The sequence below is a fragment of the Nonomuraea maheshkhaliensis genome (assembly GCF_039529435.1).
In the GTDB taxonomy this organism is placed as follows: Bacteria; Actinomycetota; Actinomycetes; order Streptosporangiales; family Streptosporangiaceae; genus Nonomuraea; species Nonomuraea maheshkhaliensis.
The window spans coordinates 1-46,386 of the sequence record NZ_BAAAMU010000083.1 but is presented as its reverse complement, the minus strand read 5'-3'; the positions used below and the strand labels follow the sequence as shown (position 1 = coordinate 46,386).

Genomic DNA, 46,386 nt, shown 5'->3' with positions numbered 1-46,386 from the left:
CTCCCGTCATCGCCCTGGAGGATCCCGCGCCGCCCTGGCTCAGGGGCGAGCTGGCCCGGCTCGGCACCGTGCTGCCCCTTCCCGCCGACGGCTCGGGCGCCCGCCCCGACCTGATCCCCCGCTCCTGCGACATCGTGGTGGTCCTGCCGGACCGGGGCGTCCCGTACGGCACCCGCATGCCGCTCGAACGCCGCCGCGCCCTCGCCGCGTGGGCCCGCGCCGGCGGCGGGCTGGGGCTGGAGCCGGCCTTCGACGGCCGGTTCGACACCGCGCCTGAGCCGCTGCCCAGCGTGCTGGCGCTCGGGGACCCGTGGTGCACCGCCATGACGGGCTCGTTCCGCGACCTCCTCACGCCGGCGCTGCGGCTGTCGTTCGCGGTGCTGCCGCGCCGACCGGCCGGAGAGCTGGAGCGGGACCTGAGCACGGGGGCGGCGGGCGCGGGCGTGGGGTGGGAACGGGCGGCGGTCACATGTCAGCTCGCGCTCACCGAGCTGCTGGCGTCGGGCCGCGTGGCCAGGCGGGCGGAGCAGCTCTCCCTCCTGTACGGCGCCAAGCGGGCGCTCGTCCGCCAGGCACTCGGGGCGTACCCGGGCACCCGCCTGCTGGGCACGCACTCCGGTGCCTCGGCCGCGCTCCTGCTGCCCTCCTCCGTCCCGGCCGAGTCGGTGGTCCGGCTGCTGCGGGCCCGCCGGGTCCACGTGGCGGAGCTGGCCGCGTTCCACCATCCCGGCCGCCCGCCCCGCAACGGGATCGCTTTCAGCTTCGGCCACCTGGACGGGGTCACGCTGCGCCGGGCCGTGCACACGATCGCGCGCACGCTCGACGATCACCGCCTGGCCCGCCGGACGGCCGCCTGACCGGGTCCCGGACGGCCCGGGTACGGGGCAGCACCCACGATCCGCGACACTGGGTGCTGCTCACGTACGAGAAAGGGTGACGACCATGGAACAGCGCGTGTTGGGACGTACCGGACGCCAGGTCGGCGTGGTCGGCCTCGGCGCCTGGCAGCTTGGCGCCGACTGGGGCCAGATGACGGAGGACGAGGCGCTCGCCACGATCCAGACGGCGGTGGACGGAGGCGTCACTCTCATCGACACCGCCGACGTGTACGGCGACGGGCGCAGCGAGCGCATCATCGGCCGCTTCATCAAGGACCACCCGGGACTCTTCGTGGCCACCAAGATGGGCCGCAGGATGGACCAGGTCCCGGAGAACTACGTGCTGGAGAACTTCCGCGCGTGGAACGAGCGTTCCCGCCGCAACCTGGGCATGGACACGCTCGACCTGGTCCAGTTGCACTGCCCGCCCAGCTCCGTGTTCTCCTCCGACGCCGTCTACGACGCCCTGGACACGCTGGTGTCGGAGAAGAAGATCGCCGCGTACGGCGTGAGCGTGGAGACCTGCGACGAGGCGCTGACCGCCATCGCCCGCCCCGGCGTGGCAACCGTGCAGATCATCCTCAACGCGTTCCGGCTCAAGCCTCTGGAGCAGGTCATCCCGGCCGCGCGGGCCGCCGGGGTGGGCATCATCGCGCGGGTCCCGCTGGCCAGCGGGCTGCTGTCGGGCAAGTACGACGAGAACACCACGTTCGCCGACAACGACCACCGCACCTACAACCGGCACGGCGAGGCGTTCGACGTCGGGGAGACCTTCTCCGGCGTCGACTTCGCCACCGGCCTGGAGGCGGTGCGCCGCCTGGCCCCGCTGGTGCCCGAGGGCATGACGATGGCCCAGTTCGCGCTGCGCTGGGTGCTCGACCAGGAGGGCGTCTCGATCGTGATCCCCGGCGCGCGCAACCGGGCCCAGGCCGCCGGCAACACCTCCGCCGCCGCGCTGCCGCCGCTGGACGCCGCCACGCTCGACGCGGTGCGCGACGTCTACGACGAGCTCATCCGCCCGCAGGTGCACGACCGCTGGTAGCCCATTGACGCCGTCGCCCACTTTTAGGAAACTTTCCTAAGCATTCTCGCCCGCTCCACCCTTTCCCCCCACGAGGAGCCATCATGCACGCGAGAAGAAGGTGGGCGGCCGGCGCCGCCTCGGCCACCCTGACCACCGCCCTGCTCGCCGCGGCCTCCCCCGGCGCCTCCGCGACACCCACCGGATGCACGGCCCAGTTCGCCACCGAGACGCGCGGGGCGTACAGCCTGTGCACCTCGGGCACCGGCGAGCACCGGATCCGCGTCCTGCAGCGCCACTTCCTGCCGGAGGTCGGGCTCATCCCGATCGAGGGCCCGTGGCAGCCCGTCGGCACGGTGTCCTACACGGGCATCACGCCGCACACGACGGTCAGCATGTGGGTGGAGACCCGGGGCTGACCCGCACGGATTGAGATCCGGCCCGGACCAGCAGAGGCACCGTCAAGCGGCGGCAGGTCTGGTGGCCTCTCGGCCACCGCCACCCATCTCGCTGTCCGGGCCGGACCCTCCGCCGGGGAACAGCCGTCCCCGGGGATGCGTACCTCCACACTCGCCCTCCTGAGGCACTCGGGCAAGAGGGGAACAGGGGCCGCTTTACAGAAGTGCCCGCCGCGCTCATGATGAGGCCACGCGCGCGTCTTGGGGCACTTCGGGTGGACGCGCTGCTCAACGGGGTTCCTCTTCGCGGGCGTGCCCAGCGTGCGTCCGTCCTTTTCCGAGGAGAAGCATGTTACGCATCCTGCGCCGTGGCCGCGCGGCCGCCGCCGTCGCCGCCGTACTCACCGCCCTCACCCTGACCACCGCCGTCCCCGCCTCCGCCGCGACGGCTCCCGGGGAGTTCACGCTCTACTCCACCACCACCTACACCAACCCGGTCAAGAGGATCGTCTACGACGAGTGCGCGCCGTTCATCGGCTCGCTCCTCGGCCGGACCGTGGGCTCCTTCGCCAACGCCCCGCTGCCCGGGTGCCAGATCGTGCTGCACGCGCTGAACGGCGACTTCGTGCTCTGCGCGGGCCGGGGCGTGGTGCCGCCGGCGCTGCGGCAGGTGTACCTGTACTCGATCCGCTCGGGCACCTCGACGGCCTGCCCGGTCTAGCGGTGGCGGGCGTGGGCGGGTGACGATTCTGCAACCGGTTGCCAGGCCGTTTCCTGGGTGGATGTACGGCATGCGCCTAGATCGCTGCAACGGGTTGGCTTATGCTCCGGATGTTCCGAGCCGGTAGGGAGTGTGACCGTACGGACCGCCAAGCGCGCACTCAACATGCGCGGCTACCCGGAGGCACCGATCCGCGACATCACCCTCACCGACGTGGACTTCGGCACCACCGCCACCGCGAACGTCAGTCGAGAACGTCGAGAACCTCGGCTCAGAAACGTCACCGCCAACGGCACCCCCGTCATGACCTGACGCCTACCTCACGACCAGACTGACGCCCCCCGTCACGGCCTGACGCCCCCACCGTCCGTACAATCCGGAGGTCCCTGCCCGAACGACGAAAGAGGCCTCCGGCATGGCCGTCATCCACCACACCACTCTCACCCCGACCAAGCTGGAGCTGCTCACCGCCTGGCTCCCCACCCGGCCGTGGTACCGCGGCGGCCCGGCCGGGCCCGAGCTGGCCAAGGGGGGCGGCTTCCGGCTCGACGACCCCGAGGGCGCGGTCGGCATCGAGTTCATGGTGGTCAACGACATCTCGGGCGGGCGGGCGACGGCGTACCTGGTGCCGCTCACGTACCGCGGGGCTCCACTCGACGAGGCCGGCCACGCGCTCATCGGCACCGCCGAGCACGGGGTGCTGGGCCGGCGCTGGATCTACGACGGCTGCCACGACCCCGTGCTGATCGCCGAACTAACGGCCCTGGTCGAAGGCCGCGCCCAACCCCAGGACCAGAACACCACCGACGCCCCCGCCCCCCATGTCACCCGCTCCTGCACCGTCACCTCGACAGCAGCTCAGGCGAGCATCACCACGGCACAGACCCCGGCGAGCGGCACCACGACAGAAGCATCGGCGAGCGGCACCACGGACGACGCGGAGGGCACCGTGCTGCCCGGCCCGCCCGGCACGATCCTCCGCCTGCGCCGTGTCCTCCACGCCGTCCCCCTCCCGCCGGAAGCGACCGGCCACGTCTCCGGCGTCTGGTCAAAGCCGGACGGCACCCAGGGCCACGGCCCGTTCCTCACCGTGCACCCGCACGACTGAGCCACCGCGACGCCGCCGACAGAACGCCCACCAACGGCGGGCGGCTCGGCGAGCGATCCCGTGCTCCACACCGTGGAGCAGGCCCTGGCCCTCGACTGCGGGCCCTGCTCGGCCAACCCTCGGCAAGCGGCACCGCCGGAAAGATCTTGCGCAGACCTGGGGCAGACCTAGCGCTGCTTGAGGCGGGCGACTTCCCTGCGGGCCTCGGCCTGGATGCCCCGCTCACGCTCCAGCCACTCCGGGTTCTCCGCCTTCAACTGCTCGATCTCGGCGGTGGTGAGCGGCTCGGTGATGCCGGCCCGCGCCAGGCCGGAGATGGAGACACCCAGCTTCGCGGCGACGACCTGCCTGGGGTGCGGGCCGTTGCGGCGCAGGTCGGCGAGCCAGGCGGGGGGCGCCGACTGCAACGCGTTCAGCTCGTCCCTGGAGACGACACCCGCCCGGAACTCCTCGGGAGTGGCGGCCAGCAGCACCCCCAGCTTCTTGGCCGCGGTCTCGGGCTTCATCGTCTGGACGGTCTTCGGCTTGGACGAGGTCATGGCGTCGAGGGTAGCCAGTCAGAACGGGTTTCATGACATCGATACCCTGAGCCCATGACTGATGGGGAGAGCGGCACCGAGTTCCGCCTGGCCTACGCGCCCGGGGTGACCCCCGCGAAATGGGTCAACGTCTGGACCGAGCGGATACCCGACATCCCCATCACCCTGACCACGGTGCCCGCCGCCGACCTGGTGCCCCTCCTGCGCGACGGCGCCGCCGACGCCGCTTTCGTCCGGCTCCCGATCGACCGCGACGGCCTGAGCGTCATCCCCCTGTACGTGGAGACCACGGTGGTCGTCGTCCCCAAGGACCACGCGATCGCCGCCGTCGACGAGCTCACCCTCGCCGACCTGACCGACGAAGACATCTTCCACCCCCTGGACGACACCCTCGACTGGCCCTCCCACCCCGGCCGCCCCGCCTTCACCCGCCCACCCACCACCGCCAACGCCGTCGAACTCGTGGCCTCCGGCACCGGCCTCCTCCTGGTCCCCCAGTCCCTGGCCCGCCTCCACCACCGCCGCGACCTCACATACCGCCCGGTCCAGGACGCCCCCCAATCCCAGATCGCCCTGGCCTGGCCCACGGAAGCCACCACCGACCAGGTGGATGATTTCATCGGCATAGTCCGCGGCCGAACCCCCAACAGCTCCCGAGGCCGCACCCCACCCACCCCCAACACCAAAACCCCCAAACCGCAACAGGCCACCCGCAAGCCCATCCCCCGCCGCACCCCACCCCCTCGCCACAACCGCAAGGGCCGCCAGGGCCGCTAACCCACTCCCCCCTCGCGATGATCGCCGGCGCAAACCACCCCCGATGGCGAGCTGGGGGATGGAGCAATGCGTCGGTGGTCCCGTGCCGCGAGGCTTTGCGCGCTACCGGGGCAGGCCCTGGTAGTCGGCCTGGCCGGCGATCTGTCCGCCGTCGCCGGCGACCTCGCTGCCGGTGACGAACCGGGCGTCGTCGCCGGCGAAGAAGAGCACGATCCCGGCGATGTCATCCGGCTCGCCGACCCGGCCCAGTGCGATGTTGCTGGTGTCGAAAGTGACGCCGGCGGTCATCGGGGTGTTGATCTGACCGGGGTGGACGGCATTCACTCGAATCCCGTACGCGCCCAACTCCAGCGCGGCTGCCTTGGTCAGGCCGCGGACCGCCCACTTGGAGACGACGTAGCCGGACATCCTGGGCACCCCCTGCAACGCTCCGACGGAACCGATGTTGACGATCGATCCACCGCCGGCCCGCTTCATCGCCGGGACCACGGCCTGGATGCCGTTGAAGACGCCGATCAGGTTCACGTCCAACGTGCGTTGCAGCCGCGCGGTGTCCCATTGCCCCAGAGGAGCCGGATCCGCGATGCCCGCGTTGTTGACCAGGATGTCGACGGAGCCGAACCGCGTTTCGGTCCGCTCGACGACCCGGGCCCACTCTTCCGCGGACCGGACGTCGAGCTTCTCGACGATGGCATCGGGTCCGAGTTCGTCGGCGAGGGCCTCCGCCGTGGCGACGTTCACGTCGGCGATGACCACGTTCGCGCCCTCGGCGACGAGCCTCCGGACGGTGGCGCTGCCCATCCCCATCGCGCCGCCGGTGACCAGTGCCGTCTTTCCTCCTACTCGCCCCATGGCGAGCTCCTTTCCTGTCTCACACCAGCCAGGTGCGAAGGCTGTCATTCGCCGAAGAGTCGGGCGACATGTCCCTGCTTAAGCGTGTGCGCGACCTTCACGGTCCGTTCGGCCTGGTGACGCCTGTGGCCGGTGGAAGCCGGAGCGCCTGGCGCGGCTCAGTCCCAGTCGTGGTCACCTGGAAGTAGCACCATGTTGTGGGCGCCCAGGATGTCCACCAACTCGTTGAACTTCTCATCCGGCCAAGGCTCTGGAGCCCGGTCCGTCTCGCCGTACTTCAGGAAGAAGGACTCCGGCCCGGCGGGCGTGTAGAAGACGAGGAGCCTGGCCGGCTCCGTGCCGGAGTTCTTGAAGCCGTGGCGCGTGCCCTTGGGGATGTACACGAAATCGCCGGGGCCGGCCGCGATCTTCTCGTTCCCGTTGATGAACGTGAAGTCTCCGGAGACGACGTAGAACGCTTCGTCCTCCTTGGAGTGGATGTGCGGTTGGTTGCCATGGTCGGGCTCGATGAGGCCGTCCATGAAGGCGAAGGCGCCGTCGGTCTGTTCTCCAGTGACCTTCACCGCGAACGTCTCATGTCCGGTGAGCCGGATGACGCCTCCGTCCTTACGGACGACGAAGCCGTTGGCGGCCGTCCAGACAGGGTCATCCCTGTCAGGGAGCGGCAGGTTGAGAGCCATGCTGCGATCCTTTCTCGCGGTGCGTCTGTGATTGAATGTAAGTCATTGAACTACAGTCAATCAAGTCCATCCGCGACATGATCCAGATACGCTGAGGACAGGGCATGCAGGCATCGTTGGGAAGGATCAGACGTGACCCGGTCCGTCACAGGCAAGGCACCGACCCGGCGGCAGCTGGCCGCCCAGGAGACGCGCCAGAAGCTGCTGAACGCCGCACTGGAGAACTTCTCGCAGCGCCCCTACGCGGACGTCACCGTCGGGGACATCGCCCGTTCGGCCGGGGTCGCCCACGGACTTCTGTCCCACCACTTCAACGGCAAGGAGAGCCTCTACGCGGAGGCCGTCCGCGAGATCGACCGCCGGCTCCGCGCCGCCGCGAAGCTCACCTCCGATGGGCCCGTCGTCGAACGTCTCCGCCGCCATCTCGTCGCCCATCTGGAATTCCTGGCCGAGCACGAGAACGCCGCCCGCAACCTGATCCTTCGCCGCACGGAGGCCACCGGCCTGGCCTGGGAGGCCTTCGAGGCGACGCGCCGCGAGGGAATCCGCGCGATCTGCGAACTGCTCGGCCTCAACGCGGACGAGCCGGCGCTCCAGTTGCCCTTGCGCGGATTCTCCGCCGCCTGTGACGAAACCGCTTTCCACTGGCTAAGTAGCGGCCGTCCCTGCGAGATCGAGGCGCTGGCCGACGTCTGGATCACCTTTCTGTCGGGCGCGATCCGAGCTGCCTGCGATCTCGCGCCGGCCCCTGCCCTGAGCAAGGCCCTTGAGGTGCTCCAGGTCGGACGCTCCCGCAGCTGAGGATCGATCCGAGAGCGGCCAGTGGCGCAGAGCGGCGTCGGCCATCTCCTGGAGTTCGTCGCGCCCGACACCGCTCGCGGCTTGCACGGCGATGCCGACGGCCAAGGTGGTGACGTAGCGGGCCAGCAGCCCCGGATCGGTCTCCGGAGGCAGGTCGCCGTCGTCGATGGCTCGCTCTCGGACCCTCCGGCTCCCGCGGCGGCAGGACGATCACTTTGGTGGCCGGCAGCCCACGCAGCTCGTTGAACCGTGCCGACAGCACCGGCGGGCGACCGAGCCGCCACTTGCCGACGCCGCCTTCGCCGTCCCACACCAGCGCCTTGGTGACCGCGCCGAACTCGGTCACCAGCGCCCAGGTGGCAAGCACCAGATCCTCGGCGTGCCGGGAGGGAATCATCCGGCCGACCGCCCAACGCGAGTATCCCGGCACCTGGGGGCAAACTCGCCGCGGCCGCCGACCGGCAGCCGGGAGTCCCGTCGCGGTAAATGACCGTGTTCTCGGATGGCATGGTACGGCTGCTGTTCATAGGGGACGCCAGGCAGCAGTGCGGCGATGTGCCCACGCAGGTGAGCATTTCCGTGTTGGCCGCCCAAGGACAGCAGATGTTTCCCTGCTACGAATAGGGAGAACACGATCTCGAGGATAAGCTCCGCTACCACATGACCTAAGGCGAGGACCCAACGATGAGGCCGGCGACGAGTGCGGCGGAGTTATGTGCAACGGGTCGCAGCCGGTGAATGATCTGCTTATGCTCCTCCCCTCGCCCGCAGGAGACCGGAGAGGTAACAGACGAGGTTCCCGTCGCAGCGTTCGCCGAAGCCACGGATTACGAGCGGTACATCCTCGACACACTTGCGCCCGCTGTACCCGAGCCGAGCGGCACGCACATCCTAGACCTGCGCACGGGCACGCTGACGTGACGTCAGGGACGATTCGCCGCGCAAGCCTCTGTTGGCGGATTCCCGACGAAGCCGGACCTGACCCCGCTCGTTGTCGGCGCCGCGTGGAAGGTCATCGACGTGCTCATGGAGACGGAGCTCGTCGCATACAAGGGCACAGGGCCGCGCAGCATCAAGAAAAGAGCGCACCTGGCCGGAACCACCCTTCAAGGGGAAAGACACCGAAGACATATGGTGGCGGATCTTGTGCACTACGCCAACACCGACGACCTGCGGAATTCTCTCACTCACCGCCGGTCAAGCCCGTTGCGTTCCCGGTTGACGGACGCTCGCCGGCTCGATGAGGCAGGCGTTGAGGGCACCCCGGGGTGCACATGACGAACGCGACCCCTGATGATCGCCGGTGTCTAGCCAGTCGATCAAGAACAAGGGCCGCGTTCGTGTGCCATCATCCCCGATCGACGTGCTCTCCCTCCACTTGGAGCACGTCACCGTCGCCGACCTGCCCGCCGAGCCGCTCGATCTGCCCGCCCTGGCCGAGGTCCTGGACGCGGCGCCCGACCCGCGCAGCCGCCGGGGACGCCGCTACCGGCTCGGCCCCCTGCCGGCGCTGTCCCTGCTCGACGTACTCGGCGGCGCGACCTCCCCGGCGAAGATCGCCCGATTCATCGCCGGGCACGACCCCGACCTGCGCGCCCGCGCCGGCCTGCCCGGCAAAGCGCGCCTGGCCGCCAGCGCCCTGGGACGACTGTTCGCCCGCCTGGACGGCGACGCCTTCGAGAGCGGCCTCCCCGGGCGAAGGCGACATCGTCACGGTGAAGCGCCACCGCGGACCGTGTCCCCGGCCGGCGGCAGCAGGTGTGACGCCGTGACCCGGTGCAGGTGGATCAGGTTGTCGTACGCCTGCCGCAGCGCGAGCACATCGTCCTCCTCCGGGTACGCCCCACCGATGTTGCGGACCGGACGCTCCTCGTTCAGCCAGTCGCGGGCCGGCTGCCCGATGGCACGCATGTCGAAGTAGAAGTCGCGGTAGCGCACCCGGTCGAGCACGGTCTCGCTGTTGCCCCGCGGCGGCGGGCCGACAGTGAACTCCTGCAGCGGTCCCTCCAGGCCTGACTCCGTCGGCCAGGCGTTGAACGAGCCCTGGTAGAAGGTCAGCCCGAAGTTCGTGTAGCGGTCGCCGAGCATGTCACGCAGCCGGGCGCCCTGCCGGTAGAGGTCGTGCTGGCCGGCGAAGCCGATATAGCCGATGTGGGCGTTGTGCGCGGACAGCACGGACTTGCTGCGCATGTTCCGATACCACCAGGCGGTGTTCTCGGCCATGCCCAACTCCCGGAAGTTGGAGATGGCCTGGGGGTCGTCGGAGGAGGACACTCTGGCGATCCGGACGATGACCGCCGCCTGCTGCTCCGCCCAGGTGGCGTCCCGGTCGTGCGGTCCGCGCCGCAGGGTCCGCAGCAGTGCCAGGGCCTGCTCGGCCTGGCGGAGCAGCCTCTGGCGCACGGCCAGCGGCTGCGCGTCGTAGCGCTCCTGCCACTCCTTCACGTCTCCGACGGGGATCAGCCCCCGGTACAGCTCCCCGAACCGGGGCAGCAGGCCGGGGCGGCGTTCCCGGACATAAGAGAAGATCTCCTGGAAGATCCGCCTGTGGGAGTAGACGACGTCGTCGCCCACGTACTGCAGCTTGTCGCGGTGGGTGCTGTTGTAGGCGCGCATCCACTGCAGGAGGTCGTAGTACTCCTCGTTGTTCCAGAGCGTGTACTCGTTGACGAACTCCTCCTGCATGATCTGACGCAGGTTGCCGGTGCCGTTTAGGACGTAGTCGTTGAGCCGCAGCCCGCTGCCCCAGCCCACCTCCTGGATGAAGCTGGAGAAGCCCTTGTTCTCCACCAGGAAGCGGAAGATGCGGTGCTTATTGGTGAAGAACTCGTGCGAGCCGTGTGTGGCCTCGCCCACCCCGACCACTCCGGCGTTCCCGACGATCCGGCCGAGCGGTCGCAGATCACGCAGGTCGCTCCTGGGGTCCGTGGACCGAAGCGGGTACGCGCTCTGATCGAGCACGCGGACCACTGCCGCCTCCCGCGACGGGGCGGCCTGCACCGGCACGGGGGTCAGAAGAAGTGCGCCATTGCCCAGGAGCGCGGCGAAAAGTGCCAGCGATTTCCGGCCTTTGGCATGAAGAAATGACATTTATCGATCTCTCGTGATGATTGAACTGGACTCGTCCACGTGACATCCGGAAATATCGCCGCAAATGCCCTCTGCGTGCGCCGTGAACTGCACTCTTCTTCCCACACGCCATGTCGGATCAGCGTGATGGAAGGGTAAAAATTCCGGCGTCGCGACCGATATCTGAGCGAAAAGTGCGGATCGAGGGACATGGTGCCGTTTTACGAGTGAATGGAGGAATATCCGCCGTCAGGTGAGCACAGCACGAGATCTCCTCATAGGCGACCCGGGATGGCGATTCCAGCGGGTTTCATGCGGCCATCAAGAAACGCCCTCCCGGCGCGCCCGAACGTCACTCTCCGAATCGGACCATGTGCTAAACGTGATAGGGAATCGACTTTGCCACCCGAAACGGATCAGCCATGCGCCGAGCCAGGCACCCAAGGGCCGCCGTCCTGTCCGTCCTCGTCCTCGGCCTCGGCCTGGTCGTCATCCCGGCCACCGCCGGGGTACGGGCCGCGGAGGGGGCCGGCACCATCCCGCGGCCAGACCGCCCGCCCACCGCCCTCCAGCGCGTCCTGGACGAGGCCGTCCGCCAGGGTTCTCCCGGCGCCCTCGCCCAGTCCCGGACGTACGGCACCGTCCGCAACCTCTCCAGCGGCGTCGCGGACATCAGGACACGCCGGCCTCCGAGGGCCGACATGCGGTTCCGGGCCGGCAGCGTCACCAAGACGTTCGTGGCCACCGTGATCCTGCGCCTGGTCGCCGCTGGCCGCCTCGAGTTGGACGACACCATCGGGGACGTCCTCCCCGGCGTCGTCCCGGAGCCCGGTGACGACACCATCACCATCCGCATGCTGCTCAACCACACCAGCGGCCTGTACGACTACACGCTCGACCCCAGGGTCGAGCAGATCGTGGTGTCCGACCCCACGCACTGCTTCACCCCCGCCGAGCTGGTGCGCTTCGCGGCCGAGCACCCGCTGTCCTTCCCGCCCGGCACGTCGTGGGCGTACTCCAACACCGACTACACCCTGCTCTCCATGGTGATCGAGAAGATCACCGGCCGCTCCTACGCTCAAGAGATCACCCGTACCCTCCTCCGTCCCCTCGGCCTGCGAGACACCTACTTCCCGGGGTGCTCCCCCCGCATCCGGGGCCCGCATATGAGCGGGTACACCCGGGCCGACCCAGCGCAGCCGGAGATCGAGGACGTCACCACGTACAACCCGTCCTTCGCGGCGGGAGAAGGCGACATGATCTCCACGGTCGGCGACCTCAACCGGTTCGACACGGCTCTGCTGGCCGGCCGGCTGCTGCCGGCCCGGCTATTGCGGATGATGCTCACGCCGACCCCCGGCTCCTTCCCCGGCAGCGACACCTTCAGGTACGGTCTCGGCGTGGTGATCGCCACCACGTCCTGCGGCGTGACCACGTACGGCCACGCCGGGGAGATCCAGGGCTGGCAGACCTGGATGTCCGGCACCCTCGGCGGCCGGCACGCGATGTCCTTCGTCCTCAACAGCGACTGGCTGGACCAGGGCGGCATCATCATCAGGGCGGTGAACGCCGAGTACTGCCGGACCCTGTGACACGCACTGCGCCGACCGCGGGCAGGGCCAAGGCGAGCAGCGGCCCGAGCCGGTAGCGGCGGCATCGGGAATCGGGACCGCGTCGAGTACCTCGGCCAGGGCGGGCAGGTCAACGGTGGCGTCGGTGAGGGTGACATGCTCCAGGTGGCGGTAGAGCACGTCGATCGGGGATCGATGGCACGCGACGCGGCCCCTGTTCTTGATCGGCTGGCTGGACACCGACGATCGTCAGGGATCGCGTTTGTCATCTCCGCGCTGGGGCGCCCCTCCTACGGGCCCACCCGGCTCGCCGGGTGGGCCCGTAGGAGTTGAGCTACGGCACAGCACTGTGTCCGTGCTGTCAGACTCCGGTGTCCCCATCGAGGACATCTCGTGTCTGTAGGCCACTCCAACATGGTGGTCACCGAGACGGTCCACCGGCACCAGATCCGGCCCGTGATCATGCAGTGAGCCGCGGCGATGGACAAGATCTTCGGGAGTTAGTCACTCAGCCGCCGTTTTCAAGATCAAAGATCAAACGTTTTCGCAGAAGCGAAGCGGTCGAACAAGCCGTCGTCCTGTGTACCGCCGCAGGTGCAGCATCGGGGAGTCGTGTCCCACCAGCTTGGCCAGGTGAGGGGTGACGAGCATCTCCGAGTCGAACCGGAACACGCTCATGGCGAGGCCGCATGCCCGGGACGGCAGGCGGGCGCGGGCCGTGCGCACGGCCCGCGGAGCGCCGTCGCTGGGCCCGATAACGGCTTGGTGCCACCCACCCTCGCAGGCATCATGGTCGCCATGCCAGAGTTCATCGATCCGATCGGCACGTTGCGGACGTCGTTTCTGGCCGCGGTGGCCGAGTTCCGTGTCGACCCTGACTATCCGGTTCCGTGGTACATCGACGATGTCGACCCGCAGGCTCTGGTGGCCCCGGAGGCCTTCGAGGCGTATACCGCGCGCGTGGTCGACGAGCGGAACTCATGGGGTGTGCGCCCCGGATTCGTGCCGATGACCACCCTATGGTGGGTCGACCGCGAGCAATTCCTGGGAAGATTGGCCATCCGTCACCGGCTCACCCCGGCACTGGAGAAGTTCGGCGGCCACATCGGCTATGACGTCCGCCCCAGCGCACGGCGCCAGGGTCACGCGACGGCCATGCTCGCCGCGGCACTGCCGATCGCCCGGTCCCTGGGCATCTCCGAGGCTTTGGTCATGTGCGACAGGACCAATATCGCCTCACAGCGGGTCATCGAAATCAACGGCGGACAGTTGCTCGACGTGACCGAGCAAAAGCGCCGCTACTGGGTCCCGACCACCGGGTCCGTAGGCGGCAGGACGCTCGATCAATAGGCTGGCGATCTCGCCGACGCCGACATCAGGGAAGCGAGCGCTTCGGCATAACCTCGGTCGGGGGATCGGCGACGCTACACAATGCGAGGCAGCCGGCTCCGGCACGCCATCCTCCCTCGATGGGTAGCCATGTGACCAGGACCTGCCGGATCGGGCCAGGATGAAATGTAACCAGAACCCGAGTAAATGTAACCAGATCGTGGTTACATTTACTCATGATCCAGCACGTGAACGAGTTGGTCGCACGTCTCCGCGCGACCGGGGGCGACTACGACGATGTCGAGGTCAAGTCGGCGGCGGGAGGGCTGCCGCAGTCGCTCGCCTCCACTCTGAGCGCGCTTGCAAACCATCCGGGCGGTGGCACGATCATCCTCGGACTCGACGAGGCCACCGGCTTCCGACCAGTACAGCTACCAGACCCACAGGCTCTCAAACAGGGCCTCGCTCACAAGGCCCGCTCGTTCTCGCCACCTATCCAGCTCACGATCACCGACGCGGAGGTGGATGGGGCACCCGTCATCGTCGCCAGAGTGCATGAATGCGATCCGTCGGCCAAACCGTGTCGGATCACGGCGTCGGGCACGGCATACATGCGGGGGTACGACGGAGACTTCCCACTGTCGGATTTGGAAGAGCAGGCATTTCTTGCCGCCCGGAAACCACCTCTCTTCGACCGGCAGCCCGTGACAGGCGCCACCTGCGAGGACCTGGACAGCGACCTCGTCACAGCGTTCTTGCGTTCGGTTCGCGACCGGGATCCCCACGGCCTAGGCCGTTTCCCTGACGATGCCGAGCTGCTCCGGCGTGCCGGAGTGACTCGGCCCGACGGCACCCCGACCGTCGCGGGGCTGCTGGCTCTGGGTGTTCATCCACAGGAGTGGTTTCCACGCTTCGTCATCCAGGCTTCCGCGGAGCCGTTGCCGACTGATCCTTCCGGTTCGCGGGCCCGCAATCAGACGACGATCACGGGAGCCATTCCCCGGATGTTGGAAGAGGCCCTGGCATGGGCACGCCGCACCTTCGACACAAGCGTCGTGTCGGTGCCGGACGGAACTGTTCGCGATCAGCCTGCCTATCCATACCTGGCGTTTCGCGAGATCATCGCGAACGCTCTTCTCCATCGCGACCTCGATCACTGGTCGGCGGGCATGTCGGTAGAGGTTCGGCTCCGCCGCGATCGATTGATCGTCTCCAATCCGGGTGGCCTCTATGGCATCACAGTCGATCGACTCGGACGCGACGCGGTCACCTCCGCCCGCAACGCGCGACTCGTCTCCATCTGTCAGCACGCTCGCACACCGGAAACCGGTGGACGCGTGATCGAGGCCCTGGCCACCGGCATCCCGATCGTTGCCAACGCCCTCGCTGAGGCGGGACTTCCGCCTGCGCATTACATCGACGCCGCCATCCGGTTCACTGTCGTCCTGCGGCAACAGGCGGCTCCCGCCGACCGTTCAGCCATGGACCTGAACAAGACGGAGCTACACGTGTACGACGCCTTGGCGGTCGGAGCACGGAGCGTCGCCGACCTCAAGCAGGAACTGAACCTGTCCGCACCCAACATCCGCAAAGCGCTACGCGAGCTGCGGTCGAGAGGGCTCGTCGAGCAGTTGGGCGGGAAAGGACAGCCGACCACCTATCGGCAACTCTCAGAGTAAGGCGGTTCGAAGATTTCCGTGGATGTCCAGCTCCGGCCCACTCCACAATGAGTTGCTCGAGGCATGTCGTCGATCATGGCCTTCTTCAAACAGGTGGGCGGTACCTGATTCGAACCAATGACCCCTCGCTTGTAAGTCGCCTCACAGCCAGGTGAGATGGCCGGTCGAACGGCCTCTCACCTGGACCTTCATACCATGGACAATCACCAGCATCCATGCCCGTCCACGGCGGTTGTCACTCAGTTAGTCACTCAGACTTCGAGTGCTTCGCCCGCTCAGCCTCGATCTCCTTGCGCTCTTCGGGCGTGGTCACGAAGCTGCCCATCCCGGGCTCCGTACGAATCAGCCCGTCCGCGCGAAGGGCGCGCATGACCTTCTGGCCGGTGGCGTTGGCGATGCCGAACTCCTCGATGAGATCGATCAAGGACGGGATGCGCTCCCCTGCCTTGTACTCGCCCGTGCGGATGCGCTCGGCGATGATCGCGTGCACCTGCCGCCACCTGGGCTGGTTCGCCTTCAACTCCACCATTGCAGCAACGCTAGGGAGACATGACGCGCCATGGCGATGGACAGCGCGCTAGGTACGCTATAGCGCACTATAGCTTGATGGGCTTATGATGCGGCCATGACACCAGCTCAGAACCTCTACGGCATCGTCATCGGTGAGTGCGTGAGCCGCCACGTACGCACGCGAAGAAGAGATCATCAACGCCTAGAGTGGGCGTCACCTTGCGGGGCTCTCGAACGACTTCGCCCACTGGCCTGGACCTGCCCGTGCAAGGCCACCGTGTACGAGCTGTGCTCCAGCGGGTCAAGAGGCCTCATCCGGCGCACCGTCCAGCACGACAGCGGGCATGTGGTCCATGAAACCCACCCAACATCGATCAACGATGCGTGGACTCTATGGGCAGCCCTGCTGGACGGAGCCGCCCGATAAGCCACCGAACTGCGGCCCCCACAGCAGCCCGGAGGACGAGACCCACCGGGCTGCCATCACCACATGCAGCAGCGTCGGGGCCAACAGGCCGCTACTCAGTCATCCCTCGTTCTCTACCGACGTAGAGGACAAGCACAGCTGTCAGCGCATTGACCATCTGCTGCACCTCAGCGGCCTGTCTCCCGAGAAGCACGAGAATAACGATCAAGGCAGCGACGATTAGCACTGCCATGAGCGGATGCCGTTCAGGCGGTAACTTTTCCACGGCCTAACTCCTCTGCGAGTGGGCGTCAAGTCACCGTCCGGGGAACTCTACCAGGGGACCCGGATGGTGATTTCAGATCGTAGAGCGATCCTTCTCAACACGCGTGCCAAATCAAGCTATTAGGCACATAATTTCCCATCGCCGCCAGTAATAAGCGCCCAAGCCACAGGGTCTTAATCGCCCGATAGGGCTCCGAGCAGCACTTACATGCCTCGGAGCCCGCCACACTCTTGGTTGATCCAAAACGGTGCAACATGATCCAAATTGAACCAGCGAAGCCATTTCCGAGTCGAATGGACTCAGTTGGATTCAGTAAACGCACACTCTGCAAATGCATACCTTGCAAATGCAAGGGAAACCCGAGAAAACCAGTGACTTTTTGCTGAGAAGCAACGTAGGTGGACGTCAACACGCTCACTCTTCGACCCCCGTTCATCCCCTATCTCCTCGTACGCCGTCGACTCACCGCGTAGCGGCAGCGGGCCGGGGACGGAGTGTCAAGCCCGGCTTCGCGTGTACGTCGGCCGGTCGCCGTTCCTCGGTCATGTGTTGTCCTGCGGTCAGAGCCGGGCTTGATGCGGAGGAGCCGGGCTGCTGGGCTTGCCTGAGTCGATGGTGTGCGAGGTGATCACCTCGGTGCCGGGGCGCTCCCGCCGGAGGCATAAGGCTTGAAGAGCCGTCCCGTCTTATGTGAGCGGAGCGGCCGGCGCCCATGCGAAGCACCCGGAGGGCCGCGAAGCGGTGGGGGCCGGCGGCGGAGCGGCGGCGGTGCGGAGGTCGGCCACGGGGTGTGTACGGCGGCGCGGCGGCCGTGCGGTGGTACGGCCCGAGCCCCTGCCGCCCGGGACCGGCCCCCAGGCCGCATGCCCGGGACGGCAGGCGGGCGCGGGGCCGTGCGCGCGGCGCGGAGCGCCGTCGCCTTGACTCAGTGAAGAAACTCTGAGCCAGTTTCCTGTTCAGACATTCCTGTTCAACGAGCCGCATCGCCGTCTAGTGCTGTGACCGCGTGGTTCGTTCGGTGGGGCGCACGCCTCTTCAAGACCGCCTCGTGAGCACACCCCGGCCAGAGCACAGCTCCTCATGAAAGGCTGGGCGGCATGATTGGCATGGGCGGACCGTCTGAGAACCCAGAACTCTGGGCGTTCCTGGAATCACTGCAATGCGGCGAGGCCCTTTCCGGCACCGTCACAGCGATCGAACGGTTCGGCGTGTTCGTGGCGCTGGACGACGGCCCCGACCACCCGGTCTTCCCCGGCGTCGGATTCATCACGATCCCCGAGCTGTCCTGGCGGCGCTTCGAAGCAGCTTCGGATGTCGTTCAGGTCGGGCAGCGCGTTTCATGTGAGTTCCTCCAGTTCGACACATGGAACCTAGAGGCCAGACTGTCCTTGCGAGCGATGCAGCCGGACCCCTTCCAAGCGTTCGCCGACGGCAATGCGGTGGGCCAAAAACTACATGGACAGGTCACCAAGCTGGTCCCGTTCGGCGTCTTCGTTCAGGTCGCCGACGGAGTCGAAGGACTCGTCCACCTACGAGAGCTCACATGGACGCCCGTGGAAGCTCCGTCGGATGTCGTCCCAGTCGGCGATGAGGTCACGGTCGTCGTCACCGAAATCGACCGAGAGCGACGCAGACTGGCCCTCTCCCGACGACAGGGCTCACCCGACCACCAGTGACTCCTGCGTATTGCCGTGCGGTTTTCCTGCGCGAGCGTTCCGTGGTGCCAATCGCCTGCGCGGCAAAGGGGAGGGTGCGGCGGATGATGAGGACGGCTTCGGCGTAGTCCATGCCGAGCGCGGCGCGTTCGCCTTCGTAGGCGATGCGGGCGGTGGTGAGGGTCATCCAGCGGACGGGGCCGTGTTCGCGGATGAGTGACTGGTAGAAGAGACCAGCGCGCTTGCGGTACTGGGCGTTGCGCTTGGGGTCGTCCCAGTCGGGGAGCAGGTCGGCGTTGGTGTAGGAGTTGATCTCCAGACGGGCTGATGCGCCGTGGATGGCGGCGGTGTGGCCTCGGTGCCACATGCTGCGGCGGCGGATGACTGGGTGGCCGGGGCGGACGCTGAGCATGATCGCGATGTCGCGATTGGCGGTGGTCTTCTCGCCGGTGAAGAGCGGGACATCACGGTCGCGTTGGGCGAGGTCCCAGCCGAATGCTTGGACGTCGAGGTGGTTGCCGGGGGCGGCGAGGTCGGGCCGGTCGTGGTCCGTGATGAGGATGGTGCGGCGTTCGGGCATGGGGCGGACGAAGGAGCCGCGTCCGCGCATGACGTAGGCCAGTCCTTCGGAGACGAGGGTGTCGATGGCCTTGCGGACGGTGGGGCGGGAGACGTCATACTTCCTGACGAGTTCGGGTTCGCTGAGCAGCGCGCCGCCGGGGGATACCGGCTGGCAAGCGCATCGTCAAGAAGGCCAGCGGCAAGACTAAGACAGAAGCCAAGGCCAAGCTCAAAGAGATCGTCCGCGACCACGAGGACGGCCTGGCCATCGCGCCCACCAACTACACGGTGGCCGACGCCGTCCGTTACTGGCTTCAGCACGGCCTCGGCGGGCGTTCCTCCGCAACCGTCAAGATGTACAACACCTACGCCGATACGCACGTGATCCCCGCCCTCGGTGCCCGCAAGCTGCGGGATCTGTCCGTGGAAGACGTCGACAAGTGGCTGGCCAGCAAGACAAGTGAACTGGGCACCCGGTCACTCAAGCTGATCCACGGCATCCTCAACCGGGCGGTCAAGAGCGCGATGCGCCGCGACAAGGTCAAGCGGAACATCGTGGACCTCTGCGACGTCCCGGAGGGACGCGCCGGTCGTCCTTCCAAGGCGCTGACGTTGGCTCAAGCTCTCGCCGTCCTCACACAGGCAGAGAAGAGCGGCGAGCGCATGCGGGCCTACATCGTCTGCGTGGAGGCGCTACGCCTGCTCAAGGAAGCCCAAGAGATCGCTCAAGAGAAGGCGGGGGACCGGTGGAGGACACGGATCTCGTGTTCTGCACGCGGACGGGAACGCCCGTCACGGCCCACAACGTACGGCGCGACTTCCGGAAGGTGGGGGAGGCGGCGGGGCTCACCGGGCGGGAGTGGTCGCCTCGCGAGCTGCGGCACAGCTTTGTGTCCGTACTGTCAGACTCCGACGTCCACATCGAGGACATCTCGCGCCTGGTCGGGCACTCCAACACGGTGGTCACCGAGACGGCCTACCGGCACCAGATCCGGCCCGTGATCATGCAGGGAGCTGCGGCGATGGACAAGATCTTCGGGAGTTAGTCACTCACTTAGTCACTCAGTCGCCGTTTTCAAGATCAGAGAAAAATGTTTACGCAGGTGGGCGGTACTGGGTTCGAACCAGTGACCCCTCGCTTGTAAGGCGAGTGCTCTACCGCTGAGCTAACCGCCCCTGATCGGCACTACACCTTACGACACCAACGGCCCCGGTCGCACATCCACCGCCCACCCGGGCCCCAGTTCAGGCCGGCCCGCCGCTCGCCAGCCCAGCAGGGCCGCTCCCAGCATGCCGGCGTCCACCCCGAGGGCGGCGGGGATCAGCGGGGGTGCGTCGCGGAAGGCGAGGCGTTTGACGAGGCGGGTGCGTACCGGGTCGAAGAGGGCCGGCCCGGCTTCGGCGAGGCCGCCGCCCAAGACGATGACGGACGGGTCCAGCAGCAGCGTGTACGTGGCGAGGGCGAGCGACAGGGCCTCCACGGCCTCGTCCCAGACCTCTATGGCGATCGGGTCGTCCGAGGAGACCACCTCTTCGGCCTTCACGCCTTCCAGCCCGGCTCGCTGGCTGTAGCGGCGGCCGACCGAGGCCGCCGACGCGTACGTCTCCAGGCAGCCGAACTGGCCGCACGCGCACTCTTCCCCGTCCGGGAAGACGGGAGTGTGGCCGATTTCGCCGGCCCAGCCCGAGGACCCGCCGTACGGTTCGCCGTTGATGATCGTGGCGCCGGCGATGCCCGTGCCGATGGGCAGGAAGAGGAAGTCGGACAGTCCGCGGCCCGCACCGAGAATGCTTTCCGCGAGTCCGCCGGTGCGTACGTCGTGGCCGAGCATCACCGGGATGTCCAGGGTGGTGAAGTCGGTGGCGGGGACGTCGCGCCAGCCCAGGTTGGCCGCGTACAGGGCGGCGTTCTCCGACACCAGGCCGGGCACGGCGAGCCCGACTCCGGCGGGGATGCCGTCGCCCGAGTCGGCGAGGTGGCCGATGAAGTCGGAGATGGCGGTGACGACCGCCTCAGGGCCCTCCGTCCGGGGGGTGGGGCGCCGCTCGCTCAGCAGCACCGCGCCGGACTCGCTGACCAGGCCGCCCTTCATGGACGTGCCACCGACGTCGAGCGCGACGACGAACGAACTCATTGCGGACACGGAAGGAGACGATAGCGCAGCTCAGTAAATGTCCGTCCCAATGGCTCACGTCTGGCTCACGTCCCAGGTGTCCGGCATGTGCGTGCCATGCCATCCGAGGGTGCACGCATGTACGTGGATCCCGAGGGTGGCCGCGACGGTGCCTGCGGGTCCGAGTGGCCGAGCCCGGAATGGCGGTTTCCGATGGTTGGATCGCGCGGTCGAGGTCGAAGCTCGGTTCGGCGCAGCCCGCACAGCTTGCCGTAGCGCAAGCCGCGTAGCCCGTTGCCGCAGCGCGAAGCCGCGTAGCCCGGGGAGCCACCAGAACGCGAAGCGACGTATCCTCCGCCCGTGGACCGCGGTTCAAGACGCGCGAGTCGGACGGCAGCATCGGGCTCCCCGGCACCACGCGCGGGACGTTCCGGCTGGACGGCGCGCGCTGGGAGACGCCCGGCCCCGACGACGCCGAGGCTCTGGTCGAAAGTCTCGTCCGGGCCGGGATCGTGGTCCGTGACCTGCTCGTCACCGACGTGGTGCGGGGTCACCGCCCGGCTGTCTCACGGCGCACGGTCGAACGCCGGTTCCGCGCCGCGACCGGACTGACGCCGGGCGCGGTCCGGCAGGTCGAGCGGGCCCGCACGGCGGCGCAGCTGCTGGCTGCCGGCGACCCGGCCGCCGACGTCGTCGCCGAGCTCGGCGACTGCGACGAGCCGCACCTGGCCCGGGCCTTGCGCTCCTACGTCGGACGCACCGTCAGCCAGCTGCGCGAGGGCGCCGGCGGCGCGATCGCCCTCGACCTGGATCAGCGCTTGACGTCGTAGACCAGCTTCAGGATCCCGTTCGAGTAGCTCTCCGATTCCCGCAGCGTCAGCATGTGCTTGTCTCGGTCGGCCCGGCCGAACAGGCTCTTGCCGGCACCGAGCAGCACGGGGAAGACGAGCAGGTTGTACTGGTCGATCATTCCCGCGTCCGACAGCCGCCGAGCCAGCTCCGCGCTCCCGTGGATGAAGATCGCGCCGCCCTCACCCTCCTTGAGCGCGGCGACGTCCTCGGTCGAACGCAGGATCGTGGTCGGCCCCCACCCGTCGACGATGGCGTCGTCAGCCAGCGTGGTCGACACCACATACTTGGGCAGCTCCTTGTAGTCGGCGTGGTCCGTCGAACCGGGCCAGACCGCTGCGAAGGCCTCGTAGCTGCGACGCCCGAACATCAGCGCCGTCGTGTCGGTGAGCTCCTCACCCTTGAGGGACCAGGCTTCGGGGACGAAGTCGAGGTCCTTGAACACCCACCCGCCGCTGCGGTGTTCTTCCCCCGGCCCGCCGCCGGGCGAGTCCACCACACCGTCGAGCGACATGAAACCGGTGTATACCAAGTTACGCACTGTGCCGTCTCCTCATCCTCGGGCGAGTTTCCGGGTTCACGCTAGATCATGGCCGCGGTAGCCGTCTTGGACGGAAACGACAGCGGGTCCGAAACGCGTATCCGAGCACCGCCGCGGCCGGCTCGTCCTCGGCCGGTGTGAGATGTCGATCAGGTCCGGGTGAAGGCGTGGCGGAGCTGCCGGCGGGCAGGCCGTCCGCGGGTGATCCGGCGGAGGAAGCCGCTGATGGCGGCCCAGCGGATGACGGCTGCGAGGGTCGCCTCCATGCCGTACGTCGCCCAGGCGCCCGCACAGCGCCGTACAGCCCCCGTGAGGCGACAAGGAGCCTAGGCCCGCCCGAGGACCCTGTTGAGCGCCGCCTCGACCTCCGCCGAGAGTCCCGGCGGCGCCGTGACCGGAGCCGGGCCGAGGGTTTCCGAGGAGCGCGCCATCCGCACCGCCCCGCAGGAGCGGCATTCCACCTCTCCCAGCCGGCAGATCAGCGCCGTGGACCCGCACGTCGAGCAGGTGTCGAGGTCGAGGTCGTGCAGCCGTTGACAGTCCGGGCAGATCAGCACCTGAGACTCGTGGCGCACCCCGCGCTGCCACGGGCTGGCACCGCGCACCGGGTCCGTCTGCCTGGCCCCGCAGCGGTAGCAGGGCATCCTTCCCTCCGAGGTCAAGAAATGTCGGCGAGTGCCTTGACGTAGTCGGCGACGTCACGTGCCGAGGAGATCGGATTGACCACCGACCACCGGATCACGCCCTCGCCGTCGATGATGAAGGTCCCCCGACGAGCAAGCCCCTTCGCCTCATCGAAAACACCGTACGCCTGCGCGACCTGTCCGTGTGGCCAGAAATCGGAGAGCAGCGCGAAGGTGTAACCCTCGCGATCCGCCCAGGCACGGTGGGTGAAGACGGAGTCGACGGACACGGTGAGCACCCGCGCCCCGGCGATCGGCTGATCGCGCAGGGCGGACAGCTCGCCGTGACAGATCCCGCTGAATGCGAGCGGGTAGAAGACCAGCACGACGTTTTCGCCCCGGAACTGAGACAGGCTCACCGGGGTGCCGTGCTGGTCCTGCAGCTCGAAATCCGGAGCCAGGGCGCCGACCTCGGCAGGATGTGCGTTCACAGGCACCATCCTGCCGTACGGCGGGCGCCTCGGGCTCCTACCGGCGGCTGCCCTTCGGCGGGACGAGCCTGGTCCCTGACCAGTCGGGTGCGGCGGAGATGCTGCTGGTCTGCGAGAGACCCGCGGTCGTGGAATCCTCCCCGATGTCGCTCGGCTCCACGTGACCGTCGCGACCGGCCTTGGGAGTCAGCAGCCAGATCTGGCCACCGTCGGCGAGTACTCGCATGGCGCTGGTGAGGACGTCGAAGAGGTCCCCGTCGCCGTCGCGCCACCACAGCAGCACGGCGTCGACGACGTCGTAGCTGTCCTCATCCAGCAGCTCGTTGCCGGTCAGGTTCTCGATCGACGAACGAAGCTCGTCGTCGACGTCCTCGTCCCAACCGATCTCCTGCACCACCTGACCCGGCTTGAGGCCGAGTCGTTCGGCCAGGCCGCGCTCGCCCTGCGCCTGACCCGCGGTCGCGCTCACGTTTATCCCTCCTGCTTGAGTGGCCCCGCTTATGCGGTTTATCGCTTCGGCACAGTCCACACGCTGTGACCCTCAGTCGTCAACGGTCGCCACGGGTACGGCCGTAGTCGGCCAGAATCAATCAGACAAAAACGACAGGCGAACCTGGCGTTGCGGGTTGTCGACGTTCAGGTCGACGAGTGCGACGGATTGCCAGGTGCCCAGTGCCATTCGCCCGCCCAGCACGGGGATCGTGGCGTACGGCGGGATCAGGGCGGGCATCACGTGCGATCTTCCGTGACCGCGCGAACCGTGGGCGTGGGCCCAGCGATCGTCGGCGGGAAGAAGGTCACGCAGCGCCGCCAGCAGATCGTCGTCGCTGCCCGCGCCCAGTTCGAGCACGGCCACGCCGGCCGTGGCGTGCGGCACGAAGACGTGCAGCAAACCGTCCTCGCCCTGGGCCCGGACGAATTTCTCGCATTGTGGCGTGATGTTGTGCACCGTCTCTCGTGAACCGGTCGTCACGGAGATGATTTCTGATCTCACGGGCAAATCCTACTGATGCATCACCACGGCATCAGGACCCGGAAACACCAGCCCGGTGTGCCCGTCGTCGAAGCGCACCACGTATGGAGGCCCGCCGTCGGGGCCCTGGACCTCCGTGATTACTCCGACCCGGTCCCTTTCGCCGACGGTATTGCCATGCACCAGGAGCCGGTCTCCCACCGTCGCGTTCATATCTCCACATTGGTACGCCGAGGGCCCGAGGAAAAGAGGGCGGCGCAAGTTTTGCCCCTCCTGGAGGGGAAGAGAAAAAGATGACCGGATCGTTACGCTGCCGAGAGGTCACGTTTCGGCCTACGCGGCGCACGGCGGCCCCGTCCGTGGCCGCCTCCGCGACCCGCGAGACTCCCGGCCGGTGATGATCAACCCGCCGAGCCGGCGACAGGTGGCCGGCGACACCCGGCCGCTCCCTCTTGAAGGGGTACGGGTGTCCGTCCCGCGCTCTGAGCCGTTCGGCGGGCCACCCAGACTCGGAGCCACGGCCGGAATCCACGCGCCACGGCAGGGTTCAGGGCACCGTTCGACCAGGCGTGACAGGCCCGCGCAGCCAGGGCACGGGGCAGGGCGGCTAGACTCGCCCGCCGCGGGTGAGAACCATCTCCCGCGGGGAGATCAAGCCTACGGAGGATACATCCCGGGCAGCATGCAGATATGAGCGAAATTTCGTTCGTTTTCCTGTCTTGTTAAATTGCTCCTGCGATGTAACCTTTGGTGGCGATTCGTCCTACCATCGGTGGTCTAGGCCATCGGTAAGCCCCCTGCCAGCGGGGACACTCTGGTTACCGGCTAGTAGAGATGCGTTTTCTACGGCTAGCGACCAGGATGGAAGGCGACCCAGACCAGACATCAGTCCATCTCGGAAGGCGAGACCCAGTGGCTTCCGGACGCCAGCGATTCTCGATCATCAGCGACGGCCTACCCAGCCAGCTGCCTGATGTCGACCCCAGCGAGACCAACGAGTGGCTCGAGTCTCTCGACAACGTCGTCAAGACCGAGGGCCGCACCAGAGCCCGCTACCTCATGCTGCGCATGCTGGAACGGGCCCGCGAGCACCAGGTCGGCGTGCCGGGCCTGCGCAGCACCGACTACATCAACACGATCCCGCCGGAGCGCGAGCCGTGGTTCCCCGGTGACGAGCACGTCGAGCGCCGCATCCGCGCCTACATCCGCTGGAACGCGGCCATCATGGTGTCCCGGGCCAACGCCCGCACCAACGTCGGCGGCCACATCGCCACCTACGCCTCGGCCGCCTCGCTCTACGAAGTGGGTTTCAACCACTTCTTCCGCGGCAAGGACCACGGCGAGTCGGGCGACCAGGTCTTCTTCCAGGGCCACGCGGCCCCGGGCATCTACGCGCGCGCGTTCCTCGAGGGCCGGCTCAACGAGGCCCAGCTCGACGCGTTCCGGCAGGAGCTGTCGCAGGGCTTCCACGGCCTGCCCTCCTACCCGCACCCGCGGCTCATGCCCGATTTCTGGGAGTTCCCGACGGTCTCCATGGGCCTGGGCCCGATCGGCGCGATCTACCAGGCGCGGTTCAACCGCTACCTGCTCAACCGCCAGATCAAGGACACGAGCCGCAGCCACGTGTGGGCCTTCCTCGGTGACGGCGAGATGGACGAGCCCGAGTCGCTCGGCGCGATCGGCCTGGCCGCCCGCGAGGAGCTCGACAACCTGACGTTCGTGATCAACTGCAACCTGCAGCGGCTGGACGGCCCGGTACGCGGCAACGGCAAGATCATCCAGGAGCTGGAGTCCTACTTCCGCGGCGCCGGCTGGAACGTGATCAAGGTCGTGTGGGGCCGCGACTGGGACCCGCTGCTCGCGGCCGACGTCGACGGCGTGCTCGTCAACCAGATGAACACCACGCCCGACGGCCAGTTCCAGACCTACTCGGTCGAGTCCGGCGGCTACATCCGCGACAACTTCTTCGGCGGCGACCCGCGCCTGCGCAAGATGGTCGAGCACCTGTCCGACGACGACATCCGCAAGCTGTCGCGCGGCGGCCACGACTACCGCAAGGTCTACGCGGCCTTCAAGGCGGCCCGCGAGCACGTCGGCCAGCCGACGGTGATCCTCGCCCAGACCATCAAGGGCTGGACCCTGGGCAAGGACTTCGAGGCGCGCAACGCCACGCACCAGATGAAGAAGCTGACCAAGGCCGAGCTCAAGGAGTTCCGCGACCGGCTCTACCTGCCGATCCCGGACTCGGCGCTCGAGGGCGACCTGCCGCCGTACTTCCATCCGGGCGAGAACGACCCCGAGATCCAGTACATGAAGGAGCGCCGCGCGGCGCTCGGCGGCGTGCTGCCCAAGCGGGTCATCCGCGCCAAGCCGGTCAAGCTGCCCGGCGACGAGGTCTACGGCACCTTCAGCAAGGGCTCGGGCAAACAGCAGGTCGCCACGACCATGGCGTTCGTCCGCCTGCTGAAGGACCTCATGCGCGACAAGGAGATCGGCCACCGGTTCGTGCCGATCATCCCCGACGAGGCGCGCACGTTCGGTCTCGACGCCATGTTCCCGACGGCCAAGATCTACTCGCCCCACGGGCAGACGTACGAGGCCGTCGACAGGGAGCTGCTGCTGTCGTACAAGGAGGCGACGCAGGGGCAGATCCTGCACGAGGGCATCAGCGAGTCGGGCTCGATGGCCTCGACGATCGCGGCCGGCACCGCCTACGCCACGCACGGCGAGCACATGATCCCGATCTACATCTTCTACTCGATGTTCGGGTGGCAGCGCACCGGCGACCAGATGTGGCAGATGGGCGACCAGATGGGCCGCGGCTTCCTGCTGGGAGCCACCGCGGGCCGCACCACGCTCAACGGCGAGGGCCTGCAGCACGAAGACGGCCACACGCCGCTCATCGCCTCGACCAACCCGGCGGCCGTCTCCTACGACCCGTCCTGGGCCTTCGAGGTCGCCCACATCGTCAAGGACGGCCTGCGCCGCATGTACGGCGACCGGCCCGAAGACGTCTTCTACTACCTGACCGTCTACAACGAGCCCTACCTGCAGCCGGCCCAGCCCGCCGACATCGACGTGCAGGGCCTGCTCAAGGGCCTGTACAAGTTCGCCGACGGCCCGCAGACGCAGGGCCCGAAGGCCAACATCCTGTCCTCGGGCGTGGCTGGCCCGTGGGCCATGGAGGCGCAGCGGCTGCTGGCCGAGGACTGGGGCGTGTCGGCCGACGTCTGGTCGGCGACGTCGTGGTCCGAGCTGCGCCGCGACGCCCTGGCGGCGGAGGAGTACAACCTGCTCAACCCCGAGGCCGAGCAGCGCGTTCCCTACGTCACCCAGGTGCTGTCCGGGGCGCGCGGCCCGTTCGTGGGCGTCAGCGACTACATGAAGGCGGTCCAGGACCAGATCGCGCAGTGGGTGCCGGGTGACTGGTCCTCACTGGGCACCGACGGTTTCGGCCTGTCCGACACGCGCTCGGCACTGCGCCGCCACTTCCACGTGGACGCGGCCTCGATCACGCTGGCCGTGCTGACCAGCCTGGTCAAGCGGGGCGAGCTCGACAGCGAGGTGCTGCGCGAGGCCATCGCCCGCTACCACCTCAAGAACGGCGTCACCGAGGCGGGCGGCGCCGAGAGCAACGACACCCAGTCGATGGGCGTCTGAGTCATCCGCCGACGGCGCTCCCGCGAATCAATGCGCGGGAGCGCCGTCATATTCGGCCGTCCGGGCCGTTGGGCCTGTGAGGCGGCACGTTCAGGAGGGGTACGTGCCGCCTCACCCCTATATGGTGCTGGGTCACGTATTGTGGGCACTACTTCCCCCTGAAGACATGTGAGGGGAAGTTCGTCATGCGTCGCGTCATAGCCGCCGCCCTGCTTCTGGCGGCCGCCGGCTGCTCCACCGCACCGGCCGAGCCCGCCACCGACTCCACGGCGGATCCCAGCAAGATCGCTTGGGGACCCTGCACCGACATCCAGCGCCCGGACGGCGAGCCGCCGGCCAAGCAGGACGCCTCCGTACGGTGCGGCAAGCTCGCGGTCCCCCTCGACTACGCCAAGCCCGACGGGGAGCAGATCGACCTCGCGCTCATCAAGCTGCCGGCCACCGGCAAGGAGAAGAAGCTGGGCTCGGTGGTGTTCAACTTCGGCGGCCCTGGCGCCTCCGGCGTCAACACGCTCGACCAGGCCGGCAAGGCCCTCACCACGCTGCGCGCCCGCTACGACCTGGTCAGCTTCGACCCGCGCGGCGTCGAGCGCAGCTCCGGCGTGCGCTGCGGCGACGGCGCCGATATGGACCGGTTCACCTCGCTCGACACGCTGCCGCCGAACGAGGCCACGCACAAGGCGCTGGAGGCGGCCAACAAGCAGTTCGCCGGCCTCTGCCAGCGGGAGTCCGGCAAGATCCTGCCCTACATCGGCACCGCGAACGCCTCACGCGACATGGACCGCATCCGCGCCGCACTGGGCGAGGCCAAGCTCAACTACGTCGGCATGTCGTACGGCACCCAGCTCGGCGGCGTCTACGCCACCCAGTTCCCCAAGAACGTGGGCCGCATGGTGCTCGACGCGCCGCTCGACCCCACGGTGACGTTCGAACAGCGCACGATCGCGCAGACGCGCGGCTTCCAGAAGGCGTACGAGAGCTTCCTGCGCGCCTGCGTCAAGAACACCTGCGACATCGGCAAGGACCAGGCCGCCGCCGACGCGAACGTCGGCCGGCTGATGAACCAGCTCACCGGCAAGCCGCTGCAGGTCAACGGCCGCGAGCTGACCCAGGGGCTGGCCGCGACCGGCGTGGCCGCCGCGCTCTACTCCGAGCTGACCTGGCCCTTCCTCGAGCAGGCGCTCAGCGAGGCGCTGCAGGGCCGGGGCGAGGCCCTGATGTACCTGGCCGACTCCTACACCGGCCGGGCCCAGGACGGCACCTACTCCACGCAGATGACCAGCTTCCCCGCCATCACCTGCGTGGACTCCGCCGAACGCCCCGACCCGGCCGCGCTGCGGCGCACCGAGGCGGCCGCGCTGAAGATCTCACCGCTGTTCGGCAGCGAGGGCTCGGGCGGGCTGTGCCGGGTCTGGCCGGCCAAGGGCAGCGACGAGGCCAGGCACGTGGACGCCACCGGGTCCGCGCCGATCCTGGTCGTGGGCGGCAAGGGCGACCCGGCCACCCCGTACGAGTGGGCGCCGAAGCTGACGGCCCAGCTCAAGACCGCGACGCTGGTCACGTACGAGGGCGAGGGGCACGGGGCGTACCTGTCGGGCAGCAAGTGCATCCAGGGGCTGGTGGACTCGTACCTGATCGACGGCAAGGTGCCGGACAAGGGCACGAGCTGCCCGGCGGCCTAGTCTTGGCGGGGTGACGGACTACAGAGCACAGATCCAGTCGGAGACCGAGCGCCTCGCGGCCCTGGCCGGCGACCTGTCCGTCCCGGTGCCCACGTGCCCGGGATGGACGCTCGCCGAGCTGGTCACGCACGTCGGGCGGCTGCATCGCTGGGCGGTGCACATGCTGCGCGGCCAGGTGCGCGAGCGCCTCTGGTCGCGGCAGGTGCCCGACGGCCTGGCCGAGGGCGCCACCGGTGACGCGGCCTGGCTCACCGCCGGCGCCGCCGAGCTGCTGGAGACGCTGGCGAGCACCGACCCGGACACCGAGGTGTGGACGTGGGGCCCGGACAACCGGGCGTCGTGGTGGCCGCGCCGCATGTTCTTCGAATCGCTGGTGCACCGGGCCGACGCCGAGCTCGCGCTCGGCATCGATCCGGAGATCCCGGCGGGAACCGCGATCGACGGCATCGAGGAATTCCTGCACAACCTGCCGTACGCCGTGTGGGTCACCCGGTCACTGGCCGGGCTCGGCCTGGAAGGGGCCACGATCCACCTCCACGCGAGCGACGCGGACGGCGAGTGGACCATCACGCAGGGTCCCGCCGGGAAGATCGAGTGGGCGCGCGGGCACGCCAAGGGCGACGCCGCCGTCAAGGGGCCGGTGAGCGACCTGCTGCTCCTGCTCTACGGCCGCCGCTCCCCCGATGCCCTCACCGTGCACGGGGACCGCGAGCTCCTGGACCGCTGGCTGTCCACGGCCTCCCTCTGACCACACCACCCGGCCCGGGCCACCGGCTCGCGGTGGCGTGGTCCGGTGAGGCCCTGGACGCGCCGCCGCTCGGCGATCGGCGGCGTGTCCAGGGCTCGGGTGAGCCGCCTCCGGGACGTGATCCCGTACGCGGCCCTCTCGCCTGCCGGGTTGTTCGCGGGGAAGGCGCCGGCCCCGGCCGGCGAGACAGGTCGTTCACCTGCGCTCGGAGACTCCTGCGGACCTGCCGTAGCTGCCGCGCGGGCAGCCGGGGCCGATGCCGGCGTCGTCGTCGATCACCGTGTGGTCCATCGTCGCCTCCTTGCTTCTCGAACAAGCCAACGATCTAACGCGTGGGCGACAACCCTATGTCGGTGTTTTCGAATCTTTAATCGAGCATCGTGCCGTGCACGACCATCTCGGGAACCTCGGAGGCGAAGCCTTCAAGCGGCCGATCGGGGCAGCGTTCGGCGGTGACGGTGGCGGCGGCGATGCGATCGAGCCTGAAGACGCGGACGTCGTCGCGCAGCCGGCACCAGGCCACGAGATACCAGAACCCGCCCCTGCCGCCCAGGAACACCCCCGGCTCCACGTCACGCGAGGTCAGCGCGCCCTTGGCGTCGGCGTAGTCGAGCCTGAGCACCCGGCGGCGCAGCAGCGCCTCCTCGATGGCGCGCGAGATGCCCTCGCCGCCCAGCGGCCTGATCGGCTCGACGCCCTGCTCGGGCGGCAGTTTGACCAGCTGCACCCGCCGGGCCAGCTCTCGGGCCAGATCGCCCTCGGGGCCCGGCATCGCGGCCACCACCTTGCGTAACGCGCTGCGCGCCTGCCGGCCGAACGGCTGGTCGCCGGCCCGGCTGAGCGCCACCGCGATGGCCACCGCCTCGGCCGGGCTGAAGTTGAGCGGGGGCAGGGACATCTTCTTGTCGATCGCGTAACCGCCCTTGCGCCCCGGCTCGGCGTAGATCGGCACGCCCGACTCCTGCAACGCGGTGATGTCGCGCTCGATCGTGCGCACGCTCACCTCGAACCGCGCGGCGAGCTCGCGGGCGGAACGGTGGCGGGGCGCGATGGCGCGCAGGTCTTCGACGAGCGCGTAGAGCCGGTCGGTACGGTTCACAGCCGAGACGCTACGCGCCGCCACCGACAATCGCGGACCCGCGGACGGCCCCGGGAACACCCCCGTAACCCCGCGGCCACAGGGATCTCACGCTCCGGCGAGTGCCCGCGGCCGCTCCCGGCGGCACACGATCCGCGCCGCCTTTCCCTCAGCGCAAACGAGGGCCCATTTTTCCACGAGCCCGCCCCGAGCCCACAGAGCCGGCCGGCCGGGACACGAACACCCGGGACGAACGCCCGGGAAAAGCCTGGCCGGTCAGCCCGCGTCGTGCTTCCCCGTCCACTCGATCAGCCGGTCGAGCGGCCACGTGTTGACGATCCGCTCCGCCTCGATCCCGCACCGGGCCGCGCGCTCGCACCCGTTCCGCTGCCAGTCGAGCTGCCCCGGCGCGTGCGCGTCGGAGTCGATCGCGAACACGCACCCCATCTCGTACGCCAGCCGCATCAGCCGCTTGGGCGGATCCAGCCGGTCCGGCCTGGAGTTGATCTCGACCGCTACCCCGAACCGCCGGCACGCCTCGAAGACCAGCTCCGCCTCGAACTCCGACTCCGGCCGCTTCTCGCCCCGCTTCCCTCCGGCCCGCACGACCCGCCCCGTGCAGTGCCCCAGGACGTCGACCAGCGGGTTCGCCACGGCGGTGACCATCCGCCTGGTCATCTCCTCGCCGCCCATCCTGAGCTTGGAGTGCACGCTGGCCACCACGACGTCGAGCCGTTCCAGCAGCTCGGGCCGCTGGTCCAGGGAGCCGTCCAGGTTGACGTCCACCTCGATCCCGGTCAGGATCCGGAACGGCGCCAGCCGTTCGTTCAGCTTGGCCACCACGTCGAGCTGCCGCTCCAGCCGCTCGGCCGACAGGCCCTTGGCCACGGTGAGGCGGGGCGAGTGGTCGGTCAGCGCCCAGTACTCGTGCCCGAGCGCCATCGCCGCCTCGGCCATCTCCTCGATCGGCGAGCCGCCGTCGGACCAGTCGGAGTGGCTGTGCAGGTCGCCCTTGAGCGCGGCGCGCAGCGCCGCCGTCTCCTCGTCCAGCTCCACCCCGGCGGTTGCCCGCATTCGCCGCAAATACGTTGGAACCTCACCGGCGAGAGCTTCGTTGACCACCAATGCGGTGACCTTGCCGATGCCGGGGAGGTCGCCGAGCCCGCCCGTGCGGGCCAGCCGCCCGAGCTCGCCCTCGGGCAGGTCGGCGACGACCGCCGCGGCCCGGCGGAAGGCACGCACGCGATAGGTGGGCTCTCCGGCGCGCTCCAACAGGAAAGCGATCTCGCGCAGGGCACCAACCGGATCCATGCGCTGATTCTTACCCAAACCGATGACAACAGGCAGGCAGTACGGATTGAACGCGTGCAAGAGCCCCCGATAGGCTCTTGGGCCGACGAAAGCAGGAGCTAGATGGCACCACCGCCCCACGAAGAGGCGTCCCCGCGTAAGTCGTCCAAGGCCGTTCCGCTGGCCGTGCTCGGCGTGCTGTCCCTGACGCTGGTCGGCATCTGGGCGATCTCGGAGTCCGACGACGACGAGGTCACCGCGGACTGCGTCATGCTCGTAGACGACGACTTCTCCACCACCACGACCCCCACCCCGACTCCGGCCCTGACCGCCACCGACGCCCCGACCGGCAGCCCCACGCCGACGACCAGCACCTCCGCGCCCCCGTCCGGCAGCTACCAGGTCGTCGACGACGACTACTGCGACGACGACTCCAGCCGCTACTACGGCACCAGCCACTCCCGCGGCGCCTACGTCTGGTACTACGGCGGCACGAGGATCGGCAACCGCGTCCACCGCGGCACCACCTTCCGCCCGTCCGACGTGAACATCAGCAGCCGCTCCGGCAAGTCGATCCAGCGCGGCGGTTTCGGCAGCCGCACGAGCAGCGGGAGCTGACGTGCGCCGCGAGCACCACCCGCCCAGAGACGGCTGGGAGAAGACGATCGAGGGCCAGGGCCTGGCCTACCACCGGGCCGCCCACCCCTCCGGGCTGAGCCGTCCCTACTGGGACGAGTCCGTGCACTACGTCTTCTCCCTGGAGGAGGTCGAGTCGCTGGAGGAGCAGGTCGAGGAGCTCCACCGCATGTGCCTGGACACCGTCGAGCACGTCGTCTCCACCGGCCGCTTCGCCGACTTCGCCCTGCCCGAATGGGTGTGGGAGGACGTGACGCGCTCGTGGGAGCGCCGCGACCCCCACGTCTACGCCCGCTTCGACCTGCGCTACGACGGCACCGGCCCGGCCAAGCTGCTGGAGTACAACGCCGACACGCCGACGGCGCTGGTGGAGTCGTCCGTCGTGCAGTGGTTCTGGCTGCAGGACGTCTTCCCCGGCGGCGACCAGTGGAACTCGGTGCACGAGCGGCTCGTCGAGCGCTGGCGCGAGCTGACCCTGCCGCCCGGCCCCACCTACTTCGCCTTCACCAACATGGACGAGACAGGCGAGGAGGGCATGACGGTCGCCTACCTCCAGGAGACCGCCGAGCAGGCCGGCCTGCCGACGATGGCCATCGCCATGGAGGACATCGGCTGGGACGCGCTCAACCGCCGCTTCGCCGACCTGGGCGGGCAGATGATCCGCTCGGTGTTCAAGCTCTATCCGTGGGAGTGGATGCTGGACGACGACTTCGGCCGCCACGCCGTACGCCACTCCACCTGGATCGAGCCCCTGTGGAAGACGCTGCTGTCCAACAAGGCGCTGCTGGCGATTCTCTGGGAGCGCAATCCGGGCCATCCCAACCTGCTGCCCGCCTACCTCGACGGCCCCCGCGAGCTGACCTCGTACATCGCCAAGCCGCTGCTCGGCAGGGAGGGCGCCTCGATGCGCATCGTCACGCCCGAGACGACGCACGAGACGCCCGGTGCCTACGGCCAGGAGGGCTACGTGTTCCAGGGGTTCGAGGCCCTGCCCGCGTTCGAGGGGCAGCGGCCGGTGCTCGGCGCCTGGGTGATCGCCGACGAGTCCGCCGGGCTCGGCATCAGGGAGACCACCGGGCTCATCACCGACGACACCTCCTCCTTCGTCCCTCATCGCATCGCCGACTGACGTCCACCCCCGTGCACACCTCCCGTGATTGGAACCCGACGTGACCCTTCTCGAAACCCTCGCCCGCGGCGCGGGAGCCATCGCCGCCTACGCCGCCGTCGGCGTGATCCTGATGATCGTCGGCTTCTACGTGATCGACTGGGCCACGCCCGGCAAGCTGAGCGAGGTCATCCGCACCGAGCGCAACCCCAACGCCACGCTGCTGGCCACCTCCGCCCTGGCCGCGGTAGGCCTGATCGTGGCCGCCTCCATCTGGGCCTCGGGCGGCCGGCTGGCCGAGGGCCTGGCGGGCACCGCGGTGTTCGGCCTGGTCGGCATCGTGGTCCAGACGGTGGCGATGCTGCTGTTCGACCGGGTCGTCGGCATCTCCGTACGCGACCTGGTCCAGGAGCGTGAGCTGCAGCCGGGCGCCCGGCTGCTGGCGGTGACCCATCTCGCGATCGGCCTGATCACCGCCGTGGCCGTGATCTAGACCGGCGAATAACCGCCGTTCCGGTCATCCTGAGGAACCTGGCACTCTAGAGGCGTGACAGACCGGACCAGGGAGGACACCACGCGCAGGCTCGAGCGGGCCATGGGCTCGCTCGGCACGGCGGCGATGGCCCGCATGGACGAGCAGTTGCCGTGGTTCCGCGCCCTCAGCGCCGAGGACCGGTCGTGGGTGGGGCTCGTGGCGCAGGCCGGGATCGCCGCGTTCGTCGAGTGGTTCCAGCAGGCGGGCAGAGACACGCCCAGCATCGAGTTCTTCGGCACCGCGCCACGTGAGCTCAAGCGGTCGATCTCGCTGCAGCAGACCGTCGACATCGTCAGGGTCGTCGTCGAGGTGGTCGAGGCGCAGGCCCACGAGCTGGCCGCCCCCGGCGGCGAGGAGCAGTTGCAGCAGGCCATGCTCCGCTACACGCGCGACGTGGCCTTCGCCGCCGCCCACGTCTACGCCCGCGAGGCCGAGGCCAGGGGTTCGTGGGACGCCCGGCTCGAAGCGCTGATCGTGGACGCCCTCGTCCGCGGCGAGGTGGACGACGGGCTCCACTCCTGGGCCGCCGCGCTCGGCTGGACCTCCTCACCCGTGGTCGTCATCGCCGGCCACGCGCCCGACGACGACCCGCGCGCGGTCATCGACGGGCTGCGCGAGAAGGGCCGCCGGATCGGCATGGACCTGCTGGCGGGGGTGCAGGCCGACCGGCTGATCGTGATCGTCGGCGGCGCGGGCAGCGTCAACGACGCGGCCAAGCAGGTGGTGGCCCGCTTCGGCGTGGGGCCGATCGTCATCGGCCCCGAGGTGCCCGACCTGCACGCCGCCGCCAGGTCGGCCAGGGCCGCGCTGGCCGGGCTCAAGGCGTCGTGCGGCTGGCCGGACGCGCCCAGGCCGGTGCACGCCGAGGACCTGCTGGCCGAACGGGCGCTCGACGGCGACATCGACGCCAGGGAACAGCTCATCGAGAACGTCTACCTGCCGCTGGCGGGCACGCCGCTGCTCGACACGCTGGCGACGTACCTGGAGCAGGGCACCTCGCTGGAGGCGACGGCGCGGCTGTTGTTCGTGCACCCCAACACCGTGCGCTACCGGCTCAAGAAGATCACCGAGCTGACCGGCTACCAGCCGACCGAGGGCAGGTCCGCCTTCACTTTGCAGGTGGGCCTCATCCTGGGCCGGCTCTCGGAAAGTGCCGTAACCTGGCGTGCTCTAACGTAATGCCGCCGAAATCCCCACTGTAGAGTTCCTACAAATCACCCCGGACAAAGTTCGTACGGATCTCTATCCGCGTGTCGGAGTTCTACAGGGCAAGGTGGATTTTGTGCTTGTACTCGTCGCCCCGGGCCAAGGTGCCCAAACACCGGGCTTCCTGACACCCTGGCTTGAGCTGCCCGGTCTGGCCGACAGACTCGGCGCCTGGTCGGAGGTCGTCGGGCTCGATCTGGTCTCCTACGGCACCACGGCCGACGCCGACGAGATCCGCGACACCGCCGTCGCGCAGCCCCTGCTCGTGGCCGCCGCGCTGGCCTCCGCCGAGGCCCTCGGCGCGGCCCCCGACGTGCTGGCCGGCCACAGCGTCGGCGAGTTCGCCGCCGCCGCCCTGGCCGGGGTGATCACGCCGGAGCAGGCGCTCGGCCTGGTCCGCGACCGGGCCCAGGCCATGGCCAAAGCCGCCGCCGTCACCGAGACCGGGATGACCGCCGTGCTCGGCGGCGTCGAGGAAGAAGTGCTGGCCGCCCTGGACAAGCACGGCCTGACCCCCGCCAACATCAACGGCGCCGGTCAGATCGTGGCGGGTGGCACGCTGGAGCAGCTGGCGGCGTTCAAGGAGGACCCGCCGGCCCGTGCCCGGCTCATCCCGCTGTCCGTCGCGGGCGCCTTCCACACCTCCCACATGGCTCCGGCCGTGGAGAGCCTGCGCGAGGCCGCCACCGGCGTCGTACCCGCCGATCCGGCGATCACGCTGCTGTCCAACGCCGACGGGCAGGCGGTCGCCACCGGCGCCGACTTCGTCCAGCGGCTGGTCAAGCAGGTCAGCAGCCCCGTCCGGTGGGACGCCTGCATGGAGACCATGGCCGGGCTCGGCGTCACGAAGATGATCGAGCTGCTGCCCGGCGGCACGCTGACCGGCCTGGCCAGGCGCGGCCTGCGCGGCGTCCAGACCGTGGCGCTGAAGACCCCAGACGACCTCGACGCGGCCCGGGAGCTGATCAAGTGAAGATCCCCGACATCGCCTCCGGCAGCAAGGTGCTGGCGCTCGGCCACTATCAGCCCGCCAACGTGGTCACCAACGACGACCTGGCCAAGACCATGGACACCAACGACGCGTGGATCCAGTCGCGGGTGGGCATCAAGGAGCGCCGGATCGCCCCCGACGGCGAGTCGGTCGAGGACATGGCCACCATCGCCGGAGGCAAGGCGCTGGCCGCCAGCGGCCTTTCCCCCGACGACATCGACCTCGTCATCGTGGCCACCTGCACGCTTGAGAGCCAGATCCCCAACGCCTCCGCCGTCGTGGCGCACCGCCTGGGCATCAACTCGCCCGGCGCGTTCGACGTCAACGCGGCCTGCGCCGGCTTCTGCTACGCGCTCGGCACCGCCAACGCGACCGTCCGCGCGGGAGCGGCCAGAAACGCGCTGGTCATCGGCGCGGAGAAGCTGTCGCAGTGGATCGACTGGACCGACAGGTCGACCGCGGTGATCTTCGCCGACGGCGCCGGAGCCGCCGTGGTCGGGCCGTCCGAGACGCCCGGCATCGGCCCCGTGGTCTGGGGCAGCTCCGGCGACAAGTCCGAGGCGATCAGCATCAAGGACCGTCACGACCACCTCTACCAGGAGGGCCAGACGGTCTTCCGGTGGGCGACCACCGCGCTGCACCCGGTCGCGCTCGAAGCCTGCGCCAAGGCGGGCGTGGACCCGTCGGAGCTGGCCGCGTTCGTGCCGCACCAGGCCAACCTGCGCATCATCGAGTCCATCGCCCGTAAACTGGGCGCCGACAAGGCCGTCATCGCCCGTGACATCGTCACCGCGGGCAACACCTCGGCCGCCTCCATCCCGCTGGCGCTCTCGCGCATGCTGGAGCGTGGCGAGGTTCGCTCGGGTGACCTGGCACTGGTGCTCGGGTTCGGCGCGGGTCTGACCTACGCCGGTCAAGTGATCGAGATTCCCTAGAATCCGCTCGCTTCCTTCATGCTTGCGCGGCGCCGTCCGCGCAGAACCCAGAAAACCAAAGGAGAACTAGCGACATGGCTGCCACCGAGCAGGACATCCTCGAGGGCCTCGGCAAGATCATCAACGAGATCACGGGCATTCCGGCCTCCGAGGTGACCCCCGAGAAGAACTTCGTGGACGACCTCGACATCGACTCCCTGTCCATGGTCGAGATCGCCGTGGCCGCCCAGGACGAGTTCGGCGTCGAGATCCCCGACGACCAACTCAAGAACCTGAAGACGGTCAAGGACGTCCTCACCTACATCCAGAACTGATCTCGTCCGCCACAACTGACCATCTAGCGAGGAGCGCGAAAACGTGAGTGCGAACCGGGTACGTGTCGTCGTCACCGGGCTTGGCGCGACGACGCCCGTCGGTGGAGACGTCACCTCGACCTGGACGGCGCTCCTTGCCGGTCAGTCGGGTGTCGAGACCCTCACCACGGACTGGATCGACACCGTCCCCGTGAAGTTCGCGGGGACGGCCGCGGTCGATCCGGCCGGGGTGCTGCCCCGTCCCGAGGCCCGCCGCCTCGACCGCAGCGAACAGTTCGCCCTGGTCGCCTCCCGGGAGGCCTGGCAGGACGCCGGCGCCCCCGAGGTCGCGCCCGAGCGGCTGGGCGTCGTGGTCTCCAGCGGCATCGGCGGCATCTCGACGACGCTCTCGGCGTACGACACCTATCGCGAGCGCGGCTGGAACCGGCTCTCGCCCTTCACCGTGCCGATGCTCATGCCCAACGGCCCGGCCGCCTGGATCGGTCTCGACCTGGGCGCCCAGGCCGGCGTGCACGCCACGGTGTCGGCGTGCGCGTCCGGTGCCGAGGCCATCGGCTACGCGATGGACATGATCAGGGCCGGCCGCGCCGACGTCGTCGTCGCCGGCGGCACCGAGGCCGCCATCCACGGCCTCAACATGGCAGCCTTCGCCGCCGCGCGGGCCATGTCCCAGCGCAACGACGACCCGCAGGGCGCCTCACGCCCGTGGGACCGCGACCGCGACGGATTCGTCCTCGGCGAGGGCGCCGGCATCGTGGTCCTGGAGTCCGAAGAGCACGCCAGGGCGCGCGGGGCGCGCGTCTACGCCTACTGCTCGGGCATCGGCTACTCCGCCGACGCCCACCACATCACCCAGCCCGAGCCCGAGGGCCGGGGTCAGATCATGGCGATGACGCAGGCGCTCACCGACGCCGACATCACCGGGCTCGACGTCAAGCACGTCAACGCGCACGCCACCTCGACTCCCGCCGGTGACGTCGGCGAGGTGCAGGCCGTGGCCAAGGCCATCGGCAACCACCCGCTGGTCACCTCGACCAAGTCCATGACCGGCCACCTGCTCGGCGGCGCGGGCGGCATCGAGTCCGTCTTCACGATCAAGGCTCTGCAGGAGCGGATCGTCCCACGCACGATCAACGTCGACAACCTCGACGACGGCATCGACGTGGACCTCGTCTACGGCGCGAACCGCAAGCTGCCGGACGGCGACATCGCCGCGGTCAACAACTCGTTCGGATTCGGCGGGCACAACGTGGCCGTCGTGTTTAAGGGGGCATGAATGACCGTGCTCGACAATCGGGTGGTGAGCGACGGCTCCGAACAGGAGCCCCTCGATCCCCGGCATCCAGTCGTCCGCATGACGGCGCTCCTCGACGAGGGCTCCCTGCGGCCGATCACTCCTGAGGACAAAAGCGGCGTCATGGCCGCCATGGGCCGGGTCGAGGGCGTTCCCGTCGTCGTCTTCTGCAGCGACGCGCGCTTCCAGGGCGGCGCGATGGGCAGCGAGGGCTGCGAGCACATCGTGCACGCCTACGACGTGGCGGTCCGCGAGCGGGTGCCGGTCATCGGCATCTGGCACTCCGGCGGCGCGCGCATCCCCGAGGGCGTCGAGTCGCTCCACGCGGTCGGCCGGGTCTTCGCCGCCATGACCAAGGCGTCCGGCGTCGTGCCGCAGATCTCCGTGGTCGTCGGCCCCGCCGCCGGCGGCGCCGCCTACGGGCCCGCGCTCACCGACCTCGTCATCCTGGCCGACTCCGGCCGCATCTTCGTCACCGGTCCCGACGTCGTGCGCAGCGTCACCGGCGAAAACGTCGACAGCGCCTCCCTGGGCGGCCCCGAGCCGCACAGCAAGCGCAGCGGCGTCGTGCACATCGTGACCAAGTCCGAGACCGACGCCTACGTCAGGGCACGCCAGCTCGCCACGCTGCTCGGCCACCAGGGCCGGGTGCGCACGGGCGAGGTGGAGGAGGTCGACTTCTCGACCCTGCTGCCCGAGTCCGCGCGCCGGGCATACGACGTCAAGCCGCTGGTCAACGGCCTGCTCGACGAGCCCGGTCTTGAGCTGCACCCCAAGTGGGCGCCCAACATCGTGACCACGCTCGGCCGGCTCGGCGGCCGGACGGTCGGCGTCATCGCCAACAACCCGATGCGGCTGGGCGGCTGCCTCGACGCCACGTCCGCCGAGAAAGCTGCCCGCTTCGTACGTATGTGTGACGCTTTCGGGGTGCCGTTGGTTGTCCTCGTGGACGTTCCCGGTTACCTGCCGGGTGTCGGGCAGGAGCACGACGGCGTGGTCCGGCGCGGGGCCAAGCTGCTGCACGCCTTCGCCGAGGCGTCGGTGCCGCGGGTCACGCTGGTCACGCGCAAGGCGTACGGCGGGGCGTACATCGCGATGAACTCCCGCGCCCTCGGCGCGACCAAGGTGTTCGCCTGGCCGACCACCGAGGTGGCGGTCATGGGCGCGGTGGCCGCGGTGCGCATCCTCAAGCGGCGCGAACTCGCCGCCGCGCCCGAGGACGAGCGGGCCGAGCTGGAGCAGCGCCTGGCCGATGAGCACACCAAGCTCGCCGGCGGGCTGGAGCGCGCGCAGGAGCTGGGGGTCATCGACGAGGTGATCAAGCCCGCGGAGACGCGCGGCGCCATCGCCAAGGTCCTCGCCCAGGCCACCCCCGCCAGGGGCGCCCACGGGAACATCCCGCTGTAATCACACGTCTCACACACCGCTCGGGCCCGCACCTGTTGCACCAGGTGCGGGCCCGTCGGCGTTCGTGGGGTCGGGCGCGTACGACATTCAGGGCGTGGACGGCGTGTGTCCAGCGCATGCGGCATTTCGGGCGTGGACGGCGTGTGCCAGGCGCATACGGCATTTCTGGCGTGGACAGTCGGACTCGGGAGGTCGGGGACGGTCCGGTGGGCGGTCCGGTGCCGCACGGCGCGCGGCGCGGTGGCACTGACCGGGCCGGCCCGGCGTGGGGCGGCGGTGGCGCGGTCAGACGGCCGCGTGCAGCCAGCGGACTCAGACGGCCGCGTGCAGCCAGCGGACCGGCGCACCGTCGCCGGCGTACCTGAACGGCTCAAGCTCCTCGTCCCAAGGTCTGCCCAGCATCTTGTCCAGTTCGTCCTCCAGCACGCACCGCCCCTGCGCCGCCATCATCATCGCGGCGCGCAGCCGGTCCTCGGGGATCATGATGTCGCCGGCCACGCCGATGACCGCCGTGAAGGCGCCGAGCGTCGGCGTGTAGGCATGCCGGGAGCCGTCGACGCCGGGTGAGGCGTCCTCGGTGATCTCGAATCTCAGGCGCTGCCAGCCCATGAGGGAGGAGGCGATGGCCGCCGCGATGCCGGCCCGCCCCTCCCACTCCGCCTGTGCGCGCACGACGTTGGGCGCGGCGGGTTGCGGAGTCCACGTCAGGTCTACGGGCACGCCAAGGACACCCGCGACTGCCCATTCGATGTGAGGGCACAGCGCGGGCTGAGCCGAGTGGACGTAAAGGACGCCACGAGCAGACACCGGACCTCCCGTTTCGGTACGAGGTGCGCCTTCCCCAACGGCCTCGTATCGGGATGATCACAAGTGACTAGGGAGAGACTACCGTCGGTCGCAATCCGACACCAGAGGGGGGCCATACCAAGTTGGTGCGGGAGTGGCGGGTGACAGTTCGCCCTCGGCGGAAAGATAACCGCTCATGGAAATGCAATCTGTCGGCGAGGCGTACATCCGCCCAGGTCAGATCCTGACGGACCGGACCTCCCTCGCCGCCGCGTCGCGCTGGACCCAGGCGGTCTCGGAGGCGGACGGAGTCTGCGTCGTCCACCTGACTCCCGGCGCCGACCCCTGCGAGGTCACCGCCGAGCTCCGCGACCAGGGCCTGCGGGCCTCCCCCAACCACGTCCTGCGCGGCCAGCCCCTGTTCTTCGGCGGCCCCGCGTCCAGGCCCTTCCCCGCCGAGCCGATCGGCCTCAGACGGTCCAGATCCCGCTCCGACGTCGTCGTGGGCCTGCTCGACACCGGCGTGGCCAAGCACCCGTGGTGGTCCGGCAGCGACTGGTACGCCCGCCTCTCCCCCGAGGCCGCGGACGCCGCCGAAGGCTCGCAGGCGGGGCACGGCACGTTCATCGCGGGCCTGCTGACGCGCCTGGCGCCCGGCGCGGCGCTGAGCGTGCACCGGGTGCTCGACGGCGACGGCCTCGGCGACGAGGCGAGCATCGTGCGCACGCTGAACCGCCTGCGCGAGCATCCCCCGCACGTGCTCAACCTCTCCTTCGGCGGCCACACCTTCGACGACCGGCCGCCGCCCCTGCTGTCGGACGCCATCGTCGGCCTGACGAACACGGTGACCGTCGCCTGCGCCGGCAACACGGCCTCCGACCGGCCGTTCTGGCCCGCCGCGCTGCCATTCGTGGTGGGCGTGGCGGCCGTGGACGCCACCGAGCGGCACCGCGCGCCCTACTCCGGCTACGGCACCTGGGTGGACGCGTGCGCCAGGGGCGACTGGCTGACCAGCAGCTATCTGGACACCGGCGAGTACGGCGGCTACGCGGCGTGGAGCGGCACGTCGTTCGCCACCGCGCTGGTGGCGGGAGCCATCGCCGAGGCCGCCGCCCGCGAGCCGGCCAAGGAATGGATCAGGCGCGTCCTCGACTCCGGGAAGACCCGCGAAATTGCCGATCTGGGGGTTCTCTTCCCGGCAAGTCTGTAGAGTTTACGCTCAGTCCCCGGTCAATCACGAGGAGGCATGATCGCCGATCCGTGCCGGTGGAGAGGAGGCCGTATGCGTGATCCCCGCGAGCCCGCGGAGTTGCTGATGGCCGCCGCCGACGGCGACAGATCGGCCTGGGACGAGCTGGAACACCGGTTCGGGCCGCGCATGTGGGCGGTGGCCCGCGCGTGCGGCCTGGACCCGGCGGACGCGGCGGACGCCGTCCAGGGTGCCTGGCTCCGCCTGCTCCAGCATCTCCACGACCTCAGGGATCCGGCGAGGGTGGGCGGCTGGCTCACGACGACCGTGCGGCGCGAGGCCATGCTGATCCTGAGGAAAGAGCGGCTGGGCGCCTCGTCCTTCGAGATCGTCGACGATCCCGACCCCGCCGCGGCCGTCCTGGAGGCCGACGGCCGGCGCACGCTCTGGCAGACGGTCTCCGCCCTGCACGAACCCTGCCGCTCGCTCCTCCAGCTGGTCGCCATCGATCTGGGAAACCAGCAGGTGGCGGCCCGGCTCGGGCTGCCCACGGGCAGCGTCGGCCCGACCAAGGCCCGCTGCCTGGAAAAACTGCGCACTCTGCTCTCACTACAGGAGACAGCGCAATGATCAACGACGAATACTTTCTGGCGGCCCTCCGGCTGAGCTCGGGCAACGATCCGATCCCCGGCCCGGTGTCCGCCGCCGCCCGCGACGCCTATCGGCTCCGGGTCCCACGGGGGGTGACCGCCGCCTACGCCGAGTCCGCCACGATCCGCGGGGTCCGCGACGACGACAGCTCCCATCTGGTGCGCTTCGTCTCGGCCGGGGTCACCTTCGACCTGGAGGTGACGGAGGGCGACGGGCTCATCGACGTGGCCGGGCTCATCTCCCCCTACCCGGGAGAGGGCGCGCTCGTCGATGTCAGATCGCCGCACATGACCCTCACCCGGCGTATCGGCCAGACCGGCCACTTCGTCGCCACCGGGCTGCCGCCGGGCTGGCTCAGCATCGTGTGCCACCGGCCCGGTCACGCGCCCATCCAGACGGCCTGGGTACGCATCCGGCCCCGCCCCTAGCCCGTTCCCCATCTTGACCCACCGCAGCCGTACGGCCGGGAAGGCCGCGTCCCTTCTCCGTGCCGGCCACCGACCGAGACCGGCATGAGCGACGAACCGGCCCTGTCAGGCGACCTCCCTCCGCTCGTCGCGGCGGCGGAGGCCGCGATGACGCGTTCCCTGGTCGATCCCGACCACGCCCTGCGCACGGCCCGCGGCGTCCTCGCGACGGCCCGCCGTACCGGATGTGCCGAGGCGGTGGCCGTGGCGCTGCGGGCGATGGCGCTGGCCTCCCGCGAGCTGGGCGATCTCGCCACCGCCGAGCAGCACCTGCGCGAGGCCATCGGCACGCGCGGCGCCCCGCTCCACCGGATCGCGCAGGCCCGGCTGTCCCTCGTCACCGTGCGCACCGAGCGCGGCCATCCGCTGCAGGCGCTCCGCGTGGCCGCCCTGGCCTGGGCCTACCTCCCGCCGCTCGACCGCGCCAAGCTCGACACCCAGCGCGCCGTGGCCCTCGGGCACCTCGGCCGCCACCAGGAGGCCATCGCCGCCTGCGACCGCGCGCTGCGCGCCCTCGTGGACGCGCCCGGCACGATCGACGACCGCAGGTTCCTGGCGGGCGGGCTGCTCAACCGCGGTCTCATCCACTCCTATCGGGGCGACTGGGACGCCGCGCTGCGCGACCTGTCCGCCTGCCTGCGCATCGCCCACCAGGCCGGGCTGCCGCACCTGGCCCGCCTGTCCGCCGCCAACCTGCCCTTCCTCGCGGTACGCAGGGGCGATCTGGCGGCGGCGTTCAAGCACTACCGCGAGGCCGAGGACACCCTGCTCGGCTTCCCCGAGCGTTTGGCCACCATGCGGGCCGACTTCGCCGGGGCGCTGCTCGCCGCGCACCTGCCGGGCGAGGCCAGGGCCATGCTGAGCCTGGCCGTACCCGATCTGGAGGCGTCGGGCGCCCACGTGGCGCTGGCCGAGGCGCGGCTGAAGCTGGCCCAGGTGGAGCTGCTGACCGGGGACCCGCACCGCGCCAGGCAGGTGGCCGAGCAGGCCGCCCGCGAGCTGGCCGGCCAGGAGCGGACGTCGTGGCTGCCGCTGGCCGCGGAGGTCGTCCTGCGCGCGCGGCTGGCCCTCGAACCCGTCACCCCTGAGCTGGTCGCCGCGCTGATCGCGTGCGCGGACGAGCAGGAGAACGGGCTCACCCACCTGGCCGGAGCCGCGGCGCTGCGGCTGACGGCGGCCGAGGCGGCGCCCAGCGCCGGCGACCAGGTGACGGCCGTCACGCAGCTCGACCGGCTCACGCGGGACGCCGTGCGCTCACCGGCGGATACCGGCCGGACGCCCGCCGGGACCCGGCTGACCTCGCTCGCGTCCGAGCCGCAGGCCCGGCACTTCGCGCAGGCGGCGCGGATCCCCGCCCAGGTGCGCCAGCACGCGCTCGCCTTGCAGGCGGCGCTGCGTGAGGACATCACAGGCGCCTTCCGCGCGGTCCGCGACGGGCTGGCCGAGGTGAGCGGGCAGGTGGAGGCGTTCGACGACCCGTCGCTGCGCGCCCATGCGGCCAGAGCCGGGGAGCGGCTGGCGGCCTACGGGCTGGAGCTGGCGGTACGCGACGGGTGCGCCAAGGAGGTGTTCGAATGGGCCGAGCGATGGCGGGCCGTGGCCGCTCCCGCGCACGAGTGCGCCCTGACCGACCCCGACCTCGTCCGCACCGAGCTGGGAGACGGCGTCCTGGTCGAGTACGTGGCCGACCGGGACGCGCTGCTGGCCGTGATCGTGACGGCCGGACGCCTGACACTGCGCCGGCTGGGCGGCGTGCACCAGGCCAAGGAGGCGATCGTCCAGCTGCGGTACGCCCTGCGCCGCCCCGACCGCCCCGGCGACGTCGAGGCCGCGGCCACGGAGCTCGAACGGCTGGTGCTGCGCCCGCTGGCGGCCGAGCTGGGTGAGCGGCCGCTGGTGGTGGTGCCGGTGGGCCCGCTGCACACGCTGCCGTGGGCCGCGCTGCCCGGCCTGCGCGAGCGGCCGGTCAACGTGGCC

General features: G+C 69.4%; 46 protein-coding genes, 1 tRNA gene and 2 pseudogenes. 31 read left to right on the top strand and 18 right to left on the bottom strand.

Translation table 11 applies throughout. The annotated features are described in order from the left end of the window. The 6 genes from ABFX54_RS39070 to ABFX54_RS39045 form a co-directional block, all read left to right on the top strand. Positions 1 to 857, top strand: an 857-nt coding sequence (locus ABFX54_RS39070; protein ID WP_487047328.1) for an aminotransferase-like domain-containing protein, incomplete at its 5' end; no start/stop codon positions are given. Between the two features lie 85 nt (positions 858 to 942). After that, positions 943 to 1,920: an aldo/keto reductase gene (locus ABFX54_RS39065; protein ID WP_346111837.1), complete on the top strand. Its 978-nt coding sequence runs from the start codon at positions 943 to 945 to the stop codon at positions 1,918 to 1,920. An 83-nt stretch (positions 1,921 to 2,003) separates the two neighbouring features. Then, a complete protein-coding gene (locus tag ABFX54_RS39060) occupies positions 2,004 to 2,318 on the top strand; it encodes a hypothetical protein (RefSeq protein WP_346111836.1) in 315 nt (104 codons plus the stop codon). 328 nt (positions 2,319 to 2,646) lie between these two features. Then, the gene (locus ABFX54_RS39055) at positions 2,647 to 3,018 is read left to right on the top strand and encodes a hypothetical protein (RefSeq protein ID WP_346111835.1); all 372 of its coding nucleotides are present in this window, start codon (positions 2,647 to 2,649) and stop codon (positions 3,016 to 3,018) included. 132 nt (positions 3,019 to 3,150) lie between these two features. Beyond that, positions 3,151 to 3,330 carry a hypothetical protein gene (locus ABFX54_RS39050; RefSeq protein WP_346111834.1) on the top strand — a complete coding sequence of 60 codons (180 nt, stop codon included), beginning with the start codon at positions 3,151 to 3,153 and terminating at the stop codon, positions 3,328 to 3,330. 103 nt (positions 3,331 to 3,433) lie between these two features. Beyond that, a complete protein-coding gene (locus tag ABFX54_RS39045; RefSeq protein WP_346111833.1) occupies positions 3,434 to 4,126 on the top strand; it encodes a maltokinase N-terminal cap-like domain-containing protein in 693 nt (230 codons plus the stop codon). A gap of 167 nt (positions 4,127 to 4,293) precedes the next feature. Here the strand turns inward: ABFX54_RS39045 and ABFX54_RS39040 are convergent, their stop codons facing one another. Further along, the gene (locus ABFX54_RS39040) at positions 4,294 to 4,665 is read right to left on the bottom strand and encodes a DUF5997 family protein (protein ID WP_346111832.1); all 372 of its coding nucleotides are present in this window, start codon (positions 4,663 to 4,665) and stop codon (positions 4,294 to 4,296) included. 54 nt (positions 4,666 to 4,719) lie between these two features. Here ABFX54_RS39040 and ABFX54_RS39035 point away from each other — a divergent pair, with 54 nt between their 5' ends. After that, positions 4,720 to 5,442: a LysR family substrate-binding domain-containing protein gene (locus ABFX54_RS39035; protein WP_346111831.1), complete on the top strand. Its 723-nt coding sequence runs from the start codon at positions 4,720 to 4,722 to the stop codon at positions 5,440 to 5,442. Between the two features lie 102 nt (positions 5,443 to 5,544). Here ABFX54_RS39035 and ABFX54_RS39030 read toward each other — a convergent pair whose 3' ends face one another. Together ABFX54_RS39030 and ABFX54_RS39025 are read right to left on the bottom strand one after the other, a co-directional pair. Next, positions 5,545 to 6,294, bottom strand: coding sequence for an SDR family NAD(P)-dependent oxidoreductase (locus ABFX54_RS39030; RefSeq protein ID WP_346111830.1), 750 nt, complete (start codon positions 6,292 to 6,294; stop codon positions 5,545 to 5,547). A 158-nt stretch (positions 6,295 to 6,452) separates the two neighbouring features. Further along, on the bottom strand, positions 6,453 to 6,974 hold the full coding sequence (locus tag ABFX54_RS39025; RefSeq protein ID WP_346111829.1) for a cupin domain-containing protein: 522 nt from the start codon (positions 6,972 to 6,974) through the stop codon (positions 6,453 to 6,455). A 132-nt stretch (positions 6,975 to 7,106) separates the two neighbouring features. Between ABFX54_RS39025 and ABFX54_RS39020 the strand changes: the two genes are divergently transcribed. Together ABFX54_RS39020 and ABFX54_RS57180 are read left to right on the top strand one after the other, a co-directional pair. Then, positions 7,107 to 7,775 carry a TetR/AcrR family transcriptional regulator gene (locus tag ABFX54_RS39020; protein ID WP_346111828.1) on the top strand — a complete coding sequence of 223 codons (669 nt, stop codon included), beginning with the start codon at positions 7,107 to 7,109 and terminating at the stop codon, positions 7,773 to 7,775. Positions 7,776 to 9,078: 1,303 nt separating this feature from the next. Further along, positions 9,079 to 9,399 (top strand): annotated as a pseudogene (locus ABFX54_RS57180) (hypothetical protein); the annotation flags it as partial. Between the two features lie 86 nt (positions 9,400 to 9,485). Here ABFX54_RS57180 and ABFX54_RS39010 read toward each other — a convergent pair. Next, entirely contained in the window at positions 9,486 to 10,781 is a 1,296-nt protein-coding gene (locus tag ABFX54_RS39010) for an erythromycin esterase family protein (RefSeq protein ID WP_346111826.1), read from the bottom strand. A 485-nt stretch (positions 10,782 to 11,266) separates the two neighbouring features. On the opposite strand from ABFX54_RS39010, the gene ABFX54_RS39005 reads away from it, so the two are divergent. The 3 genes from ABFX54_RS39005 to ABFX54_RS38995 all read left to right on the top strand — a co-directional run bounded on the left by ABFX54_RS39005 (position 11,267) and on the right by ABFX54_RS38995 (position 15,423). Continuing rightward, positions 11,267 to 12,436, top strand: a complete 1,170-nt coding sequence (locus ABFX54_RS39005; RefSeq protein WP_346111825.1) for a serine hydrolase domain-containing protein — start codon at positions 11,267 to 11,269, stop codon at positions 12,434 to 12,436. A gap of 777 nt (positions 12,437 to 13,213) precedes the next feature. Continuing rightward, positions 13,214 to 13,765, top strand: coding sequence for a GNAT family N-acetyltransferase (locus ABFX54_RS39000; RefSeq protein ID WP_346111824.1), 552 nt, complete (start codon positions 13,214 to 13,216; stop codon positions 13,763 to 13,765). Between the two features lie 227 nt (positions 13,766 to 13,992). Next, positions 13,993 to 15,423, top strand: a complete 1,431-nt coding sequence (locus tag ABFX54_RS38995) for an ATP-binding protein (RefSeq protein WP_346111822.1) — start codon at positions 13,993 to 13,995, stop codon at positions 15,421 to 15,423. A 247-nt stretch (positions 15,424 to 15,670) separates the two neighbouring features. Here ABFX54_RS38995 and ABFX54_RS38990 read toward each other — a convergent pair whose 3' ends face one another. Further along, the gene (locus tag ABFX54_RS38990) at positions 15,671 to 15,952 is read right to left on the bottom strand and encodes a GntR family transcriptional regulator (protein ID WP_346111821.1); all 282 of its coding nucleotides are present in this window, start codon (positions 15,950 to 15,952) and stop codon (positions 15,671 to 15,673) included. A gap of 1,770 nt (positions 15,953 to 17,722) precedes the next feature. Here ABFX54_RS38990 and ABFX54_RS38985 point away from each other — a divergent pair. Further along, a complete protein-coding gene (locus tag ABFX54_RS38985; RefSeq protein ID WP_346111820.1) occupies positions 17,723 to 18,301 on the top strand; it encodes a S1 RNA-binding domain-containing protein in 579 nt (192 codons plus the stop codon). On the opposite strand, the gene ABFX54_RS38980 is transcribed toward ABFX54_RS38985, so the two are convergent. Both ABFX54_RS38980 and ABFX54_RS38975 read right to left on the bottom strand, forming a co-directional pair. Next, on the bottom strand, positions 18,231 to 18,860 hold the full coding sequence (locus ABFX54_RS38980) for a hypothetical protein (protein WP_346111819.1): 630 nt from the start codon (positions 18,858 to 18,860) through the stop codon (positions 18,231 to 18,233). The two genes, ABFX54_RS38985 and ABFX54_RS38980, sit on opposite strands and share 71 nt — an antisense overlap. A gap of 18 nt (positions 18,861 to 18,878) precedes the next feature. After that, a pseudogene (locus ABFX54_RS38975) lies at positions 18,879 to 18,989 on the bottom strand (GntR family transcriptional regulator); the annotation flags it as partial. Between the two features lie 598 nt (positions 18,990 to 19,587). Here ABFX54_RS38975 and ABFX54_RS38970 point away from each other — a divergent pair. Continuing rightward, on the top strand, positions 19,588 to 19,887 hold the full coding sequence (locus ABFX54_RS38970; protein WP_346111818.1) for a tyrosine-type recombinase/integrase: 300 nt from the start codon (positions 19,588 to 19,590) through the stop codon (positions 19,885 to 19,887). A 58-nt stretch (positions 19,888 to 19,945) separates the two neighbouring features. On the opposite strand, the gene ABFX54_RS38965 is transcribed toward ABFX54_RS38970, so the two are convergent. Beyond that, positions 19,946 to 20,017, bottom strand: a tRNA-Val gene (locus tag ABFX54_RS38965). Positions 20,018 to 20,034: 17 nt separating this feature from the next. After that, positions 20,035 to 20,976: an ROK family protein gene (locus ABFX54_RS38960; RefSeq protein WP_346111839.1), complete on the bottom strand. Its 942-nt coding sequence runs from the start codon at positions 20,974 to 20,976 to the stop codon at positions 20,035 to 20,037. 491 nt (positions 20,977 to 21,467) lie between these two features. Here ABFX54_RS38960 and ABFX54_RS38955 point away from each other — a divergent pair, with 491 nt between their 5' ends. Continuing rightward, positions 21,468 to 21,785 (top strand): helix-turn-helix domain-containing protein, encoded by a 318-nt coding sequence (locus ABFX54_RS38955; protein WP_346111817.1) that lies wholly within the window; start codon positions 21,468 to 21,470, stop codon positions 21,783 to 21,785. Here ABFX54_RS38955 and ABFX54_RS38950 read toward each other — a convergent pair. The 6 genes from ABFX54_RS38950 to ABFX54_RS38925 all read right to left on the bottom strand — a co-directional run bounded on the left by ABFX54_RS38950 (position 21,767) and on the right by ABFX54_RS38925 (position 24,645). After that, a complete protein-coding gene (locus tag ABFX54_RS38950; RefSeq protein ID WP_346111816.1) occupies positions 21,767 to 22,345 on the bottom strand; it encodes a dihydrofolate reductase family protein in 579 nt (192 codons plus the stop codon). The two genes, ABFX54_RS38955 and ABFX54_RS38950, sit on opposite strands and share 19 nt — an antisense overlap. 326 nt (positions 22,346 to 22,671) lie before the next feature. Beyond that, a complete protein-coding gene (locus ABFX54_RS38945; RefSeq protein ID WP_106233884.1) occupies positions 22,672 to 22,989 on the bottom strand; it encodes a hypothetical protein in 318 nt (105 codons plus the stop codon). 14 nt (positions 22,990 to 23,003) lie between these two features. Continuing rightward, a complete protein-coding gene (locus ABFX54_RS38940; protein WP_346111815.1) occupies positions 23,004 to 23,468 on the bottom strand; it encodes a peroxiredoxin in 465 nt (154 codons plus the stop codon). 28 nt (positions 23,469 to 23,496) lie between these two features. Then, a complete protein-coding gene (locus ABFX54_RS38935; RefSeq protein WP_346111814.1) occupies positions 23,497 to 23,928 on the bottom strand; it encodes a DUF3052 domain-containing protein in 432 nt (143 codons plus the stop codon). 117 nt (positions 23,929 to 24,045) lie between these two features. Next, the gene (locus ABFX54_RS38930; RefSeq protein ID WP_346111813.1) at positions 24,046 to 24,453 is read right to left on the bottom strand and encodes a secondary thiamine-phosphate synthase enzyme YjbQ; all 408 of its coding nucleotides are present in this window, start codon (positions 24,451 to 24,453) and stop codon (positions 24,046 to 24,048) included. Positions 24,454 to 24,462: 9 nt separating this feature from the next. Then, on the bottom strand, positions 24,463 to 24,645 hold the full coding sequence (locus tag ABFX54_RS38925) for a DUF1918 domain-containing protein (protein WP_346111812.1): 183 nt from the start codon (positions 24,643 to 24,645) through the stop codon (positions 24,463 to 24,465). A 699-nt stretch (positions 24,646 to 25,344) separates the two neighbouring features. Between ABFX54_RS38925 and aceE the strand changes: the two genes are divergently transcribed. The 3 genes from aceE to ABFX54_RS38910 all read left to right on the top strand — a co-directional run bounded on the left by aceE (position 25,345) and on the right by ABFX54_RS38910 (position 30,522). After that, complete coding sequence (gene aceE / locus ABFX54_RS38920; RefSeq protein WP_346111811.1) at positions 25,345 to 28,092, top strand: pyruvate dehydrogenase (acetyl-transferring), homodimeric type; 2,748 nt, start codon at positions 25,345 to 25,347, stop codon at positions 28,090 to 28,092. Positions 28,093 to 28,277: 185 nt separating this feature from the next. Continuing rightward, positions 28,278 to 29,774 carry an alpha/beta hydrolase gene (locus tag ABFX54_RS38915; protein ID WP_346111810.1) on the top strand — a complete coding sequence of 499 codons (1,497 nt, stop codon included), beginning with the start codon at positions 28,278 to 28,280 and terminating at the stop codon, positions 29,772 to 29,774. A gap of 10 nt (positions 29,775 to 29,784) precedes the next feature. Further along, entirely contained in the window at positions 29,785 to 30,522 is a 738-nt protein-coding gene (locus ABFX54_RS38910; protein WP_346111809.1) for a maleylpyruvate isomerase family mycothiol-dependent enzyme, read from the top strand. 367 nt (positions 30,523 to 30,889) lie between these two features. Here the strand turns inward: ABFX54_RS38910 and ABFX54_RS38905 are convergent, their stop codons facing one another. Together ABFX54_RS38905 and ABFX54_RS38900 are read right to left on the bottom strand one after the other, a co-directional pair. After that, the gene (locus ABFX54_RS38905) at positions 30,890 to 31,621 is read right to left on the bottom strand and encodes a helix-turn-helix transcriptional regulator (RefSeq protein ID WP_346111808.1); all 732 of its coding nucleotides are present in this window, start codon (positions 31,619 to 31,621) and stop codon (positions 30,890 to 30,892) included. Between the two features lie 255 nt (positions 31,622 to 31,876). After that, a complete protein-coding gene (locus ABFX54_RS38900; RefSeq protein ID WP_346111807.1) occupies positions 31,877 to 32,911 on the bottom strand; it encodes a PHP domain-containing protein in 1,035 nt (344 codons plus the stop codon). Positions 32,912 to 33,013: 102 nt separating this feature from the next. On the opposite strand from ABFX54_RS38900, the gene ABFX54_RS38895 reads away from it, so the two are divergent. From ABFX54_RS38895 to ABFX54_RS38855, 9 genes are all read left to right on the top strand, one after another. After that, a complete protein-coding gene (locus ABFX54_RS38895) occupies positions 33,014 to 33,508 on the top strand; it encodes a hypothetical protein (RefSeq protein WP_346111806.1) in 495 nt (164 codons plus the stop codon). Position 33,509: 1 nt separating this feature from the next. Continuing rightward, positions 33,510 to 34,655 carry a glutathionylspermidine synthase family protein gene (locus tag ABFX54_RS38890; RefSeq protein WP_346111805.1) on the top strand — a complete coding sequence of 382 codons (1,146 nt, stop codon included), beginning with the start codon at positions 33,510 to 33,512 and terminating at the stop codon, positions 34,653 to 34,655. Positions 34,656 to 34,695: 40 nt separating this feature from the next. Next, positions 34,696 to 35,127, top strand: a complete 432-nt coding sequence (locus tag ABFX54_RS38885) for a DUF350 domain-containing protein (protein ID WP_346111803.1) — start codon at positions 34,696 to 34,698, stop codon at positions 35,125 to 35,127. A gap of 102 nt (positions 35,128 to 35,229) precedes the next feature. Then, the gene (locus ABFX54_RS38880) at positions 35,230 to 36,348 is read left to right on the top strand and encodes a PucR family transcriptional regulator (RefSeq protein WP_346111838.1); all 1,119 of its coding nucleotides are present in this window, start codon (positions 35,230 to 35,232) and stop codon (positions 36,346 to 36,348) included. Positions 36,349 to 36,451: 103 nt separating this feature from the next. After that, positions 36,452 to 37,348, top strand: a complete 897-nt coding sequence (locus ABFX54_RS38875; protein ID WP_346111802.1) for an ACP S-malonyltransferase — start codon at positions 36,452 to 36,454, stop codon at positions 37,346 to 37,348. Then, complete coding sequence (locus ABFX54_RS38870) at positions 37,345 to 38,301, top strand: beta-ketoacyl-ACP synthase III (RefSeq protein ID WP_346111801.1); 957 nt, start codon at positions 37,345 to 37,347, stop codon at positions 38,299 to 38,301. The genes ABFX54_RS38875 and ABFX54_RS38870 overlap by 4 nt, the downstream gene beginning before the upstream one ends. Positions 38,302 to 38,375: 74 nt before the next feature. Next, positions 38,376 to 38,615 (top strand): acyl carrier protein, encoded by a 240-nt coding sequence (locus ABFX54_RS38865; protein ID WP_106233862.1) that lies wholly within the window; start codon positions 38,376 to 38,378, stop codon positions 38,613 to 38,615. Between the two features lie 43 nt (positions 38,616 to 38,658). Beyond that, the gene (gene fabF, locus ABFX54_RS38860; RefSeq protein WP_346111799.1) at positions 38,659 to 39,891 is read left to right on the top strand and encodes a beta-ketoacyl-ACP synthase II; all 1,233 of its coding nucleotides are present in this window, start codon (positions 38,659 to 38,661) and stop codon (positions 39,889 to 39,891) included. Beyond that, entirely contained in the window at positions 39,892 to 41,316 is a 1,425-nt protein-coding gene (locus ABFX54_RS38855) for an acyl-CoA carboxylase subunit beta (protein ID WP_346111798.1), read from the top strand. Between the two features lie 312 nt (positions 41,317 to 41,628). Here the strand turns inward: ABFX54_RS38855 and ABFX54_RS38850 are convergent, their stop codons facing one another. After that, positions 41,629 to 42,123 (bottom strand): DUF3145 domain-containing protein, encoded by a 495-nt coding sequence (locus tag ABFX54_RS38850; protein ID WP_346111797.1) that lies wholly within the window; start codon positions 42,121 to 42,123, stop codon positions 41,629 to 41,631. Positions 42,124 to 42,298: 175 nt separating this feature from the next. Here ABFX54_RS38850 and ABFX54_RS38845 point away from each other — a divergent pair, with 175 nt between their 5' ends. The 4 genes from ABFX54_RS38845 to ABFX54_RS38830 all read left to right on the top strand — a co-directional run. Further along, positions 42,299 to 43,312, top strand: a complete 1,014-nt coding sequence (locus ABFX54_RS38845; protein ID WP_346111795.1) for a S8 family peptidase — start codon at positions 42,299 to 42,301, stop codon at positions 43,310 to 43,312. 72 nt (positions 43,313 to 43,384) lie between these two features. Then, positions 43,385 to 43,921, top strand: coding sequence for an RNA polymerase sigma factor (locus ABFX54_RS38840; protein ID WP_346111794.1), 537 nt, complete (start codon positions 43,385 to 43,387; stop codon positions 43,919 to 43,921). Next, the gene (locus tag ABFX54_RS38835; protein WP_346111792.1) at positions 43,918 to 44,370 is read left to right on the top strand and encodes a hypothetical protein; all 453 of its coding nucleotides are present in this window, start codon (positions 43,918 to 43,920) and stop codon (positions 44,368 to 44,370) included. Before ABFX54_RS38840 ends, ABFX54_RS38835 begins: the two co-directional genes overlap by 4 nt. A gap of 84 nt (positions 44,371 to 44,454) precedes the next feature. Then, the coding region (locus ABFX54_RS38830) for a tetratricopeptide repeat protein (protein WP_346111791.1) at positions 44,455 to 46,386 on the top strand (1,932 nt) is incomplete at its 3' end.

Excerpts from the sequence above, each read along its gene's own strand:
- ABFX54_RS38865 (WP_106233862.1), top strand. The coding sequence starts at position 38,376 with ATGGCTGCCACCGAGCAGGACATCCTCGAGGGCCTCGGCAAGATCATC.
- ABFX54_RS39025 (WP_346111829.1), bottom strand. The coding sequence starts at position 6,974 with ATGGCTCTCAACCTGCCGCTCCCTGACAGGGATGACCCTGTCTGGACG.
- ABFX54_RS39035 (WP_346111831.1), top strand. The coding sequence starts at position 4,720 with ATGACTGATGGGGAGAGCGGCACCGAGTTCCGCCTGGCCTACGCGCCC.
- ABFX54_RS38960 (WP_346111839.1), bottom strand. The coding sequence starts at position 20,976 with ATGAGTTCGTTCGTCGTCGCGCTCGACGTCGGTGGCACGTCCATGAAG.
- ABFX54_RS38900 (WP_346111807.1), bottom strand. The coding sequence starts at position 32,911 with ATGGATCCGGTTGGTGCCCTGCGCGAGATCGCTTTCCTGTTGGAGCGC.
- ABFX54_RS39040 (WP_346111832.1), bottom strand. The coding sequence starts at position 4,665 with ATGACCTCGTCCAAGCCGAAGACCGTCCAGACGATGAAGCCCGAGACC.
- ABFX54_RS38840 (WP_346111794.1), top strand. The coding sequence starts at position 43,385 with ATGCGTGATCCCCGCGAGCCCGCGGAGTTGCTGATGGCCGCCGCCGAC.
- ABFX54_RS38980 (WP_346111819.1), bottom strand. The coding sequence starts at position 18,860 with ATGCCCGAACGCCGCACCATCCTCATCACGGACCACGACCGGCCCGAC.
- ABFX54_RS39045 (WP_346111833.1), top strand. The coding sequence starts at position 3,434 with ATGGCCGTCATCCACCACACCACTCTCACCCCGACCAAGCTGGAGCTG.
- ABFX54_RS38945 (WP_106233884.1), bottom strand. The coding sequence starts at position 22,989 with ATGCCCTGCTACCGCTGCGGGGCCAGGCAGACGGACCCGGTGCGCGGT.
- ABFX54_RS39065 (WP_346111837.1), top strand. The coding sequence starts at position 943 with ATGGAACAGCGCGTGTTGGGACGTACCGGACGCCAGGTCGGCGTGGTC.
- ABFX54_RS38845 (WP_346111795.1), top strand. The coding sequence starts at position 42,299 with ATGGAAATGCAATCTGTCGGCGAGGCGTACATCCGCCCAGGTCAGATC.
- ABFX54_RS38985 (WP_346111820.1), top strand. The coding sequence starts at position 17,723 with ATGATTGGCATGGGCGGACCGTCTGAGAACCCAGAACTCTGGGCGTTC.
- ABFX54_RS38855 (WP_346111798.1), top strand. The coding sequence starts at position 39,892 with ATGACCGTGCTCGACAATCGGGTGGTGAGCGACGGCTCCGAACAGGAG.
- ABFX54_RS38835 (WP_346111792.1), top strand. The coding sequence starts at position 43,918 with ATGATCAACGACGAATACTTTCTGGCGGCCCTCCGGCTGAGCTCGGGC.
- ABFX54_RS38915 (WP_346111810.1), top strand. The coding sequence starts at position 28,278 with ATGCGTCGCGTCATAGCCGCCGCCCTGCTTCTGGCGGCCGCCGGCTGC.
- ABFX54_RS39060 (WP_346111836.1), top strand. The coding sequence starts at position 2,004 with ATGCACGCGAGAAGAAGGTGGGCGGCCGGCGCCGCCTCGGCCACCCTG.
- ABFX54_RS38925 (WP_346111812.1), bottom strand. The coding sequence starts at position 24,645 with ATGAACGCGACGGTGGGAGACCGGCTCCTGGTGCATGGCAATACCGTC.
- ABFX54_RS39005 (WP_346111825.1), top strand. The coding sequence starts at position 11,267 with ATGCGCCGAGCCAGGCACCCAAGGGCCGCCGTCCTGTCCGTCCTCGTC.
- ABFX54_RS39055 (WP_346111835.1), top strand. The coding sequence starts at position 2,647 with ATGTTACGCATCCTGCGCCGTGGCCGCGCGGCCGCCGCCGTCGCCGCC.
- ABFX54_RS38990 (WP_346111821.1), bottom strand. The coding sequence starts at position 15,952 with ATGGTGGAGTTGAAGGCGAACCAGCCCAGGTGGCGGCAGGTGCACGCG.
- ABFX54_RS39000 (WP_346111824.1), top strand. The coding sequence starts at position 13,214 with ATGCCAGAGTTCATCGATCCGATCGGCACGTTGCGGACGTCGTTTCTG.
- ABFX54_RS38940 (WP_346111815.1), bottom strand. The coding sequence starts at position 23,468 with ATGGTGCCTGTGAACGCACATCCTGCCGAGGTCGGCGCCCTGGCTCCG.
- ABFX54_RS38880 (WP_346111838.1), top strand. The coding sequence starts at position 35,230 with ATGGGCTCGCTCGGCACGGCGGCGATGGCCCGCATGGACGAGCAGTTG.
- ABFX54_RS38895 (WP_346111806.1), top strand. The coding sequence starts at position 33,014 with ATGGCACCACCGCCCCACGAAGAGGCGTCCCCGCGTAAGTCGTCCAAG.
- ABFX54_RS39030 (WP_346111830.1), bottom strand. The coding sequence starts at position 6,294 with ATGGGGCGAGTAGGAGGAAAGACGGCACTGGTCACCGGCGGCGCGATG.